General features: G+C 46.0%; 28 protein-coding genes and 4 tRNA genes (1 of these 32 running past the window's edge). 20 read left to right on the top strand and 12 right to left on the bottom strand.

Annotated features, from left to right (window positions below; genetic code table 11):
- The first annotated feature begins 90 nt into the window (after nt 1-90).
- Entirely contained in the window at nt 91-2,784 is a 2,694-nt protein-coding gene (locus DWX62_RS19185; protein WP_243636289.1) for a hypothetical protein, read from the top strand.
- 217 nt (nt 2,785-3,001) lie between these two features.
- On the opposite strand, the gene DWX62_RS19180 is transcribed toward DWX62_RS19185, so the two are convergent.
- Nucleotides 3,002-3,625, bottom strand: coding sequence for an HU family DNA-binding protein (locus tag DWX62_RS19180; RefSeq protein ID WP_005825839.1), 624 nt, complete (start codon nt 3,623-3,625; stop codon nt 3,002-3,004).
- 400 nt (nt 3,626-4,025) lie between these two features.
- Here DWX62_RS19180 and DWX62_RS19175 point away from each other — a divergent pair, with 400 nt between their 5' ends.
- Nucleotides 4,026-6,116: a BT4734/BF3469 family protein gene (locus DWX62_RS19175; protein WP_120173093.1), complete on the top strand. Its 2,091-nt coding sequence runs from the start codon at nt 4,026-4,028 to the stop codon at nt 6,114-6,116.
- Here DWX62_RS19175 and DWX62_RS19170 read toward each other — a convergent pair.
- The 4 genes from DWX62_RS19170 to DWX62_RS19145 form a co-directional block, all read right to left on the bottom strand.
- The gene (locus DWX62_RS19170) at nt 6,113-6,574 is read right to left on the bottom strand and encodes a low molecular weight protein-tyrosine-phosphatase (RefSeq protein WP_005833576.1); all 462 of its coding nucleotides are present in this window, start codon (nt 6,572-6,574) and stop codon (nt 6,113-6,115) included. The two genes, DWX62_RS19175 and DWX62_RS19170, sit on opposite strands and share 4 nt — an antisense overlap.
- Nucleotides 6,575-6,595: 21 nt before the next feature.
- Complete coding sequence (priA, locus tag DWX62_RS19165; RefSeq protein ID WP_120173091.1) at nt 6,596-9,061, bottom strand: primosomal protein N'; 2,466 nt, start codon at nt 9,059-9,061, stop codon at nt 6,596-6,598.
- Between the two features lie 455 nt (nt 9,062-9,516).
- Nucleotides 9,517-12,546 (bottom strand): cell surface protein, encoded by a 3,030-nt coding sequence (locus DWX62_RS19155; protein WP_120173090.1) that lies wholly within the window; start codon nt 12,544-12,546, stop codon nt 9,517-9,519.
- 434 nt (nt 12,547-12,980) lie between these two features.
- Nucleotides 12,981-13,934 (bottom strand): site-specific integrase, encoded by a 954-nt coding sequence (locus DWX62_RS19145; RefSeq protein ID WP_117967188.1) that lies wholly within the window; start codon nt 13,932-13,934, stop codon nt 12,981-12,983.
- 475 nt (nt 13,935-14,409) lie between these two features.
- Here DWX62_RS19145 and DWX62_RS22060 point away from each other — a divergent pair, with 475 nt between their 5' ends.
- Complete coding sequence (locus DWX62_RS22060) at nt 14,410-14,562, top strand: hypothetical protein (RefSeq protein ID WP_005825762.1); 153 nt, start codon at nt 14,410-14,412, stop codon at nt 14,560-14,562.
- Between the two features lie 153 nt (nt 14,563-14,715).
- Here DWX62_RS22060 and DWX62_RS19140 read toward each other — a convergent pair whose 3' ends face one another.
- The 5 genes from DWX62_RS19140 to DWX62_RS19120 form a co-directional block, all read right to left on the bottom strand.
- Nucleotides 14,716-15,057: a hypothetical protein gene (locus DWX62_RS19140; protein WP_008661937.1), complete on the bottom strand. Its 342-nt coding sequence runs from the start codon at nt 15,055-15,057 to the stop codon at nt 14,716-14,718.
- 81 nt (nt 15,058-15,138) lie between these two features.
- Nucleotides 15,139-18,306, bottom strand: coding sequence for a hypothetical protein (locus DWX62_RS19135; RefSeq protein ID WP_005825757.1), 3,168 nt, complete (start codon nt 18,304-18,306; stop codon nt 15,139-15,141).
- A 434-nt stretch (nt 18,307-18,740) separates the two neighbouring features.
- Nucleotides 18,741-19,694, bottom strand: a complete 954-nt coding sequence (locus DWX62_RS19130; protein WP_008661885.1) for a site-specific integrase — start codon at nt 19,692-19,694, stop codon at nt 18,741-18,743.
- A gap of 133 nt (nt 19,695-19,827) precedes the next feature.
- Nucleotides 19,828-20,592 (bottom strand): hypothetical protein, encoded by a 765-nt coding sequence (locus tag DWX62_RS19125; RefSeq protein WP_005825742.1) that lies wholly within the window; start codon nt 20,590-20,592, stop codon nt 19,828-19,830.
- A 5-nt stretch (nt 20,593-20,597) separates the two neighbouring features.
- Nucleotides 20,598-22,658 carry an HDIG domain-containing metalloprotein gene (locus tag DWX62_RS19120; RefSeq protein WP_009037308.1) on the bottom strand — a complete coding sequence of 687 codons (2,061 nt, stop codon included), beginning with the start codon at nt 22,656-22,658 and terminating at the stop codon, nt 20,598-20,600.
- 97 nt (nt 22,659-22,755) lie between these two features.
- On the opposite strand from DWX62_RS19120, the gene gltX reads away from it, so the two are divergent.
- The gene (gene gltX, locus DWX62_RS19115; RefSeq protein ID WP_005825740.1) at nt 22,756-24,282 is read left to right on the top strand and encodes a glutamate--tRNA ligase; all 1,527 of its coding nucleotides are present in this window, start codon (nt 22,756-22,758) and stop codon (nt 24,280-24,282) included.
- A gap of 31 nt (nt 24,283-24,313) precedes the next feature.
- On the top strand, nt 24,314-25,534 hold the full coding sequence (locus DWX62_RS19110; protein WP_005825739.1) for a glycosyltransferase N-terminal domain-containing protein: 1,221 nt from the start codon (nt 24,314-24,316) through the stop codon (nt 25,532-25,534).
- Nucleotides 25,535-25,626: 92 nt separating this feature from the next.
- On the opposite strand, the gene DWX62_RS19105 is transcribed toward DWX62_RS19110, so the two are convergent.
- Nucleotides 25,627-26,139: a gamma carbonic anhydrase family protein gene (locus DWX62_RS19105; protein ID WP_005825738.1), complete on the bottom strand. Its 513-nt coding sequence runs from the start codon at nt 26,137-26,139 to the stop codon at nt 25,627-25,629.
- Nucleotides 26,140-26,143: 4 nt separating this feature from the next.
- Nucleotides 26,144-27,937, bottom strand: a complete 1,794-nt coding sequence (locus tag DWX62_RS19100) for an aminopeptidase P family protein (protein WP_120173089.1) — start codon at nt 27,935-27,937, stop codon at nt 26,144-26,146.
- A gap of 279 nt (nt 27,938-28,216) precedes the next feature.
- Here DWX62_RS19100 and rpsU point away from each other — a divergent pair, with 279 nt between their 5' ends.
- The 15 genes from rpsU to rpoC form a co-directional block, all read left to right on the top strand.
- Entirely contained in the window at nt 28,217-28,408 is a 192-nt protein-coding gene (gene rpsU, locus DWX62_RS19095; RefSeq protein WP_005825735.1) for a 30S ribosomal protein S21, read from the top strand.
- Nucleotides 28,409-28,481: 73 nt separating this feature from the next.
- Nucleotides 28,482-29,366: a tyrosine recombinase XerC gene (locus DWX62_RS19090; RefSeq protein WP_005825733.1), complete on the top strand. Its 885-nt coding sequence runs from the start codon at nt 28,482-28,484 to the stop codon at nt 29,364-29,366.
- Nucleotides 29,367-29,384: 18 nt separating this feature from the next.
- On the top strand, nt 29,385-29,684 hold the full coding sequence (gene raiA, locus DWX62_RS19085) for a ribosome-associated translation inhibitor RaiA (protein WP_005825731.1): 300 nt from the start codon (nt 29,385-29,387) through the stop codon (nt 29,682-29,684).
- Between the two features lie 93 nt (nt 29,685-29,777).
- Nucleotides 29,778-29,851, top strand: a tRNA-Thr gene (locus tag DWX62_RS19080).
- Between the two features lie 124 nt (nt 29,852-29,975).
- Nucleotides 29,976-30,058, top strand: a tRNA-Tyr gene (locus DWX62_RS19075).
- Between the two features lie 17 nt (nt 30,059-30,075).
- A tRNA-Thr gene (locus tag DWX62_RS19070) sits at nt 30,076-30,147 on the top strand.
- A gap of 50 nt (nt 30,148-30,197) precedes the next feature.
- On the top strand, nt 30,198-31,382 hold the full coding sequence (gene tuf, locus DWX62_RS19065; protein WP_005825727.1) for an elongation factor Tu: 1,185 nt from the start codon (nt 30,198-30,200) through the stop codon (nt 31,380-31,382).
- A 56-nt stretch (nt 31,383-31,438) separates the two neighbouring features.
- Nucleotides 31,439-31,511: transfer RNA gene (locus DWX62_RS19060), tRNA-Trp, on the top strand.
- A gap of 215 nt (nt 31,512-31,726) precedes the next feature.
- Nucleotides 31,727-32,269, top strand: coding sequence for a transcription termination/antitermination protein NusG (nusG, locus tag DWX62_RS19050; RefSeq protein WP_005825724.1), 543 nt, complete (start codon nt 31,727-31,729; stop codon nt 32,267-32,269).
- Nucleotides 32,270-32,328: 59 nt separating this feature from the next.
- Nucleotides 32,329-32,772 carry a 50S ribosomal protein L11 gene (gene rplK / locus DWX62_RS19045; RefSeq protein ID WP_005825722.1) on the top strand — a complete coding sequence of 148 codons (444 nt, stop codon included), beginning with the start codon at nt 32,329-32,331 and terminating at the stop codon, nt 32,770-32,772.
- A gap of 15 nt (nt 32,773-32,787) precedes the next feature.
- A complete protein-coding gene (gene rplA / locus DWX62_RS19040; RefSeq protein ID WP_005825721.1) occupies nt 32,788-33,486 on the top strand; it encodes a 50S ribosomal protein L1 in 699 nt (232 codons plus the stop codon).
- A gap of 15 nt (nt 33,487-33,501) precedes the next feature.
- Nucleotides 33,502-34,023: a 50S ribosomal protein L10 gene (gene rplJ, locus DWX62_RS19035; RefSeq protein WP_005825719.1), complete on the top strand. Its 522-nt coding sequence runs from the start codon at nt 33,502-33,504 to the stop codon at nt 34,021-34,023.
- 61 nt (nt 34,024-34,084) lie between these two features.
- Nucleotides 34,085-34,462, top strand: a complete 378-nt coding sequence (gene rplL, locus DWX62_RS19030) for a 50S ribosomal protein L7/L12 (protein WP_004291279.1) — start codon at nt 34,085-34,087, stop codon at nt 34,460-34,462.
- A gap of 105 nt (nt 34,463-34,567) precedes the next feature.
- A complete protein-coding gene (gene rpoB, locus DWX62_RS19025) occupies nt 34,568-38,380 on the top strand; it encodes a DNA-directed RNA polymerase subunit beta (protein WP_005825717.1) in 3,813 nt (1,270 codons plus the stop codon).
- 108 nt (nt 38,381-38,488) lie between these two features.
- Nucleotides 38,489-40,625, top strand: partial view of a DNA-directed RNA polymerase subunit beta' gene (rpoC, locus tag DWX62_RS19020; RefSeq protein ID WP_008661873.1) — the 5' portion only. Its footprint extends 2,159 nt past the window's final position; 2,137 of the gene's 4,296 nt are visible here — the first part of the coding sequence; the start codon lies at nt 38,489-38,491; the stop codon falls past the right edge of the window.

Genomic DNA, 40,625 nt, shown 5'->3' with positions numbered 1-40,625 from the left:
TATTTTCTCCTTATTCCCTGATTATTAACGGGATTAACAAGATTTCATTACCTGCGAAGTAACGGAAAAAATCATATAATCAACAACTATGTGAAAGGGAATGAAAATGAGAGATTATTCACTTTTTTATTTTTTAAATTTATAAATTTAAAGTTTTCAATTATGAACAAGAAGTTTCTAAGTGTAATCCTGTTTAGTGCCTTAATGGTTGGTACTGCAGGAACTTTCACGTCTTGTAAGGACTATGATGATGACATTGATCAGATCAACAATGAGTTGACTGGTATCAAGGCTTCAATCAGCGACTTGCAGGCAAAAGTGGGCGATGGTAAGTTTGTTACCAACGTTGTGAAAAATGGTGATGGTATTACAATCACTTGGAGTGATAATACTACTAGCACCATTGGAACCATTAAAGGTGATAAAGGGGATAAGGGTGATGCTGCTACAATCACCATCGATCCAGTTACTAAAAATTTCATCATCAACAACGAAGATACCGGTATTTGCTCTGAAGGTAAGAATGGAGTAAATGGCATCAATGCTAAAGCTCCTTCTATCAGTAAGGAAACCGGTAATTGGGTGACTTACGAATGGGATGCTGAAAAGAATGACTATGTCGGCACTGATACTGGCATTTCTGCCATGGGAGCAAGTACTTATGTCGTAGATAAGACCAGCTACTGGGAACTGCACGTTGCAACGAGTGAAAATGGTGAAGGCGAACCTGCTGTCATCAAATTACCCAAAGCCGCATCTATTACAAGCTTGAAAGCGGTTTCTATTGATGACGGTCAGATTAAAGCTGCTAATGTTACAATGAGCTATGGTAAGGCATTGGGTGCTGATGTGAAATTTAATAATGTAACATATAAGAAAGACGCTATTTTGCTTTCACAGACTAGTACATTAAGTGCCATTGTAAATCCTCAGGATGCCGATGCCACTAAATATGCTTATGTTTTGTCCGATTCAAAAGGTAATATGCCTTTCAAGGTGACTAATCCGGTAGCTAACATGACTGAAGATGCATTGACTCGTGCAGCTTCAGTGAACAAGGGTGTATTCGATATGACTGTAGAGTATCTTTCTACAGCAAATTGTGGTAAATCTGCAGGAACTTATGCTTTAACGACTGAAACTGCCGACGGTTTGGTCGCTTCCGCATATGATGTAAAAGTGACAGAAAAGGCTGTTAATACAATTGCTGTAACTAACCTGAAAGCTCTTTCTGTTGACATCAATAAGGAACTTGATTTAATCGGATGTTTCAAAAATGCTAATGTTGCTACTGTTAATGGTGTTGCTGTTGCCGATTTGACTCCTTATATCGTTGATTACTATTTTGAAATTGCCGATAAGACTGCTGCAGCAAATCTTGGTGCAACTATATCAGGAAATACGATTAAGGCTGAAAAGGCTGGTCTTCTTGATATTAAAGTAAATTATCTGTTAGTGAATGGAACTGTCGCAGAAGCTACAACTGCCAAGACTATTGCAGTAACCTTTAAATATGTTGCTCCTTCAACAACTTTAGGTGATGTAGAATGGACAGTAAATAAAACTAATGCTGATTTCTTCTTGCCATTGGGTGATATTCAAGCAGCTTTGGCTGGTTCAACTGACACTGACCTGCCTTCTGTTGTAAAGGTTGGAAGCATTACTTGGGCAGACGGCAAGGCTCTTACTGAAAAGACAATCACAGTAAACGGTGTGAAATATGGTAAGGATGGAACTGCATTCGATGAAAGCTGGATTACAACAATTGATGCAAGCACTCTTTATGTTAAAAACAGTGCAGGTCAATATGTTTCAGCGGCTGGCTCTAAGATTCAGACCCCGTTGTACATCAAGTTCAGTTTCGATTACACTAAAGCATTCCCAGCAGAAGAAAGCTATCAAATTGTATTGGGCTTGAAGAAGAAGGGAGCCACAGTAAACGCCTTTGAAATTCCTGTTAAGGTTACTATCAAGTCTCCGGCTGAGTCAGCTGTAACTCCGTTCAGCAGACTGTCTGCTTACTTCGTTGGTGACAACGCTGTAGCTTACGGTTCAGCAGATGGTACAGATGTTACTTATAACTTGTTCAAGCTGTACAAAGACATGGGTGCTGAAAAGACCAATGTAGCGTTTACTGAAACGCTTCACGAAATTGATGGACACACTTGTACACCATGGATTACAACAACCGGTGTTGCGGGTGATATCAGCGTTAAGGTATACGACAATGCTCAGAATGCAGACAACAGAGACAATGTTTACTCAACTCGTGAAATCCAGGCTGCTTACACTGTATTCGGCAACGTTCACATCGCTAAGATTGTAGATAAATTCAACTTGACAGTTAAGTCTGAAATCAAGGAAGGTGCCTTGGAAGCTACTGCAGCTGCAAATGCTTCTGGCAATGGTGTTAGTCCTATCAAGGTTAGCTTGAAGAACATCACTGCTAAGGATGTTTACGGAGAGGCTTATAACTTGACTCAGATGTATAAGAAATCAGGTGCTAATTATGTAGCGGATACAACTGAGCCTATGGATAGTAGAATCCAAAGCGTGAGAGTTGTTTTGGCTGATGACAATGCCAAAGAATATCTGGCTATTGAAGACCATAGGGGAAGTCAGTTTGCTCCGACTGAGACTGATGCTTACTCTTACTTCTCAGTAGTGAAGAAGAGCGCAGAAACTGCATTGCAGAACGATGTTCCATGTAAGGTTTCTCTCGTTGTACTTGATAAGTGGGGTGCTACCACAACCACTACTGTAACAATTACTTTGAAGAAGTAAGATATATAGTACATAGATAGACTTGAGGGTATTCCGATAAAACGGAATGCCCTCTTTTTTTCTCCAGAAATTTATTTTCCATCACTTTGCTTCCACACTTCCACCCACCTCCTGCATCCCCCTATCCATCGGCATTTGAGCTGCTGTGGAAGCAACAAAAAAAGGTGGAAGCAAATTTTGCTTCCACCTACTCAAAACGCTATAGTTTTACCGTAACCTACTCGTCTCTACCATAATACCCCGTGCAAGGTACATAAATCGGTTGGTTGAGTTTTCCTGCATTCTCGAGTTTGCCTTCGCTGCGAAGCAGGCGAATATGAAGCTGTGCAGTAGAGCGCATCATTCCGCAGAGGCTCTGAAAATCACTGCGTGTAAGGAACTGATGCGTAGAGAAGTAGCTCGTCAGCCGCCTGTCAATCTCCTTGTCACTCAGCTTTTGGGAATGCTCATTCAGCCCCAGCGGTTTAGCTTTGATAGCGCCTATCTCATTCTTCAGCACCTGGTCGGCACGAAACTTGATGCCCTTCAGCTTAATCTTGGTGGTTTTACGTTTGGTCGCGGCAGTCACCGGCTCCGTGCTCGTCAGTACGGGATAAAAATAGCCGATACCGTCCAGATGTACCTGCCGCCCCTCGGCGAGGTCTTCCCCCATGACGTGCGACAAGGCATCCAGTACCGCCGAGACATCAGTCTCCGTCAACGAGCTGCGTTCCTGAATTCTGCGACGCAGTTCGTCGGTAGTGGTAGAGCCGTTCAAGCGGATGCGCGGATGAAGTATCTTTTCTTCCCGCTGTTTGTCTTTAGGTTCTGGGAGCTCATACCAATCGAATAAAATTGCCATAGTTCAATGTCTTTTAAGTTGTTGTACAATACGTTCGCGCCCTATGCGGAATAGGTGCGGGTTACGTACTTCATCCGTAAAAGCTTTGGGAAGAGAAACGCCTAACGGCCATGAACAGCTCTGCTTACAGTCGTCAAGCGATTGCTTCATGACCGTAAGCAGAGCTGTTCATGGTCGTTAGGCGTCATCTATTCCCTATACAAAAGTAGACAAACAAAGGGAGAAAAGCAAAGGAATGCCTATGTTTTAAAAAAGAAATCCAAAGGTTTCCGACACCACGCTGTATAGTTTGTGGAAGCAGGCATTTATTTAATAATTATTCTGCTGAATACTTGTTTTCCGCCTTCTGATGTCGTATCTTTACGAGAATTATATTTACCCAAACAAGCTGACAAACAGAATGAAAATTACCTTGATTAGAGCAGAAAAAGAGAGCGGAAAGGAAGCCCTCAGCACCCTGGAAGCGGATGCACTGATTAAAAAACTGAAAACCGAAACCAAAGCCGGACATGTATCGACCCTCCGGGCCATCCTTCCTCAACTGGAGGGTACTTGCGCCCAATACGAACATATAGACAAACTGCCACGCATCTACCCTGCCGTGGAATATAGCCGTACACAAGAGGGAGAACGGCAGATGAAGAACTATAACGGACTCGTACAACTGGAAGTAAACCGTCTGTCGGGCATTGCCGAAGCGGAATATGTAAAGCGACAAGCCGCCCTGCTGCCACAGACCTTTGCCGCTTTCTGCGGTTCCAGCGGACGGAGTGCCAAGATATGGGTATTGTTTGCCCTGCCCGACGGCACAACGCCGAAGCGGGAGAGCGATGCCGCCTTGTTTCATGCCCACGCCTACCGTATGGCGGTGAAGTGCTACCAGCCCTTACTGCCGTTTGCCATTACATTGAAAGAACCTTCCCTTACACAGAGTTGCCGCATGACTCTGGATGGATATCCTTACTACAATCCTGCCGCTGTGCCTTTCTGCTTGGAACAACCCCTCGGCATGCCCGAGGAAGAGAACTTCCGGCAACGAAAACTCGCAGAAAAGAACCCGCTGTTGCGGCTGCATCCGGACAGTAAAGCCTCGGACACCTTCGCCATACTCTTCGAATCGGCCCTTGACCGTGCATTTCGCGAATTGGACGGCTGGAAACGGGAGGGGGATTTACGGATACTGCTGGTGCCTCTGGCCGAACATTGTTTCAAGGCAGGCATCCCCGAAGAGGAAGTAGTCCGCCAGACATTGATGCACTATTACCGGGAAGCGGATGAATTCATTGTTCGTCAAACGATTCATAACCTATATCAAGAGCTTAAAGGCTTCGGGAAAAAGAGCAGTCTGACGCAAGAGCAGGAGAGCGTTTTCCGGCTGGAAGAGTTTATGGGCCGCCGGTATGAGTTCCGCTACAACACCGTTCTGGATGATTTGGAATACCGTCAGCGCGACTCCGTCCATTTCTATTTCAAGCCTGCTGACCAGCGTGCCCGCAGTACGGTCTCCATGAATGCCCTGAAGGAGGGTATCCGCGTATGGGACCGCGACATCAACCGTTTCCTTACTTCAGACCATGTGCCACTCTATAATCCCGTCGAAGAATACCTTTACGATACCGGCCGCTGGGACGGGAAAGACCGCATCCGGGCGTTGGCCGACCTCGTCCCGTGCCACAATCCTCATTGGCGGGAGTTGTTCTACCGCTGGTTCCTAGGCATGGTGGCACACTGGCGTGGAATGGACCGGCAACACGGAAACAATACTTCTCCTCTGCTTGTCGGTTCCCAAGGGTTCCGGAAATCCACCTTTTGCCGCATTTTGCTGCCACCGGAACTGCGTTTCGGCTATACGGACAGCATTGACTTCAAGAGCAGGCAGGAAGCGGAACGCAGCCTGGGATGCTTTCTGCTCGTCAACATCGACGAGTTCGACCAAATCAACATCAACCAGCAGGGCTTTCTGAAGCATCTGCTGCAGAAACCGGTTGCCAACCTGCGCAAACCCTACGGCAGCACCATCCGGGAGATACGGCGGTATGCCTCCTTCATCGGCACCAGCAACCAGAAGGACTTGTTGTCCGACCCCAGTGGCAGCCGCCGTTTCATCTGCATTGAGGTCACCGGCCCCATCGATACAAATGTCACCATCAACTACCGCCAGCTCTATGCACAAGCTCTGAATGCCGTAGCCAAAGGTGAGCGCTACTGGCTGGATGATGCCGATGAAGCCATCTTGAAGCGGACGAACCGGGAATTTGAACAGCTCACCCCACTGGAACAACTCTTTCACAGCCATTTCCGTGCGGCAGAAGAGGATGAAGAGGGGCAATGGATGATGCCCATGCAGATTCTTTCCGCTTTACAGACAAAGACGCGTGACCGTCTGGCAATCAACAAGGTTGCCGTATTCGGGCGGACGCTCAAGAAGCTTGAAATACCGAACAAGAAGTCAAGGCAGGGGACACTGTATCATGTAATGCCGCTGGATTAAATGCTCTGCAGTAACCCCGCACAAGCATCTTCCAGAATGTCCAGCACATACTCAAAACCTTCGGAACCGCCGTAGTAGGGGTCCGGTACATGGTCGGCATGGGTAAACTTTGTACAGTATTCCGTCATGCGGTGTATCTTGCTCCATTCGGCGGTTGAAGGGGCACGATCTTTCAGGTCGTCGATGTTGCGGTCGTCCATACCGATAATCAGGTCGAAGTTGTAAAAATCCTCGGTACGTACGGGTCGCGAAAGATGCGTCAGATTGTATCCACGGCGGGCAGCATGGGCACGCATCCGGCTGTCCGGCAGTTCGCCCTGGTGATAGGACAGAATGCCTGCAGAATCGATTAAAAACTCATCCGCACGTCCGGCTTCTTCTATCAGATGTTTCATGACTCCCTCTGCCGAGGAGGAACGGCAAATGTTGCCGAGGCAAACGAAAAGTATCTTCTTCATATTTCTTTAGTTACGAGTTATTTACATCGGGTCTACATCATAATACACTATCAACGACTTGAAGCGGTCTTCCGCCACCATCTCCTTTTGCACCTGGACGAGCAGCTCGCGGGCACGTGCCATCGGGGCATTGGTTTCTATCTTCAAGATAATCTTTCGGATGAACAGGGTCTGTACGCGTGCTACGGGCGGCTTGTCCGGTCCCAGCACACGGTTGCCAAAGACGGTGCGGAGCTTGGCGGCCATAGTCTGTGCCATGAGGTCGAGCAGGGTCTCGTTCCGGTTCTTCAGGTAGACATACACCAGGCGGTAGTAGGGCGGGTAGTGGAACATCTGGCGTTCGGCAAGCTGCCCGCCTACCATGGCTTCGTAGTCGTTGGCAATGACTTGCGGGATGATGGGATGGTCGATGCTTTTGGTTTGTAGCACCACCCTGCCGCGCTTGTTCTTCCGTCCGGCGCGTCCGGCAACCTGCGCCATCAGCTGGAAGGCGCGCTCGTAGGCGCGGAAGTCGGGATAGTTCAGCATGGTGTCGGCATTGAGTATGCCCACAATGCTGACGTGGTCGAAGTCCAGACCCTTGGACACCATTTGCGTGCCTATCAGGATGTCCGTCTTGCCTTGCTGGAAATCGGAGATAATGCGCTCGTAGGCGGTACGGGTGCGGGTGGTGTCCAAGTCCATACGGGCTACGCGGGCGTCGGGGAAGAGGGCTTTGATGTCATCTTCTATTTTTTCCGTGCCGAAGCCGCGGTTGCGCAGGTCAGTGCCCTCGCAGGCGGGGCAGATGCGGGGCAGTTGGTAGGTGTAGCCACAGTAGTGGCAGGTCAGTTGGTTCAGCCCCTTGTGGTAGGTGAGGCTGACGTCGCAGTTCTTGCACTTGGGTACCCAGCCGCAGGTGTTGCACTCTATCATGGGGGCGAAGCCGCGGCGGTTCTGGAAGAGGATGACTTGTTCTTTCTGTTCCAGCGCTTCGCGGATATATTGCAGGAGCAGCGGAGAGAAGGGACCTTTCATCATCTTCTTGCGGTGCAGCTCCTTGATGTCTACGGGGATAATCTCCGGCAGTTGTATCTCTTTATAGCGTTCTTTCAGTTCCACGAGGCCATACTTACCGGTAGTGGCGTTGTGCCAGGTCTCTACGGAAGGGGTTGCCGTGCCCAACAGAGTTTTGGCGCCATACATGGAGGCGAGTACAATGGCTGCATTGCGGGCATGATAGCGGGGAGCAGGGTCTTGCTGCTTGTAGGTGTTTTCGTGCTCCTCGTCCACAATCACAAGACCGAGGTTGCGGAAAGGAAGAAAGACGGAGGAGCGGACGCCGAGAATAATGTCATAGTCTGCTTCCGACAACTGCTTCTGCCAGATTTCTACCCGTTCCGCATCGGGGAACTTGGAGTGGTAGATGCCCAGACGGGAACCGAAAACGCGTTGCAGGCGCTCTGTGATTTGCGCAGTGAGGGCTATTTCGGGCAGGAGATAGAGCACCTGCTTTCCTTGCCGGATGGTTTCTTCTATCAGATGAATATAGACTTCGGTCTTGCCGCTTGCCGTGACACCATGTAGCAGGCAGACGTTCTTGCTTTGAAAATTCTCTAAGATGGAGTGATAAGCGCGTTGCTGGTGCTCGTTCAGCGGGTTGACGGGGATGACTTCTTTGAGGAGTGCTTTGTCTATGCGACCTATTTCCTGCTGGTAGACTTCGAATACACCACGGTCCACAAGACCGTTGAATACGGCAGGGGTGGTGGAGGTGCGTTGCAGCAGTTCGGCTTTGGAGACTTCTTTTATATCTCGTCCGCTGAGGTAGCCGGAGAGTTCCAGATATTTCATCAGCAGGTCCAGTTGCTTGGGGGCACGGCGCTGCAACTCGTCGAAGAAGATGTGCAGGCGGTGTTCGTTGCGGGCGGCGGCGGTGAGGCGTACACGGGTTTCGGTCTTAGGCTTATAGGTACGGCGCAATTCTTCCTTTACGAAGATGGCCTCTTTGTCGAGCAGTGACTTGATGACAGAAAGTATGTTCTTGATGCCGGTCTCCTTCTCCAGTTTCGTCACGCATTGCTCCGGGTCGGCAGAGAGCATATCCAGTATCTTCTGTTCCTTCTCCGGCAGGCGGACATCGGATTCGAAATCGGGGTTGTACTCTACGATTGTTTCGCTTTCCAGCTTCAAGCCAGAGGGTAAGGCAGCTTTGTAGACGTCTCCTTGCGTGCAGAGATAGTAATCGGAGAGCCATTCCCAGAACTTGAACTGCCGCGGAAGCAGTATCGGGCGGGCATCCAGCAAAGCGGACACTTCCTTTACTTCGTATTCGGTGGGGGCACAATAGTGCACGTTGCGCACGATGGCTGTATAGTATTTCTTCCGTCCGAATGGCACTACCACCCGGCAACCGGTCTGCACTTCATCCACCCATTCGTCGGGCAGGGAGTAGGTGAAGTAGCTGTACAAAGGCAAAGGCAATATGACGTCGGCAAACTTTTTCATCGTGGGGACAAAGATAGTGGAAAGTGGAGGGAGAATGAAATGAACGGGGGCATTTTTTATGCTGAGGAGAGGAGGAGGCTGTTGTGGATTTGGATGAAGATAAGGGAGAGGTATTGCAGATTTTATGGGTAGGATGGGTGTAGAAGTATGGGGAAACTGGCGTCAGTGTTTTATAAAATTTGTTCGATGTATTAAAATAAGAATGAGTGAGTTGCAGTAAAACTATGGCGTTTTGAATAGGTGGAAGCAAATTTTGCTTCCACTTTTGGGAGTTACTTCCACAGCGGGGTAAATGCCGATGGACAAGGGGATGCAGGAGGTGGGTGGAAGTGTGGAAGCAAAGTAGGGAGAAAAAAGTAGGAGAAAACAAAATTGTTTTCTCCTACCCTCATAAAGTACGGAAGCTTATTTTTTCAGTTAGGCTTCTCTTTCATCAATTACTAAGAATGAAAAAATTATTTCTTAATAACGAAGTATGGATATTCCTCAGGATTTTCGTGTCCGAAGAAGTCTACCATTGTGAACTTCAAGGTTGCAGTAACATCAGAAGTCGGTGGATTTTGTCCCAATCTTGAAGCAAATACAAATTCTTGAGTAGCCTCATCAAATGTTACAGTAAAGTATTCGTCATCCACATTGTTAGAAGCCAAGTGGCATTCTTTGATATTTGCAGCAACAAAAGCAGGCGTGTAGTCTATATCACCTTTCTTGAACTTCAGAATATTAGCAAGAGCAATTCTTATTACAGAAGTGTTATAAATTAAGTCTTCCTTAATTGGATTCTTCTTGGTATCAAAGTTCTTCCATTCAGAAGTGAAACCTTCACCGCATACAAGTCTCAGTTTGAAGTTCTGGGCAGCCGGGGCTTTTACAGTGTAAGAGTGGTCTGCCGTTTCTGATGAAACATTGCTGTACTTATAGGATACGGTTACATCGTACATCTTTCCTTCTGGTTTATCTGCAAACAGAGCTGCTGCTTTATCCTTGTCATTGTTTACATCGAGATAGAATCCATATCTATTAGCATTTGCCTTATCAGAGTAGAATACAATCTGCTTTTCTGCGCAAGTGAATGTATAGTTGAAGTCGATGATTGCGTTGGTAGGATCAGAAACGCCATTGAATGCTGTACCCAGATTATGGATAGTAGTAGTATTCCAGTTAGTTTCTGTTACTTCAACAACCTTTGCGCCTTCTTTGTCAAGTTGGTTGGTCTTAGCAGAGAATGCAGCAGGGAATTCTGGCATCTTCTTGGTTATTTCAATGGCAACTTTCTTAACTATTACATTCTTCTTACTATCGGTAAAGTTGAAATACATCTTATAAGTACCATTATCCTTGAACTTATCCAAATCACCCTTCAATGAAATAACTAACTTGCCTTCCTGTCTGTCGAAGTTTTTGGCGAAACCGTCATTGTCATTCGGATTATTCTCTATGTCAAATATCAAATTACCTTCCTCATATTCATCATATTTATCTTCAAACAGTTTCAGAAGTTCTTCGTCCAAATCAATCTCAACATCACGTTCGTAATTACCATCAGGAGCATTCCATACCGGTACGTAATCAGCCTTCAACGTAGTAGTCATAGCATCGATGTCGCCTACTGCTACATAGAATGCCTTACCGTCCGGGTCAACCAAAGAACCGTTATTATTTACTGCATATACGCGGAAACCGATAATGTCACCATCAGCCTTCTCTGCATTGATAGACATTTCAATCTTACGGTTTGTCGTAATTGTATTCAGTCCTTCGATATCTGCCTCATAAGAGTTCCATGCCGTGATTTCAGACGGAGCACTTTCTACGGCACGTTGCGCGTCGAGCACTACATAGAAACCATAGATACCACTGATATTCTCATCATTATAATTCAATTCTACGGTAAACTTTTCACCCACTTTTGTAGAGAAGAAAGAGTTCCTAGAACCTTCTTTGTCACGGTTATCGCCACCCCACCAAAGGTCTTGGTCTCTCCATGTGTCATATTTAGTAGTAGCATCAATAGATACATAAGAGCCGTTTTCCTCTATACGGTTTCCGTTTCCATCAACATTCCATGCATAGTCATAGAACAGCTTTTTGCTTGCATCAGCAGTTAAAGTTCCATCTTCAGCATACTGGAAACGGTTACGCAGATCATTCACATCCTTGTCGTTGACCTTGAAACTCAGTTTATACTGCGGTGTATATACAGAACCCAGTGTCAATTCATAACCGGTTGTCACACTACGTTCCACGTCACCCGGTTTGTCTGTTACTGCTACTGCGTAGAGAATATCCTTCAGTTTCTTCACCGGTTCGTCTTCAGCGTTGCCGCTCTTATAGTCAAACTTTGCAGCTTTCAGCAAATTCTCTTCTGTATAGTTGTCCTTGTTCAACTTGAATACGACTTTCCACAGACCATTAGAAGATACACCTCTGGTTACTGTGCCTTTGAACTGCTCCACTTTCTCAACAGTCACCAGTTCATCTAGATTGCCCAGTGCAGAATTGACAAATGAAATCTGTCCTTCGGTCAAGGTGGCATTAGCCGGTGACACACGAATCAATACAGAGTCGCTGATGAATGCTCTTTCACCTTTTTTGAACTCCTTTTGATTAATGATTTCATAAGAATTTGCCTCTACTTCGTCGGAGCTGCCTTTACCAAACACACGGTCTTCTACAGCTTCAGCAGTACGCAAATCCATTATAAAAGGCTCACCTTCAATAATATTGTCAGTTTTGCTGCCGAATGAATAACTCAACAATTCTACATGAGTAACAGCTTTACTGAATGCAGCAGAAATCAAGTCTAATTTAGCGCCTACAACTTCTGTTACTTGTGCTGCAATTTTTGCAGCCATTTCTTCTGTCAGCTCGCCAGCTTGCAATTTTTCCAAATCAGCTTTTAAAGCAGCAATGGCAGCATCGTTGGTTCCTTTATATTCATCCAAAGCGGCAATTTGTGCTTCAATGGCAGCTTTGTTCTTACCAATCTGTTCTGCATTGGCAGCGACATCAGCTTTCAAGGTAGTGATGCTGCTCTGCAAAGCTACATCTGCTGCTGCCAATTTTTCCAATGTTGCTTCAGTAGTAGTTTTGAACTGTTCCAAAGTCTGGATTCTACCTGAAATTTCAGCCAGTTTTTCTTCTATTGCTGCTATACCGGCTTTGTCGGCCTCTTGCAACTCGGCTTTGACTTTTTCCAATTCAGCCTTTGCTGCAGCAATAGCAGCTTCTTGTGCTGCAAGGGCAGCCTTTGAAGCCTCGTCTTTTGCAGCAGCGATTTCACTCTGCAAACCACTTTGTGCAGACTGCAAATTGCTGATTGAGCTCTCTACAGCAGTAATCTTGGCACTCAGACCATTTTGACCGTCGATTTGTTCCTGCAAGTTGTTGATGTCATCATCGTAGTCCTTACAAGACGTAAACGTTCCTGCAGTACCAACCATTAAGGCACTGAACAGGATTACACTTAGAAACTTCTTGTTCATAATTGAAAACTTTAAATTTATAAATTTAAAAAATAAAAAAGTGAATAATCTCTCATTTTATATTCCTTTCCCATATCTGTTTTGTTATATGATTTTCCGTTACTTCGCAGGTAATGAAATCTTGTTAATTTCGTTAATAATCAGGGAATAAGGAGAAAATAGGTGGGGCTTGTCCAGAATAGTAAAAATCTGTTCGTTGGGATATTGGAAAGAGGATTGGAAGTCCAGAAAAGTGACAATGGGAAAGTAATGAAATGAGGCCTTCAAAAAATGGAAGTGTGTATTTTTAGCTCAAAAGATTGAATAACAGCATATTGATAGAACCGATGTGAGCTCCGTAAAGACAACACCATTCCGTTCCTCAAAACTCTGTTTGAAGATTCCGGAAAATGTGCGACAAATCTATTCTATCCTATCAAAAGCAGTAACGTCTTTTACACCATACACGCTCCACTTCTTACAAAAGAAATTACCCTCTGATTTGCCTCGTCAATCTTTCTGTTGCTGAAAGGCTTCAGATAGGTTTCCGTCACCGTAATGGAGGAGTGCCCCATGGCTTCCGATATGATTCCGGGGTGTATCTCGCAATGGTAAGCCATTGTGGCCCAGGTATGTCTGGCCGCATAGGTGCTGAGTGCCGACTGCATTCCCAGACACTGTCTGAGTACTGCCAAACGCTGGTTGAATGCCCTGAGTGCCGACTGGTATTCCCGGTATGCGGCTTCCGTACCTTCCTCGCTCTGCAGGATGGGAAACAGATAGGGGGAGTCGGGGTTCCTGTCCGCCACCATCCTGACCATCTGCATGGCTTCGGGTGTGAGTGACACGGTCAGTGCCCGTCCCGTCTTCCGCCTTCTGTAAGACAGTACATTCCCCTGCAGGTCCCTTTTGTGCAGGTACGCCAGGTCCACAAAGGGTATGCCCCTGAGCATGAACATGAGTACGAAGAAAATCCTTGTTCTCTGCTGTGCGTTTGGGAGCGTCCCTCCTTGCAGGCTCCTTTCCGTCTCCCTTACCAGGCTGCTGATGTCGGATGCCTTGAGCGCCTTCTTCTTGTCTGCCCGTGTGCCGGTATACACATGCTCGAACAGTCTGGGTACATACCGTATGTACTTTCTGTCCACCGCCCGATGATACACCGAGCGTACCGTCTTGATGTAGGTGGACACGGTGTTCCAACTGCAGTTCCTCTGCCTGAGGTAGTTTTCGAACCTCTTCAGTACGGTTGGGCTCAGCTTGCGCATGGGCATTGGTTGCCATTTGGTGAATGCCGAGAATGCATTCATCGCTGATTGGTAGATGTGTGCTGTCCCCCATCTGCCGCCTTCCCGGAGTTCCCCGATGACTGAGGAGAACATTTCTTGTAAGGTAATTTCATTTCTGCTCATTTCCAATTTATTTATAAAGAGTTTATCTTACAAGTATATACAATAAAATGAAGAAAAACAGAAGCTTATAATGTATTTTTCATTTTAGCCAGTCTTTCAGAATGCCCCCAAATATATTTCTTATATTTGCGAAAAAAGTCGCATTGAAAAAAAATCGCAATATGAATAATCCATTTAAATTCAGTACCATTGTAGACGGTGAATACTTTACGGATAGAGTAGCGGAATAGGGAAGAGTAAGAGAGATACTTGCAAGTGAAAATCGCCTGATATTTATTAGTCCACGACGTTTCGGCAAGACCAAAGTAACGAAAGGATTGTCACGTCCCGTTTTTCAGTTGAACCTGCAGTTGGTAACAGGCACTGCCGACTTTGCCGCACGATTATTGTGGATTATGCTTCAGCAATATCCTATGGAACGCCTGGAGTATCTCATCACTCACTTTCATTTTATTCCCACCATTTCAACCAATCCATGACAGATGGCATAGAAGTTTCATTTCAGCCGCCAATGGATGAAACAGACAAGAAGGTATTGATAGGCTTAGCTGTAGAGATGAGGGTTCCAGTCTTCCTTTTCTACAAGGTGTCGGCATTGATTCTCCAAGTACTGCCTTTGGCAGTTTAAAGCTGCTTGGGCAACAAGATATGTGATACGCAACGAAGAGTATGAACTGGATGCTCCTTTCTTTCTTGTCGATATATACAAAGATGGCTATTTCCGTTTTCCTAAGAAGGAAAATGGAAATAGCCGTTTCTAGTATGGAATATCTAGCTTATATCATTTTGGGTAATTGATTCTTCTGCCCAATACGTCATTGCGCATTTCCCGTTCACTACGATAGAGCTTCCCGTCTTTCAGGAAATAGTAAGCAGGATATCCGGCAAACTCAATTGTAGCATATTCCAAATTATCTGCACTTTTACAGACTTGCCAAGTACCTTCATAAGTCAGCGAGTCGTTAAACTGGATAAGTGTGGTTGAATCCGCTTTAAGTTCAAAGCGTACTCCTTCTTCCGTAAAAAAAGTGCCGCCAAAGGGATGGCTACTGCTTTTTCCGGTACAGGCTACTAACACACAGATACCCATCAAGAGCATTGAAGAATAAATAAATCTTTTCATCTTCATCTGTTTTTATTTAATCAATAAAGGGTATCCCATTAAGGAATACCCTTTAATATATCAGTATCTAACGATCTTTACTTATCGTGTACCAGGAGTTCCAGAGTTAGGAGCTACAGTAATCTCATAAACATTGATGAGAGTTTTCCACTTATAACCGTATTCAACCGGGATAAACAGCTTATAAGCTTTGTTAACCGGAGTACCGCTATAGTTGTAATAAGTCAAGACTTTTTCTTTGTCACCGTCACCATCGATATCTTTTTCTTCATATCTGATTTCAATGTTTGCAGGCAACTTACCATTTGTATAACCTTCTTCTGGTTCCAAGTTACCGTCAGTCAGTTTCAAGTTAGTCTTGATCTTAGTAACATCCAGAATATTGTCAGAACCAGCCTTCAACGGCCAAACAGCTTCTCTTACTTGATAGAAGTCATACAATGCTTTTGGCAGACCAGTTGTGTTTTCCACAATCTGCTTGTTGTCATTCCAAGAGTAGTAAGTGAATGCACCAGTTACATCAATTGAGCTACCTTCGTTCTTGGCGTCAACGAAGTTGTCGATTTCGCCCTTCTTAACTTGCAACGGCTCAATAATATTTGCTTCGTATTGCTTAACAATGCCTACATTCTTTGCATTATTGCAGAGATCAGCAACCAAGTTGATGGGAACCATCTTACCAACCAATGCCTTAGCAGCTTCTGTCGGTTGATTAGTGAAATCTGTAACAGCATGATCAGGAACAGCTTCTTGCAACTTGATGTTGTACGTCAGCTCGTCTGCGTTCAAAAGGTTAGCCTTGTGATTTACGATTGTTGCTGCTAATTCTCCCTTAATCCACAATTCTGTATCATTGTTTCTCAACTCAGCCTTCACTTCAGTACCATCGTTCCAAATATAAGTATAGTTGGCGATTCTTGCCTTATCGAATACGAATCTTACGCCTTCTTCTGCATAGTAAATGCCGTTAGCATTTTCAGGCATAGTGTGGTCAGGTTGCATCGGACCAAAAGCAGGATAATAGAACTTCGTATTAGCTACATTCTTATCTGTATAATAGATAGCGCCAGCAGCACCTTCAGTAGGTTTCACACCTCTGTCATCCAAGAAACCGTTCAACAAGTCAGTATAGATGTTACATGTCGGGTTAGTACCGTCAACAACATTCCATGCCGGATTAGATTCTTTGGTTCCATAAACGATCGGGTTGATGTTGAATATCTTATATTCCTTTTCACCTTTCCAGTATGTACCCATGTGGCCCCATACATTTAAAGCAGGCATATAGACAGTTCTTGTCATCACAACGGTAATATCAGCATTGATACCCTTAGGATCTTTGTAGATAACAGTCTTCGTGAACGTCTTCTCTTGCTGACCAGGCCAGAACACACCAAGATCTTCTTCGTTTAATGTCCACAAAATATTGTGAGACTCAACGCCTTCTTCCGGATCTTTCAAATCTTCAGCTGTACCAGCTCCCTCACCTACAATGAATTCAGTATAGATAGCATGGAATTCGTTCTTTGTCATACCACCTTCTTTAGCCTTGTCGTAAATCATGGTATTCATCATTTCTGTATCGACAAGGTTCTTAACTTTACAAGAGAACAATACCGGGTTGAACGGAACTGCCAGTTCTTTTCCTTCCATTGTCCATTTAACCTTCAAGTAACGTTGAGCAACCAATGCATTGCCATTTACAGAGTCGATCAATTCTACGCAAACAATAGGCTCACGACCTACGGCTGTTGCAGATCCAGAGATGTCATATACTTTAGCAGACATTTTACCATTCATCGGAGAATCGATTTCTGCAAATTTTTGTTGGTCAGTCTTGTTGTCATTGTCGTTTTCAGGAATATAAGCGGCTTCTGCCAGACGGAAACGGAATGTCAGACCATAGTCCTTGTAGTCTACCAAATCCTCATGTGCGGCATGATCATTGGCTTTGTCACTAACACAAACTTTTACCAATTTCTTTAAATCAAGAGGTTGGTCATAAGCTTGGTAATAGTCAACTAAAGCATTTGCATTTGATTCATACAGACATACTGAGTCATGATAGTGAACATAGAAATCACCGTTTCCATCATTCTGTATTTCGTCTGCGAATTCACCTGTTATGGTTTCTCCAAAATCAGTTCTGCTGTTAGCCAAATACGGCAATTTGATAAGCTCTTCAATACGAGCATATTCAGAGTTTACATAAACGCCATCAATAGTACCAGCTTCAACATCCTTGGCTTCGTCTTCTGTATAGTTTTCTGCAGAAATAGGAGCTTTCAAAGAAGCCATATAGAATTTCTCCTTATTGCCTTCCTTAGTGGTAGAGAGCTGTTGACCTAAGAAATCAGAATGTTTTTTGAATGTAACTTCCAGTACACCTTCCTTGTCAATATTGTGACCTGTAACTTCGATCGGGCTATTGTTTGTAATTGTTGTACCGTCAGCATTCTTTGTCATTATATTTTCAGACTTGATGCAGTCAAATGACGGAGTCAGGATATCTTGAGTACGAACACCTACACTCGGGCTTACATGGAAATAAGCCTTATTCTTCTCAGTAGCGATGTAACGGGCTGTACCGGCATCTTTGTGGTCTAACACAGGACGGTTAGTGTGGCCCGAAGGATCAGACGTATGTGTAGGCATTGCCTCATACTTCTGAGGAGTATACTGCAAAGTGGTAAAAGTCATAGCAGCAATACCGTTGATATGCTGAGTCGGGATCAGAGCTAGACTAGTCAGACGGTGTCCAATCAATTTAACCACCTCAGCGGTCAGGGCATCAACCTTTGCAGCCAAAGCTTGTAATTTTTCGTCTGTAACGAAGCCTCCTTCAAGCTCTTTCTTTAAATCTGCAATTTTCTTGTCCACAGTCTCCAATGAGGCCATTTTGTCAATTTGCTTCTGCAAGTCTGCCTGCGCTTTCTCCAGAGCGGCTTTTAAGGCTGCAATTTCTTCAGAAGAAGATCCACCTTGTCCTGCTTTGTCCAATGCTTCTTTAGCTTTGTCCAGTGCTTCTTGTGCTGCTGTTTTAGCATTAGAAGCTTCAGTTTTGGCTTCAGCGATAGAAGTCTCCAAAGCACTTACTTTAGAGTTCAATTCATCAAGTGAAGCTTTCTTGTCCAGTTGTCCCTGCAAGTCCTTGATGTCATCATCATAGTCCTTACAAGACGTGAACGTTCCTGCAGTACCAGCCATTAAGGCACTGAACAGGATCACACTTAGAAACTTTTTGTTCATAATTGAAAACTTTAAATTTATAAATTTAAAAAAATAAAAAGTGAATAATCTCGCATATTTGGTATTACTTTCTCTTATTTTTTTGTTAAAATTTTCCGTTACTTCGCAGGTAATGAAATCCTGTTAATTCCGTTAATAATCAGGGAATAAGGAGAAAATAGACCGGTTTTGTTTGGAATAGTAAAAAACAGTCCGTTGGGATATTGGAAAGATAATATATAGTCTTAATCTCCAACATCATAGAAAAGCTGCAATAGAAATTATGAAGTGAAAAAGTCTCTAATTTTCAATATAAGATTCTATCTCTCAGTTTATTGCTTACGTTGGGAAACTTTTTGTAAAGCCAATATCAATCCGCTCCTCAAAACTTTGTTTGAAGACTATAAAAAAGAAACAACAAGTTTGCTCTACTTCCTCAAAAGAAGTAATCTCTTTTATACTGGATATCCTTCGTTTTTTACAAAAGAAATTACCTTCTGATTGGCTTCGTCAATCTTTCTGTTGCTGAAAGGCTTCAGATAGGTTTCCGTCACCGTGATGGAGGAGTGCCCCATGGCTTCCGATATGATTCCGGGGTGTATCTCGCAATGGTAGGCCATTGTGGCCCAGGTGTGTCTGGCTGCATAACTACTGAGTGCCGACTGCATTCCTAGGCACTGCCTGAGCACTGCCAGACGTTGGTTGAATGCCCTGAGCGCCGCCTGGTATTCCCGGTATGCCGCTTCCGTGCCTTCCTCACTTTGTAATATGGGGAATAAATAAGGAGAGTCCTTGTCCTTGTTCGCTATCATTCTCACCATTTGCATAGCTTCCGGCGTCAATGACACGGTCAGTGCCCGTCCCGTCTTCCTGCGTCTATAAGACAAGGTGTTTCCTTGTAAATCCCTCTTATGCAAATAGGCCAGGTCCACAAAAGGAATCCCTCTTAGCATAAACATCAGTACAAAGAAAATTTTTGTTTTCTGTCGGGTGTTGGGAGATTGGCCGTCCTGCAGGCTCATCTCTGTCTCCCGTACCAAGCAGCCTATGTCGGAAGCTTCGAGCGCCTTTTTCCTATCTGTCCGTGTACCGGTATACACATGCTCAAACAGCCTGGGTACATATCGCACCATCTTTCTGTCCACTGCCCGGTTGTAAACCGAACGTATCGCTTTGATATAAGTGGACACCGTATTCCAACTACAATTCCTCTGTCTGAGGAAGTTTTCGAATCTCTTCAGTACGGTCGGGCTCAGCTTGCGCATGGGCATCGGTTGCCATTTGGTGAATACCGAGAATGCATTCACCGCTGACTGGTAGATGTGTGCCGTTCCCCACCTGCCGCCTTCCCGGAGTTCCCCGATGACTGAGGAGAACATCTCTTGTAAGGTAATTTCATTTCTGCTCATTTCCAAATTATTTATAAAAAGGTTTATCCTGCAATTATAAATAAATTGAGAGCAAGTGCAAAGGCATCATTCTGAAATCTGCGAAACGGGAATGATGCCGTATCCGACAGCTTATTTGTTGGCTAACGTCTGTTTAGTGGCTGATATACGTATCCTGGAAGAACCGCTTGTTATCATTCAGGCTGCAAGTGGCATCCACTCCGGCTTGTTGCAGGCGTTCGGCAATCTCATTCAGTTTCTTCCTCGAAACCCTTCCGATATAGAACAGACGGTAGCGGTAATCGTTGTCCAGCAATTCCATGACGTGCGTGAAATTCTGTTCGCGGGCAAAGTCGAAGTTTACTTTTCTTAGGTTCTGGTACGGATAGCGGATAGTCCTGCCTACGCTGTGTATGATGAGGCCGTTATTGTCCAACGTCAGGTAGCAGAAGCGGGTCATCAGCATGCTGATGAAAAAAAGACTTAATGCAAACGAAATGATAGCCGGGATGAAGCCCCTGCCACTGATGGAATAATATCCCAATATAAGGAATATCAGGAATAAGACAAAGAACCAGAACATATAGAGTGACGGACGCTGGTATGTTTCTGTGGGAACCTCTGCGACTGTCCGTTCCCTCGGTGCGTAGTTGTCGAAGGGGATTTCTTGGGAGACCAGGTAGCGGATGACCGAGGAAGGGTGACGGAAAGGAGGCAGATAGATTACTTTTTCTTTTCCTTCCTTTAGATGTAAAGTCAGTATGCCCGGACCATATTTGTCTTTCGCAGCCAAGTTGCTTTTGCGGGGAACCTGGTGGTAACGCTTCATGAAACTGAAACTCTTGATTTGGTGCAGTCCGATGTGCTGGCTTTGCAGCAGTTGTTCGGCTCTTTTCTGTTCTTTACTGGTCACTTCCATAGTTCTTATTTTTTAAGTTCGGGATAACTGATGCGGGTATGGTATATAGTCTTCAGCTTCTCCTTGAATACGTTCTTCACGGTGGCAATATCCTTGAAGGTGATGGGGCATTCCTTGAAATAGCCTTCTGCCACTTGCGAATCGATAATCTTGTCTACCAGGTTGCTGATGCTCTCTTCCGTATATTCGGGCAGACTGCGTGAAGCGGCTTCCACCGAATCGGCCATCATCAGGATAGCCTGCTCTTTGGTGAACGGGTTGGGACCGGGGTAGGTGAATGCCTCCTCGTTAGGGTCTTCACCGGGGTGCTCGTTTTTCCAGGAGATATAGAAATACTTCGTTTTCCCACGGCCATGGTGAGTGGTGATGAAATCCTTGATTACTTTGGGGAGATTGTTCTTCTCGGCCAGCTTCAGCCCGTCCGTCACATGGCTGATGACGACTTGGGCACTTTGCTCATAGCCCAGATTCTTGTGCGGATTGACTCCACCCGACTGGTTCTCGGTGAAGAACACCGGATTCTCCATCTTGCCGATGTCATGATACAGCGCTCCGGTACGTACCAGCTGGCTTTTGGCTCCGATACGGTTGGCCGCTTCCGCCGCAAGGTTGGCAACCTGCATGGAATGCTGGAAGGTGCCGGGAACTGTCTCGGACATGCGGCGCAGCAGGCTGTTGTTGATGTTGGACAATTCGACCAGGGTGACATTGGAGGTAAAGCCAAACGTCTTTTCCACCAGGAAGAGCAGGGGATAGGTGAACAGCAGCAACACTCCGTTAATGACGAAATAAGTGTACATGCTTCCGTTGATTTTTGTCAAGTCGTTTTCTGTAATCAGCTCGAAAGCAAAGTAGACGGCAGCGTAGGTCAATATGACGAGGAAGGCTGTCCGGAACAGTTGCGACCGTTGTGAAAGTTCCCTCAGACTGAAGATGGCAACCAGTCCCGCCGAGAGTTGCAGAAGAATGAATTCATGCGGATAGCGCAGGCAGATGGAGCATATCAGTATGGTGGTGACTTGTGCGATGAAGGCCGTGCGTGAGTCGAGGAACACCCGGATGATGACCGGCAGCATGGCATACGGGATGATATAGACATTGAATATGTTGTTGGCAACCATGATGGCCGTCACCACGCAATAGAACATGATGAGGGCGAAGAGCAGGGAGAGGCTGCCCTTGCGCTTGTAGTAATCTTTACGGAACAAGTCGAGGTAGAGCATGAAACACAGCATGAAGATACTGACAAACAATACCTGCCCCGCCAGCATCAACCGTTTTTGCCCGATGGACTCACTGCGTTTGATGGATTCTTTCCGTAGACTCTCAAGGATGTTGTATGTCTCCTGGCTGACAATCTCGCCGCGGTCGATGATTTTCTGTCCGCTCAGTACGATGCCGTTGGCCCATGAATAGTTGTCGAGCATCTCCTTCTTAGCGGTTTCGGTCCGCTGCTCGTCATAGGTCAGATTAGGGAACAGATATTCGTTCAGCGAGCATTGCCGTAGAATGTCCGGGCGGTAGTGGGCGGTATCGGCCGTGAGTATATAGTTATAGGCATCCTTCACCGAATATACCTTGTTGATGTCCTGCTGGTTGGCCAGTTTGTCGTTAATGACCATGATGGCGGTTGTGCTGTCCTTATGCAGTTGGTTCAGCTCTTCGGTAGAAACGATGCCGGCGCGATATACTTCAGAGAGTTTCCTTTCCAGAAAGCGGACGTAGTCGGTGGAGGGAAGCAGGCCGCGCAGGTGGGTCTGATAGTCTGCCTTCAACTTGGCGAGCACACTTTTCTCAATGCTTTTGTCCAGCTGGAAATACGGCTGGAAGGCGGCGAGGATACTGTCTTGCTCGCGTTTCACCACTTCATCGGCCTTATAGATGGGGAAGTCGAAGGTGGCCATGAGCTGTCCGTACTTCCAGGGCTTGTCAATGTCGAACTGGTAGTTGAATTTACCGTCACGTGGCAGAAAATAGACAATAATCCCCACAGTGCCGATGAATATCAGTGCTCTGTATAGCAAATCTCTGAGCGAGAACTCTTTTTTTGTATTGAAATAACTCATATCGGCTGAAATTTTTGCGAAAAGTACAAAAAAAAACATTAGTGTGGAAAAAAAGGTTTAATTTTGCCGTCTAAAATATTCATAAGTAAGGTAGATTATGACAGAAAGAAAGGTCAGAGTCCGTTTTGCCCCGAGTCCTACGGGGGCGTTGCACATCGGCGGTGTGCGTACAGCTTTATACAATTATCTCTTTGCGCGTCAGCATGGAGGAGATTTTATATTTCGTATTGAAGATACTGATTCCAACCGGTTTGTACCGGGTGCGGAAGAATATATCCTGGAGTCTTTCAAATGGTTGGGCATCCCGTTTGACGAGGGCGTGAGTTTCGGTGGAGACCATGGCCCGTACCGTCAGTCGGAACGTCGGGAAATATACAAGAAGTATGTTCAGATTCTGCTGGAGGCCGGAAAAGCCTACATCGCTTTCGATACTCCTGAGGAGCTGGAAGCAAAGCGTGCGGAGATTGCGAATTTCCAGTACGATGCTTCTACCCGCATGCAGATGCGCAATTCACTGACCCTTCCTAAAGAAGAGGTAGACGCGCTGATTGCTGCCGGTAAGCAGTACGTGGTGCGTTTCAAGATAGAGCCGAACGAAGATGTGCATGTGAACGACCTGATTCGTGGGGAAGTAGTGATAAACTCTTCCATTCTTGATGACAAGGTTCTTTATAAATCGGCAGATGAACTTCCTACTTACCATCTGGCCAATATTGTGGACGACCATTTGATGGAAGTGTCCCATGTGATACGCGGTGAGGAATGGTTGCCTTCCGCGCCGTTGCATGTATTGCTCTACCGTGCCTTTGGGTGGGAGGATACCATGCCTGCCTTTGCGCATTTGCCCTTGTTGCTGAAGCCCGAGGGTAACGGCAAATTGAGTAAGCGTGACGGCGACCGTCTGGGCTTCCCGGTTTTCCCGTTGGAGTGGCATGACCCCAAGTCGGGAGATGTTTCTTCAGGCTACCGGGAATCTGGTTATCTGCCCGAAGCGGTCATTAATTTCCTGGCTCTGTTGGGCTGGAATCCGGGCAATGACCAGGAACTGATGTCTATGGATGAATTGGTGAAATTGTTTGATTTGAGCCATTGCAGCAAGTCGGGTGCCAAATTCGACTATAAGAAAGGTATCTGGTTCAACCATGAGTACATCATGATGAAACCGGATGCGGAGATAGCTTGTCTTTTCAGACCGGTGCTGGAGTCCAACGGCATAGACGCCTCCAACTATAGCGACGAGTTCCTTACGAAAGTGGTTTCACTGGTGAAGGGACGCGTCAACTTCGTAAAGGAACTGTGGGACCAGACCCGTTTTTTCTTCGTAGCCCCCACGGAATATGCGGCAAAGGATGTGAAGAAGCGTTGGTCGGAAGATACTCCCCGCATCATGACCGAATTGATGGATGTGTTGCGCGGCATCGGGGATTTCTCCTCCAAGCCTTCCGAAGATATTGTGATTGGTTGGATTACTGAGCGTGGCTATCACATGGGAAATGTGATGAATGCCTTCCGCTTGTCAGTGGTGGGCGAGTGTAAAGGCCCGCACATGTTCGACATTGCCGAGCTGATTGGCAAGGAAGAGACGTTGGCCCGTATACAGCGTGCTGTTGATGCTTTAAAGTGAATAAATCTTCTTCATCCTTAATCCATATAGTATGCTATATGACTTGGCAATAGCCATCTACGATATTCTGGTGCATCTGGCTGCTCCATTTAGCCGTAAGCCCCGAAAAATGATGAAGGGACACTGGGTGGTCTATGAACTTCTCCGGCAGCAGTTGGAGAAGGACGTGCGCTATATATGGTTCCATGCCGCTTCTTTGGGGGAGTTCGAGCAGGGACGGCCGTTGATTGAGAAAATTCGTGCCAAATATCCGGATTACGGTATTCTGCTGACTTTCTTCTCGCCGTCGGGCTATGAGGTCCGCAAGAATTATAGGGGGGCAGACGTTGTCTGTTACTTGCCTTTCGACAAGTCCCGCAATGTGAAGAAGTTCCTGGATATCGTGAATCCCTGCATGGCATTCTTCATCAAGTACGAGTTCTGGAAGAACTATCTGGACGAACTGCACAAGCGCCGTATTCCGGTGTACAGCATTTCTTCCATTTTCCGCCGCGGACAAGTATTCTTCAAGTGGTATGGCGGTACGTACAGACATGTGCTGCGCGACTTCGACCATTTGTTTGTGCAGAATGAACGCTCCAAACGCTATCTGGCGAAGATAGGTATCAGCCGTGTCACGGTGGTGGGGGATACCCGTTTTGACCGTGTGCTGCAGATTCGTGAGGAGGCCAAACATCTGCCTTTGGTGGAGCTTTTCAAGAACAACACGATGACTTTCGTGGCAGGAAGCTCCTGGCAGCCGGACGAGGATTTGTTTATTGAATACTTTAACCAGCATCCAGAGGTGAAGTTGGTTATCGCTCCGCACGTTATCGACGAAAACCATCTGGTAGAGATTATCCGTAAACTGAAACGCCCCTACGTGCGCTATACCCGTGCCGACGAGAAGAATGTCCGTAAGGCCGACTGCCTGATTATCGACTGCTTCGGGTTGCTCTCTTCCATCTACCGCTATGGCGAGATTGCCTATATCGGAGGTGGTTTCGGGGTGGGAATCCACAATACCCTTGAGGCTGCAGTTTATGGCATTCCGGTGATTTTCGGACCGAAGTATCAGAAATTCCAGGAGGCCATCCAGTTGCTGGAGGCAAAAGGCGCTTTCTCGGTGAAGGATTATGAGGAACTGAAAACTTTGCTCGACCGTATGCTGACAGATGAAGTCTTTTTGCGCGAATCAGGCATGAATGCAAGCAATTATGTGACCGGCAACGCCGGTGCAACGGATAAGATAATGAGTATGATAAACTTTTAGAAAAGTAAAGAGTGATAAAAGCGATAGGGCGGTAAAGGTGATGGAATGGCATCCCTTTATCGCCCTGCCTTTTTGGGGCGCCTTGTCTCCCTTTATTTGTACCAGTCGGAATACATCAGATAGTTGTGTGCAATCTTCTGGTTCAGCTCCTTGGCCTGCTCCGGATCTACTTTCTTGATGAACTTGGCGGGGACTCCTCCCCAGATGCTTCCCGGCTCGATGACCGTATTGCTCAATACCAGGGAACCAGCGGCGACAATAGCCCCTTCGCCCACTACTGCGTGGTCAAGGATGGTGGAACCCATCCCTACCAAAGCATAGTCCTTGATAGTGGCTCCGTGGATGGTCACGTTGTGCCCCACGGATACGTGGTCTCCTATCTCTATGGTCGATTTCTCGTACAAGGTGTGGAGCACGCTTCCATCCTGGATGTTTACTCCGTTCCCTATGCGGATTGAGTTTACGTCACCCCGCAGCACGGTGCTGAACCAGATGCTGCAATCCCGTCCCGTCTTGACGTCGCCAATGACAACCGCATTGTCCGCCAAAAAACAATTCTCCCCGATTTCGGGAGTGAATCCTCTTACTGATTTTATTAATGCCATTTTTTTAGTGATTAGTGGTTAGGTTACTGCATGCTTCCTTCAGCCATTCCCGTTCTCCTTCGTTCAGGCTTGGCGAAAGTGCCTCGTATACATGCTGGTGATAGTTGTCCAGCCATGCCGTTTCCTCTGCCGTCAGCATCTCTTTGATGATACCTTTCTTGCAGATGGGGCAGAGGGTAATGGTTTCGAACTTCAGGTAATTTCCGAACATGCCTTCACCGTCCTTCACGGTCAGCACCAGGTTTTCCGTGCGTATTCCATGGCTTCCGGCTTTATAAACGCCCGGTTCGTTGGAAGTGACCATTCCCGGCCGTAGGGTTACCGGATTCTCATTCATGCGGATGCTTTGCGGACCTTCGTGCACATTGAGGAAATGGCCTACGCCGTGCCCGGTACCATGCAGGAAGTTCATGTGGTATTGCCATATCGGCATGCGGGCCAGTACATCCAGTTGCGCTCCTCGCGTACCTTCCGGGAAGACAGCCATGGCGAGGTCGATATGTCCTTTCAGTATCAGGGTGTAGTCCGTCTTCTCTTCTTCGGTCAGTTTCCCCAGTGCGATGGTGCGGGTGATGTCGGTAGTGCCGTCCAGGTATTGCGCACCCGAGTCCAGCAGCAGGAATCCCTCGGGTTTCAGTGGCACGTCCGTTGCCGGAGTGGCTTCGTAGTGTACGATGGCTCCATGTTCCTTGTACCCGGCAATGGTGTCGAAGCTTTCTCCCATGTAGAGTGGCTGTGCGGCACGGAATTCGTGCAGTTTCTTGTCTACGCTGATTTCTGTCTCGTTGCCTGCGGGAACGGCCTCCTCCAGCCATTTCAGGAACTTCACCAGTGCCACTCCGTCGCGTTGCATGGCTGCGTGGATGCCGGCTATTTCCCGGTCATTGCGGACCGCTTTCAGCAAGGCTATCGGTGAGCGCTCGTCAAGTACCCGGCAGGAAGGGGGGAGGGCGGAATAAACGGCATAATTCGTCTTTCCCATGTCGAGCATGATGCTGCCGTCCGGTATTCTTGTCACAAAGGATTCGGTGTCCCCATAAGCATGGATGGTGACGCCGGCTTCTTCCAGATAGGCTGAAAGCTCTTCCGTTACTTTCTCGGGCTGGATGAAAAAGTGTGTTTCTTGTTCGTTGATTATCAGGTAGCTTACTACTACGGGGTTGCAATGCACATCGTTGCCGCGTATATTGAGTGTCCATGCTATCTCGTCCAATGCCGACACCAATAATACGTCCGCTTCACTCTTTTTCATCTCCCGGCGGATAGCAGCCAGTTTGTCCGGACAGCTTTTCCCGGCGTATTTCATCTCGTGGATAAAGGCGGGTGCTTCGGGCATGGGAGGGCGGTCTGTCCATATCTCATTCATCGGGTCGGCAATGCTCTTTACGGTGATGTCGTTTTTTGCCAGATCCTCTTGCAGGGCTATGGCTTGTGTGGTGGAAAATACCTTTCCGTCTATACCTACAACTGAATTTGCTGTAAGGTTCTCCCGCAGGAAATCGAGGAGGCTGGGCGTTTCGGGTAGCATTTCCTTGTATAAGTCGATGCCGCTGCCTTCCAGCTGCTGCTCGGCTTGGAGAAAATAGCGGGAATCTGTCCACAGTCCCGCCTTGTCGCTGGTGATCACCGCCGTGCCTGCCGAACCGGTGAAGCCTGATATCCATTCTCTTGATTTCCAGTACGGTGCTACGTATTCGCTTAGGTGCGGGTCGGTACTGGGGATAATGAAAGCGTCTATGCCTTCTCTTTTTAACAATGCCCGTAGAGCATCTATACGTTGATTGATTGTCTGAGCCATATTTTTATAAATGTAATTAAGTAGGCGTGTAAATGAGTTTATAATCTCTCCATTCTCTGCTTTCAAAGTTACACATTCTCTTTTAAAAATGTGCTATGCTTCACGGATTTTAGCGGATTGGCTCAATAAAAACATCTTTCCCTTTGCTCATTCGTTTGATAATTAGGAATCATGGGTAATTTTTTTGCAGAAAGTTTTGTGAATAAAGAAAGTATGTGTAATTTTGCCGCTCAATTTAATCGTGAGATTTTTAAACCATTAACATTTAATTAAAAGAAAATGATTGTAGTACCTGTAAAAGAAGGCGAAAACATTGAAAAAGCGCTGAAGAAATTCAAAAGAAAGTTTGAAAAAACTGGCACAGTTAAGGAATTGAGACGCAGACAACAATTTGATAAACCGTCTGTGACTAAAAGACTTAAGAAAGAACGTGCTGTTTACGTTCAACAACTTCAGCAAGTAGAAGATTAATAATTCGTAAATTCCTTTGAATTATTGAATTCTTTTTCATACATTCGTTGCATGATTTTAGATATGTAGCGATATGTTGTTGACAGATTCTTTTCTTGACTATCTTCTGCACGAGCGGAACTATTCCAAAGGTACGGTTGAGTACTATCGGGCAGATATTCTTGAACTGCAGAGGTTTGGAGAAGAAATGTTGGGAGACTTGACTCCATTGGATGTAGATGCGGAACTTGTTCGTGAATGGATTGCTTCCTTGATGGACAAAGGACTTGCTTCTAATACGATAAACCGAAAGCTGAGTTCTGTCCGGACATACTATAAATTCCTTTTGAGGAGAGGCAAGGTCGCGGTAGATCCGTTGCGGAAAGTGACGGGGCCCAAGAAGAAAAAACCGCTTCCGGTATTTCTGAGAGAGGGTGAGATGAATAGGTTACTGGATGATATGGACTTTGGTGAAGGTTTTGAAGGGTGTCGCGACCATATGATTATTGAAATGTTTTATGCTACCGGCATGCGACTTTCAGAATTGATAGGGTTGGATGATAAGGATGTCGATTTTTCGGCTTCTCTCGTTAAAGTGACGGGAAAACGGAATAAACAACGTCTTATACCTTTCGATGAGGAGCTGGGACGCTCGATGCGAGAATATGTCAATGTGCGGAATGAAGCTGTCCCGGTTCGCTCGGATGCTTTTTTTGTCCGGAAGAATGGAAAGAGGCTTTACCGCGGTATCGTAGCATGCCTTGTGAAACGAAACCTTTCGAAGGTAGTGACTGTAAAAAAAAGAAGTCCCCACGTGCTGAGGCACACCTTTGCAACGGCTATGCTGAACAATGGTGCTGATTTAGGCTCGATAAAAGAACTCCTCGGACACGAGAGTCTGGCGACAACGGAAGTTTATACGCATACTACTTTTGAAGAGCTTAAAAAAGTGTATAATCAGGCTCATCCCCGAGCCTAAAGTAAAAAGGAGGTAAGTATGGAAGTAAGAATTCAATCGATTCACTTTGATGCGTCAGAGCAATTGCAGTCTTTCGTTCAAAAGAAAGTTGCTAAGTTGGAGAAATTTTACGACGATATAAAGAAAGTAGAGGTGTCATTAAAGGTAGTAAAACCAGAAACAGCCGAAAATAAAGAAGCCGGAGTGAAAGTATTGGTTCCCAATGGCGAGTTTTATGCAAACAAGGTTTGTGATACGTTTGAAGAAGCAGTGGATTTATGCCTGGAAGCTTTGGAAAAACAGCTGGTTAAGTACAAGGAAAAGCAACGGAGCAAATAATTTTCCGCTAAAATTTTGCGGGTAAAAAATAAATGCCTAAATTTGCAGCCGTTTCGCTCACACTATGAACGTTACGGTTGCATTTTTTAGCTTGCCTCTTTAGCTCAGTTGGCCAGAGCACGTGATTTGTAATCTCGGGGTCGTTGGTTCGAATCCGACAAGAGGCTCGCTCAAGGATGAGTGGAATGAGTCTTTCTTCACGAGGTGGAGATGATATGAGAACGGAAATCGTCCGGGTAAAGTTCACTCTGCGATGATTTAGTAAGGAAAAGAGTTCTTTTTGTAATGTAGGGGCAAATACCAGAGTGGCCAAATGGGGCAGACTGTAAATCTGCTGGCTTACGCCTTCGGTGGTTCGAATCCATCTTTGCCCACAACTCTTATTCTCCTTGCTGTTATAGCTCAGCGGTAGAGCACTTCCTTGGTAAGGAAGAGGTCCCGGGTTCAAGTCCCGGTAACAGCTCACAAAGATGTAAAAGCTGATTATTAATCAAATAAATAACAAGTAAAGCTATGGCTAAAGAGAAATTCGAACGTACCAAACCGCACGTAAACATTGGTACAATTGGTCACGTTGACCACGGTAAAACCACGTTGACAGCTGCTATCACTACAGTGTTGGCAAAGAAAGGTCTTTCTGAATTGCGTTCTTTCGATTCTATCGATAACGCTCCTGAAGAAAAGGAAAGAGGTATCACTATCAACACTTCTCACGTAGAGTATGAAACAGCTAACCGTCACTACGCTCACGTAGACTGCCCGGGTCACGCCGACTACGTAAAGAACATGGTAACTGGTGCTGCTCAGATGGACGGTGCTATCATCGTAGTTGCTGCTACTGATGGTCCGATGCCTCAGACTCGTGAGCATATCTTGCTGGCTCGTCAGGTAAACGTACCGAGACTGGTTGTATTCATGAACAAGTGTGACATGGTAGACGACGCTGAAATGTTGGAACTCGTTGAAATGGAAATGCGTGAACTGCTTTCAGCCTACGAATTCGACGGCGACAACACTCCGTTCATTCAGGGTTCTGCTCTTGGTGCGTTGAATGGCGTTGAAAAGTGGGAAGAGAAGGTTATGGAGCTGATGGATGCTTGCGACACTTGGATTCCTCTGCCTCCGCGTGATATTGACAAACCGTTCTTGATGCCGGTTGAAGACGTATTCTCAATCACTGGTCGTGGTACTGTAGCTACTGGTCGTATCGAAGCTGGTGTTATCCATGTAGGTGACGAAGTTGAAATCCTCGGTTTGGGTGAAGACAAGAAGTCTGTTGTAACTGGTGTTGAAATGTTCCGCAAGTTGCTGGATCAAGGTGAAGCTGGTGACAACGTAGGTCTGTTGCTCCGTGGTATCGACAAGAACGAAATCAAACGTGGTATGGTTCTTTGTAAGCCCGGTCAGATTAAACCTCACTCTAAGTTCAAAGCTTCTATCTACGTTTTGAAGAAAGAAGAAGGTGGTCGTCACACTCCGTTCCACAACAAATACCGTCCTCAGTTCTATCTGCGTACTATGGACTGTACAGGTGAAATCACTCTTCCGGAAGGAACTGAAATGGTAATGCCTGGTGATAACGTAGAAATCACTGTAGAACTGATCTACCCGGTAGCATTGAACGTAGGTTTGCGTTTCGCTATCCGTGAAGGTGGTCGTACAGTAGGTTCTGGTCAGATTACTGAAATTCTTGACTAATAACCAATATAATCTTAATCAGTTCCCGGTATACATCGGGAACTGATTATGTACAAACGGGAGTAGCTCAGTTGGTAGAGCACCGGTCTCCAAAACCGGGTGTCGGGAGTTCGAGCCTCTCCTCCCGTGCTAATATTTTTGAAATGAAGAAGATTGTAGCTTATTTTAAAGAAACTTACGACGAACTTGTTCATAAAGTGTCGTGGCCTACGTATTCTGAACTTACTAACAGTGCAGTAGTTGTTTTATATGCTTCCCTACTAATTGCAGTGGTAGTATTTGCGATGGACTTCTGTTTCCAGCATCTGATGGAATTTGTTTATCCACATTAAAAGTAAGGAGAAATGTCTGAGATTGAAAAGAAATGGTACGTTTTGCGTGCTATTAGCGGAAAAGAAGCTAAGGTAAAGGAATACCTTGAAGCTGATATTAAAAACAGCGACCTTGGTGATTACGTATCTCAGGTATTGATTCCTACCGAAAAGGTATATCAGGTTCGCAATGGTAAGAAAATTGTGAAAGAGAGAAGTTATCTCCCTGGTTACGTTTTGGTGGAGGCTGCTCTGGTGGGTGAGGTTGCTCATCATCTGAGAAATACTCCTAATGTGATAGGGTTCTTGGGTGGTTCGGAAAAACCCGTACCTCTGAGACAGTCGGAAGTGAATCGTATACTTGGTACGGTCGACGAATTGCAGGAATCAGGTGAAGACTTGAGTATCCCGTATGTAGTCGGCGAGACTGTAAAGGTGAATTACGGTCCGTTCAGTGGATTCAGTGGAATCATTGAAGAAGTGAACACCGAGAAGAAGAAACTGAAGGTCATGGTCAAGATATTCGGACGGAAGACTCCGCTCGAATTGGGCTTTATGCAAGTTGAAAAAGAATAGTGCAGGTGTTACGCTGTAGTATTCTTCATTAATGTTTATATATATAAATCAATTAGAAAATGGCTAAAGAAGTTGCTGGACTAATCAAATTACAGATTAAAGGAGGCGCGGCAAATCCATCACCCCCAGTAGGACCTGCATTGGGTTCCAAGGGTATCAATATCATGGAGTTTTGCAAGCAATTCAACGCCAGAACCCAAGACAAAGCAGGAAAGATTCTTCCTGTGATTATCACTTACTACGCAGACAAGTCTTTCGATTTTGTAATCAAGACTCCTCCCGTGGCTATCCAGTTGTTGGAAGTGACGAAGCAAAAGAGTGGTTCTGCTGAGCCTAACCGTAAGAAAGTTGCCGAGATTACTTGGGAACAGGTTCGTACGATTGCTCAGGACAAAATGGTTGACTTGAACTGTTTCACTGTAGAAGCTGCCATGAAAATGGTTGCCGGTACAGCTAGAAGTATGGGTATCGCTGTAAAAGGGGAGTTCCCGGTTAATAATTAATAAACTTCAATTAGAATGGGTAAACTGACAAAAAATCAAAAGTTGGCTGCAGAAAAAATTGAAGCAGGGAAAGCATACTCTCTCAAGGAAGCTGCTCAGTTGGTAAAGGAAATCACTTATACCAAGTTTGACGCTTCTCTGGATATCGACGTACGTTTGGGCGTTGACCCGCGTAAGGCCAACCAGATGGTGAGAGGTGTTGTATCACTTCCTCACGGTACTGGTAAGGTTGTACGCGTTTTGGTGCTTTGTACACCAGATGCTGAAGCTGCTGCAAAAGAAGCCGGAGCTGACTATGTTGGTCTTGACGAATATATTGAAAAGATCAAAGGTGGATGGACTGATATTGATGTGATTATCACTATGCCGTCCATCATGGGTAAGATTGGTGCACTCGGTCGTGTGCTCGGTCCTCGTGGATTGATGCCTAACCCCAAGAGTGGCACTGTAACTATGGATGTTGCTAAAGCTGTAAGAGAAGTAAAACAAGGCAAAATCGACTTTAAGGTTGACAAGAGCGGTATTGTTCATACTTCTATCGGTAAAGTTTCATTTAGCGCTGAGCAAATTCGCGACAATGCGAAAGAATTCATCTCTACTTTGAATAAATTGAAACCGACTGCAGCCAAGGGTACATATATTAAGAGTATTTATCTTTCTAGCACGATGAGTGCGGGCATCAAGATTGACCCGAAAACAGTAGAAGAAATCTAATAAAACGGAGTAATAATGAGAAAGGAAGATAAAAGTACGATTATTGAGCAGATTGCTGCTACAGTGAAGGAATACGGTCACTTCTATTTGGTGGATACCACTGCCATGAATGCTGCTACAACCAGCATGTTGAGAAGAGAATGTTTCAAGGCTGACATCAAATTGATGGTAGTTAAGAATACATTGCTTCACAAGGCATTGGAGAGCCTGGAAGAAGACTTTTCTCCGCTTTATGGTTCTCTGAAAGGTACAACTGCCGTAATGTTCAGCAACGTTGCTAACGCTCCGGCCAAGTTGATTAAAGATAAGGCTAAGAACGGTATTCCCGGACTGAAGGCTGCATATGCAGAAGAAAGCTTCTATGTTGGTGCTGACCAGTTGGATGCTCTCGTAAGTATCAAGAGTAAGAATGAAGTTATTGCCGATATCGTTGCATTGCTGCAGTCACCGGCCAAGAATGTTATTTCTGCTCTGCAATCAGGTGGTAACACCCTCCACGGAGTTCTCAAGACTCTTGGTGAACGTCCCGAAGCGTAAATTTCGGAAAAAGAATTATATCAATTTATTTAGTATTTAAACAATTAAAAATCATACAAAAATGGCAGATTTGAAAGCTTTTGCAGAACAATTAGTTAACTTGACAGTAAAAGAAGTTAATGAACTTGCAACAATCCTGAAAGAAGAATATGGTATTGAACCTGCTGCTGCAGCTGTAGCTGTTGCTGCTGGTCCTGCAGCCGGTGGTGCTGCTGCCGCAGAAGAAAAGACTTCTTTCGACGTAGTATTGAAGAGCGCTGGCTCAGCTAAACTTCAGGTAGTTAAAGCCGTTAAGGAAGCTTGCGGTCTTGGCTTGAAGGAAGCTAAGGACATGGTAGACGGTGCTCCTAGCGTAGTAAAAGAAGGTTTGGCTAAGGACGAAGCAGAATCATTGAAGAAAACATTGGAAGAAGCTGGAGCTGAAGTTGAACTTAAATAACATTAGCCTGTAAATCAGGTAATTCGGTTAGGAACCCTTCGTGAAAAGGGTTCTTAACCTTTTTGTGTATATATTTAAAATTAAGTTCTACAAATCCATTAACAGATGTCTTCAAATACTGTAAATCAAAGAGTTAATTTTGCTTCGACTAAGAATCCGCTTGAATATCCGGATTTTCTGGAAGTACAATTGAAGTCATTCAAAGACTTTCTACAACTGGACACCCCACCCGAGAAACGTAAGAACGAGGGACTGTATAAAGTATTTGCTGAAAACTTCCCCATTGCCGATACAAGAAATAATTTTGTTCTTGAGTTTTTGGACTACTATATTGATCCGCCGCGCTATACCATTGATGAATGTATAGAGCGAGGGCTTACATATAGCGTGCCTTTGAAGGCAAAATTGAAATTATATTGTACCGACCCCGACCACGAAGATTTTGACACGGTCATTCAGGACGTGTTCCTCGGTCCTATTCCTTACATGACGGATAAGGCAACATTCGTCATCAACGGTGCGGAACGTGTGGTTGTATCCCAGCTTCACCGTTCACCGGGCGTATTCTTCGGACAGAGCGTACATGCCAACGGTACCAAGTTGTACTCAGCCCGTATCATCCCGTTCAAGGGTTCGTGGATTGAGTTTGCCACCGACATCAACAACGTCATGTATGCGTACATTGACCGTAAGAAGAAATTGCCGGTTACCACTTTGCTGAGAGCCATCGGATTTGAGAATGACAAGGACATTCTCGAGATTTTTAATTTGGCGGAAGACGTGAAGGTGAACAAGACGAACCTCAAGAAGATGGTGGGACGTAAGTTGGCCGCACGTGTGTTGAAAACATGGATTGAGGATTTTGTAGACGAAGATACCGGTGAAGTTGTTTCCATCGAGCGTAACGAAGTCGTTATTGACCGTGAAACTGTAATCGAGCCGGAACATGTTGACATTATATTAGAGTCGGGCGTTCAGAATATCCTCGTACACAAGGAAGAACCGAACCAGTCTGACTATTCTATCATATATAATACTCTGCAGAAGGATCCGAGTAACTCGGAAAAAGAAGCTGTACTCTACATCTACCGCCAGTTGCGTAATGCAGACCCTGCCGATGATGCCAGTGCACGCGAGGTTATCAATAACCTGTTCTTCTCAGAGAAGAGATATGACCTGGGTGATGTAGGCCGTTATCGTATCAACAGAAAGTTGAACTTGACGACCGATATGGACGTGCGTGTCCTTACCAAGGAAGATATTATCGAAATTATCAAATATCTCATCGAGTTGATTAACTCGAAAGCGGATGTGGACGATATCGACCACTTGAGCAACCGTCGTGTGCGTACAGTGGGCGAACAGTTGTCCAATCAGTTTGCCATCGGTCTGGCACGTATGTCGCGTACTATCCGCGAGCGTATGAACGTCCGTGACAATGAAGTCTTTACTCCGATTGACCTGATTAACGCCAAGACAATCTCTTCCGTTATCAATTCATTCTTTGGAACGAATGCTTTGTCACAGTTCATGGACCAGACCAACCCGCTGGCCGAGATTACTCACAAACGCCGTATGTCTGCCCTGGGTCCCGGCGGTCTGTCACGCGAGCGTGCAGGCTTCGAGGTTCGTGACGTACACTATACTCACTACGGACGTCTTTGTCCTATCGAGACTCCTGAAGGTCCGAACATCGGTTTGATTTCTTCACTCTGTGTGTTCGCGAAAATCAACGAGCTTGGCTTCATTGAAACTCCGTACCGCAAGGTGGCAGAGGGTAAGGTTGATCTTTCTGACGAAGGTTTGGTTTACCTCACCGCAGAAGAAGAGGAAGCCAAGATTATTGCTCAGGGTAATGCTCCTTTGAACGATGACGGTACTTTTGTACGTGATAAAGTAAAATCCCGTCAGGATGCCGACTATCCGGTGGTTCCTCCTTCCGAGGTGGAATTGATGGACGTATCTCCCCAGCAGATTGCTTCTATTGCGGCTTCTTTGATTCCGTTCTTGGAGCATGATGACGCCAACCGTGCATTGATGGGATCAAACATGATGCGCCAGGCTGTTCCTTTATTGAAGAGCGAAGCTCCGATTGTAGGTACCGGTATCGAACGCCAGCTGGCACGCGATTCTCGTACGCAGATTACTGCCGAGGGTGACGGTGTGGTTGAATTCGTGGATGCAACGACTATCCGTATTCTGTACGACCGTACGGAGGAGGAAGAGTTCGTAAGCTTCGAGCCTGCATTGAAAGAATATAATATCCCGAAGTGGCGCCGTACCAACCAGAATATGACGATTGACCTCCGTCCGATTTGCGAGAAGGGTCAGCGCGTGACTGCAGGTCAAATCCTGACGGAAGGTTATTCAACCGAAGACGGAGAACTTGCACTGGGTAAGAACCTGCTGGTTGCTTACATGCCGTGGAAGGGCTATAACTATGAGGATGCTATCGTACTGAATGAACGTGTGGTTCGTGAGGACCTTTTGACCTCTGTACACGTAGAAGAATATTCTTTGGAAGTTCGCGAAACGAAGCGTGGTATGGAAGAGTTGACCTCTGACATTCCTAACGTAAGTGAGGAAGCGACTAAAGACCTTGACGAAAACGGTATTGTTCGTGTGGGTGCCCGCATCGAACCGGGTGATATCCTTATCGGTAAGATTACTCCGAAGGGTGAATCGGATCCTTCTCCGGAAGAGAAACTGCTCCGTGCCATCTTCGGTGACAAGGCCGGTGATGTGAAGGATGCTTCTTTGAAAGCCTCTCCTTCTTTGAAGGGTGTTGTTATCGGTAAGCGTCTGTTCTCCCGTGTTGTCAAGACCCGCAGCTCCAAGCTGGCCGACAAGGCTCTGTTACCGAAGATTGACGATGAGTTCGACGCTAAGATTGGTGACCTCAAGAAAGTGTTGATAAACAAGCTGTTGAAGCTTACAGAAAATTATACATCGGAAGGTGTGAAGGATTACATGGGTGCCGACATTATTTCCAAAGGCGCCAGATTCTCTGCTTCCGACTTCAGCGATTTGGACTTCACCGCTGTTCAGTTGAGCAACTGGACGAAGGATGAACATACCAACGGACTGATTCGTGCATTGGTGATGAACTTCATCAAGAAGTACAAGGAACTCGATGCCGAGCTGAAACGCAAGAAGTTCGCCATCACTATCGGTGACGAGTTGCCCGCAGGTATCATTCAGATGGCCAAGGTATACATTGCCAAGAAACGTAAGATTGGTGTCGGTGACAAGATGGCCGGTCGTCACGGTAACAAGGGTATTGTTTCCCGTGTGGTACGCCAGGAAGACATGCCGTTCCTTGCTGACGGTACTCCGGTAGACATCGTGCTGAATCCGTTGGGTGTGCCTTCACGTATGAACATCGGTCAGATATTCGAGGCCGTTCTCGGGCGTGCCGGAAAAAACCTGGGCGTGAAGTTTGCCACTCCTATCTTTGACGGTGCATCTTTGGACGATTTGAACGAATGGACCGATAAGGCCGGCTTGCCTCGCTACGGCAAGACAACGCTGTATGATGGTGGTACCGGTGAAGCATTCGAGCAGCAGGCTACGGTAGGTGTGACTTACATGCTGAAGCTCGGTCACATGGTTGAAGACAAGATGCACGCACGTTCCATCGGTCCGTACTCACTCATTACGCAACAGCCGTTGGGTGGTAAGGCACAGTTCGGTGGTCAGCGTTTTGGAGAAATGGAAGTTTGGGCACTCGAAGCGTTCGGTGCCGCACACATTCTGCAGGAAATCCTGACTATCAAGTCTGATGACGTTGTAGGACGTTCCAAGGCTTATGAAGCAATCGTGAAGGGTGAACCGATGCCTGCTCCGGGTATCCCCGAGTCACTGAACGTATTGCTGCACGAGTTGAGAGGTTTGGGCTTGAGCATCAACTTAGAATAATGGATAATTGATAATTGAGAGTGGATAATGCAAGTTACCATTCTCAATTATCGGTTTTCAGTTTTTCAATTTCAATTTTCCATTGTCAATTATCAATTAAATAAATTTATGGCTTTTAGAAAAGATAACAAGATAAAGAGTAATTTCTCGAAAATCTCTATCGGTTTGGCTTCTCCTGAGGAAATCCTTGAGAATTCGAGTGGTGAAGTTTTAAAGCCTGAAACCATCAACTATCGTACGTATAAGCCCGAACGCGACGGATTGTTCTGCGAGCGCATCTTTGGTCCTATCAAGGATTACGAGTGCCATTGCGGTAAGTACAAGCGTATCCGTTACAAAGGCATCGTCTGCGACCGTTGTGGTGTGGAAGTGACTGAAAAGAAAGTGCGCCGTGAGCGTATGGGACACATCCAGCTCGTTGTGCCCGTGGCTCACATCTGGTACTTCCGTTCACTTCCCAACAAAATCGGTTACTTGTTGGGCTTGCCCACCAAGAAGCTGGATGCCATTATCTATTACGAGCGTTATGTTGTCATTCAGCCGGGTGTACTGTCCGATGAAGTGGCACAGTATGACTTGCTTGAAGAAGGAGAATACCTGGACTTGCTGGAAAAGTTGCCGAAAGACAACCAGTTCCTCGAAGATTCAGATCCCAATAAGTTCATTGCCAAGATGGGCGCGGAAGCTATCTACGATTTGCTGTCACGCCTCGACCTTGACTCTTTGTCTTACGAACTGCGTAACCGTGCCGGAAGCGATGCTTCACAGCAACGCAAGACCGAAGCTCTGAAACGTCTTCAGGTAGTTGAGTCGTTCCGTGCATCACGCGGACGCAACAAGCCCGAGTGGATGATTGTACGCATTGTACCGGTTATTCCACCCGAACTTCGTCCGTTGGTCCCATTGGATGGCGGCCGTTTCGCAACTTCTGACTTGAATGACCTTTACCGTCGTGTCATCATCCGTAACAACCGTCTGAAGAGATTGATTGAAATCAAAGCTCCTGAAGTGATTTTGCGTAATGAAAAACGTATGTTGCAGGAAGCTGTCGACTCTCTGTTTGATAACTCCCGTAAATCGAGTGCAGTGAAGACCGACGCTAACCGTCCGTTGAAGTCACTTTCCGACAGTTTGAAGGGTAAGCAAGGACGTTTCCGTCAGAACTTGTTGGGTAAGCGTGTCGACTATTCCGCACGTTCTGTAATCGTTGTAGGTCCGGAGCTGAAGATGGGCGAATGCGGTATCCCTAAACTGATGGCAGCCGAGCTTTACAAGCCGTTCATCATTCGTAAGCTCATTGAGCGTGGTATCGTGAAGACGGTAAAGAGCGCCAAGAAGATTGTAGACCGCAAGGAACCCGTTATCTGGGACATTTTGGAACACGTGATGAAGGGGCATCCGGTGCTGTTGAACCGTGCCCCGACACTTCACCGTCTGGGTATCCAGGCATTCCAGCCTAAAATGATTGAAGGTAAGGCAATCCAGCTGCACCCGTTGGCATGTACGGCGTTCAATGCCGACTTCGACGGTGACCAGATGGCCGTGCACTTGCCGTTGAGCAACGAAGCGATTCTGGAAGCACAGATGCTAATGCTCCAGTCACACAATATATTGAACCCTGCCAACGGTGCTCCTATCACTGTGCCTGCTCAGGATATGGTACTTGGTCTGTACTATATTACGAAGCTGCGCAAGGGTGCCAAGGGTGAAGGCCTGACATTCTACGGTCCTGAGGAAGCGCTGATTGCCTACAATGAAGGTAAGTGCGACATCCATGCTCCGGTAAGCGTAATAGTGAAAGACGTTGACGAGAATGGTAACATTGTGGACAAGATGATGCACGATACCTCCGTGGGCCGTGTCATTGTCAACGAAATTGTTCCGGCAGAAGCAGGATATATCAATACGATTATCTCCAAGAAGTCACTCCGAGACATCATCAGTCACGTAATCAAGGTGTGTGGTGTTGCCAAGGCAGCCGACTTCCTCGACGGAATCAAGAACCTCGGTTATTACATGGCCTTCAAGGGTGGTTTGTCGTTCAACTTGGGCGATATCATTATCCCGGAAGAGAAGGAAGCATTAGTACAGAAAGGTTATGATGAAGTAGAGCAGGTAATCAATAACTATAACATGGGTTTCATCACGAACAACGAGCGTTACAACCAGGTAATCGATATCTGGACGCACGTGAACTCTGAGTTGTCCAACATCCTGATGAAAACCATTTCAAGCGACGACCAGG

The sequence above is a fragment of the Bacteroides sp. AF20-13LB genome (genome assembly GCF_003603065.1).
In the GTDB taxonomy this organism is placed as follows: Bacteria; Bacteroidota; Bacteroidia; order Bacteroidales; family Bacteroidaceae; genus Bacteroides; species Bacteroides uniformis.
This window is presented reverse-complemented; position numbering and strand designations above follow the sequence as displayed.

Bases quoted from the DNA above. Each gene is read 5' to 3' on its own strand.
- DWX62_RS19170 (WP_005833576.1), bottom strand. From the start codon at position 6,574: ATGAAGAAGATACTTTTCGTTTGCCTCGGCAACATTTGCCGTTCCTCC.
- gltX (WP_005825740.1), top strand. From the start codon at position 22,756: ATGACAGAAAGAAAGGTCAGAGTCCGTTTTGCCCCGAGTCCTACGGGG.
- tuf (WP_005825727.1), top strand. From the start codon at position 30,198: ATGGCTAAAGAGAAATTCGAACGTACCAAACCGCACGTAAACATTGGT.
- DWX62_RS19120 (WP_009037308.1), bottom strand. From the start codon at position 22,658: ATGAGTTATTTCAATACAAAAAAAGAGTTCTCGCTCAGAGATTTGCTA.
- rplK (WP_005825722.1), top strand. From the start codon at position 32,329: ATGGCTAAAGAAGTTGCTGGACTAATCAAATTACAGATTAAAGGAGGC.
- rpsU (WP_005825735.1), top strand. From the start codon at position 28,217: ATGATTGTAGTACCTGTAAAAGAAGGCGAAAACATTGAAAAAGCGCTG.
- DWX62_RS19140 (WP_008661937.1), bottom strand. From the start codon at position 15,057: ATGAAAAGATTTATTTATTCTTCAATGCTCTTGATGGGTATCTGTGTG.
- raiA (WP_005825731.1), top strand. From the start codon at position 29,385: ATGGAAGTAAGAATTCAATCGATTCACTTTGATGCGTCAGAGCAATTG.
- nusG (WP_005825724.1), top strand. From the start codon at position 31,727: ATGTCTGAGATTGAAAAGAAATGGTACGTTTTGCGTGCTATTAGCGGA.
- DWX62_RS19155 (WP_120173090.1), bottom strand. From the start codon at position 12,546: ATGAACAAGAAGTTTCTAAGTGTAATCCTGTTCAGTGCCTTAATGGTT.
- DWX62_RS19125 (WP_005825742.1), bottom strand. From the start codon at position 20,592: ATGGAAGTGACCAGTAAAGAACAGAAAAGAGCCGAACAACTGCTGCAA.
- DWX62_RS22060 (WP_005825762.1), top strand. From the start codon at position 14,410: ATGACAGATGGCATAGAAGTTTCATTTCAGCCGCCAATGGATGAAACA.
- DWX62_RS19180 (WP_005825839.1), bottom strand. From the start codon at position 3,625: ATGGCAATTTTATTCGATTGGTATGAGCTCCCAGAACCTAAAGACAAA.
- rplL (WP_004291279.1), top strand. From the start codon at position 34,085: ATGGCAGATTTGAAAGCTTTTGCAGAACAATTAGTTAACTTGACAGTA.
- priA (WP_120173091.1), bottom strand. From the start codon at position 9,061: ATGAAAAAGTTTGCCGACGTCATATTGCCTTTGCCTTTGTACAGCTAC.
- DWX62_RS19145 (WP_117967188.1), bottom strand. From the start codon at position 13,934: ATGAGCAGAAATGAAATTACCTTACAAGAAATGTTCTCCTCAGTCATC.
- DWX62_RS19110 (WP_005825739.1), top strand. From the start codon at position 24,314: ATGCTATATGACTTGGCAATAGCCATCTACGATATTCTGGTGCATCTG.
- DWX62_RS19105 (WP_005825738.1), bottom strand. From the start codon at position 26,139: ATGGCATTAATAAAATCAGTAAGAGGATTCACTCCCGAAATCGGGGAG.
- rpoB (WP_005825717.1), top strand. From the start codon at position 34,568: ATGTCTTCAAATACTGTAAATCAAAGAGTTAATTTTGCTTCGACTAAG.
- DWX62_RS19130 (WP_008661885.1), bottom strand. From the start codon at position 19,694: ATGAGCAGAAATGAAATTACCTTACAAGAGATGTTCTCCTCAGTCATC.
- DWX62_RS19135 (WP_005825757.1), bottom strand. From the start codon at position 18,306: ATGAACAAAAAGTTTCTAAGTGTGATCCTGTTCAGTGCCTTAATGGCT.
- DWX62_RS19100 (WP_120173089.1), bottom strand. From the start codon at position 27,937: ATGGCTCAGACAATCAATCAACGTATAGATGCTCTACGGGCATTGTTA.
- rplA (WP_005825721.1), top strand. From the start codon at position 32,788: ATGGGTAAACTGACAAAAAATCAAAAGTTGGCTGCAGAAAAAATTGAA.
- rplJ (WP_005825719.1), top strand. From the start codon at position 33,502: ATGAGAAAGGAAGATAAAAGTACGATTATTGAGCAGATTGCTGCTACA.
- DWX62_RS19175 (WP_120173093.1), top strand. From the start codon at position 4,026: ATGAAAATTACCTTGATTAGAGCAGAAAAAGAGAGCGGAAAGGAAGCC.
- DWX62_RS19090 (WP_005825733.1), top strand. From the start codon at position 28,482: ATGTTGTTGACAGATTCTTTTCTTGACTATCTTCTGCACGAGCGGAAC.